General features: G+C 71.9%; 54 protein-coding genes and 1 tRNA gene (2 of these 55 only partly in view). 32 read left to right on the top strand and 23 right to left on the bottom strand.

From position 1 onward, the window contains the following. Both CUC05_RS04275 and CUC05_RS04270 read right to left on the bottom strand, forming a co-directional pair. Positions 1-1,263: the 5' portion of a VWA domain-containing protein gene (locus tag CUC05_RS04275; RefSeq protein WP_108664829.1), read on the bottom strand. Its footprint begins 702 nt before the window's first position; only the first 1,263 of its 1,965 coding nucleotides appear in the window; the start codon lies at positions 1,261-1,263; the stop codon falls past the left edge of the window. Positions 1,264-1,273: 10 nt separating this feature from the next. Continuing rightward, entirely contained in the window at positions 1,274-2,689 is a 1,416-nt protein-coding gene (locus CUC05_RS04270) for a sigma 54-interacting transcriptional regulator (RefSeq protein ID WP_108664828.1), read from the bottom strand. Between the two features lie 158 nt (positions 2,690-2,847). On the opposite strand from CUC05_RS04270, the gene CUC05_RS24450 reads away from it, so the two are divergent. From CUC05_RS24450 to CUC05_RS04255, 4 genes are read left to right on the top strand one after another with little or no spacing between them, the layout of a single operon-like run. Continuing rightward, positions 2,848-3,249: a hypothetical protein gene (locus CUC05_RS24450; protein ID WP_157965198.1), complete on the top strand. Its 402-nt coding sequence runs from the start codon at positions 2,848-2,850 to the stop codon at positions 3,247-3,249. An 8-nt stretch (positions 3,250-3,257) separates the two neighbouring features. Continuing rightward, the gene (locus tag CUC05_RS04265) at positions 3,258-4,079 is read left to right on the top strand and encodes an endonuclease/exonuclease/phosphatase family protein (protein WP_157965197.1); all 822 of its coding nucleotides are present in this window, start codon (positions 3,258-3,260) and stop codon (positions 4,077-4,079) included. Between the two features lie 27 nt (positions 4,080-4,106). Then, the gene (locus CUC05_RS04260; RefSeq protein ID WP_108664826.1) at positions 4,107-5,240 is read left to right on the top strand and encodes a M20/M25/M40 family metallo-hydrolase; all 1,134 of its coding nucleotides are present in this window, start codon (positions 4,107-4,109) and stop codon (positions 5,238-5,240) included. After that, the gene (locus CUC05_RS04255; RefSeq protein ID WP_108664825.1) at positions 5,237-5,833 is read left to right on the top strand and encodes an HD domain-containing protein; all 597 of its coding nucleotides are present in this window, start codon (positions 5,237-5,239) and stop codon (positions 5,831-5,833) included. Before CUC05_RS04260 ends, CUC05_RS04255 begins: the two co-directional genes overlap by 4 nt. A gap of 19 nt (positions 5,834-5,852) precedes the next feature. Here the strand turns inward: CUC05_RS04255 and CUC05_RS04250 are convergent, their stop codons facing one another. Together CUC05_RS04250 and CUC05_RS04245 are read right to left on the bottom strand one after the other, a co-directional pair. Next, positions 5,853-6,344: a (2Fe-2S)-binding protein gene (locus CUC05_RS04250; protein WP_108664824.1), complete on the bottom strand. Its 492-nt coding sequence runs from the start codon at positions 6,342-6,344 to the stop codon at positions 5,853-5,855. Positions 6,345-6,354: 10 nt separating this feature from the next. Further along, entirely contained in the window at positions 6,355-8,661 is a 2,307-nt protein-coding gene (locus CUC05_RS04245; protein ID WP_157965196.1) for a molybdopterin cofactor-binding domain-containing protein, read from the bottom strand. Positions 8,662-8,997: 336 nt separating this feature from the next. Here CUC05_RS04245 and CUC05_RS04240 point away from each other — a divergent pair, with 336 nt between their 5' ends. Then, positions 8,998-9,831, top strand: coding sequence for a class I SAM-dependent methyltransferase (locus tag CUC05_RS04240; protein ID WP_108664822.1), 834 nt, complete (start codon positions 8,998-9,000; stop codon positions 9,829-9,831). Between the two features lie 16 nt (positions 9,832-9,847). On the opposite strand, the gene CUC05_RS04235 is transcribed toward CUC05_RS04240, so the two are convergent. Beyond that, positions 9,848-10,111: a DUF4031 domain-containing protein gene (locus CUC05_RS04235; protein ID WP_108664821.1), complete on the bottom strand. Its 264-nt coding sequence runs from the start codon at positions 10,109-10,111 to the stop codon at positions 9,848-9,850. Further along, positions 10,108-11,106 (bottom strand): GNAT family N-acetyltransferase, encoded by a 999-nt coding sequence (locus tag CUC05_RS04230; RefSeq protein ID WP_108664820.1) that lies wholly within the window; start codon positions 11,104-11,106, stop codon positions 10,108-10,110. Before CUC05_RS04230 ends, CUC05_RS04235 begins: the two co-directional genes overlap by 4 nt. A 92-nt stretch (positions 11,107-11,198) precedes the next feature. Here CUC05_RS04230 and pgi point away from each other — a divergent pair, with 92 nt between their 5' ends. Beyond that, positions 11,199-12,830: a glucose-6-phosphate isomerase gene (gene pgi, locus CUC05_RS04225; protein ID WP_108664819.1), complete on the top strand. Its 1,632-nt coding sequence runs from the start codon at positions 11,199-11,201 to the stop codon at positions 12,828-12,830. Then, entirely contained in the window at positions 12,827-13,618 is a 792-nt protein-coding gene (locus tag CUC05_RS04220) for an enoyl-CoA hydratase/isomerase family protein (protein WP_108664818.1), read from the top strand. The genes pgi and CUC05_RS04220 overlap by 4 nt, the downstream gene beginning before the upstream one ends. Before the next feature lie 15 nt (positions 13,619-13,633). Here CUC05_RS04220 and CUC05_RS04215 read toward each other — a convergent pair whose 3' ends face one another. Together CUC05_RS04215 and CUC05_RS04210 are read right to left on the bottom strand one after the other, a co-directional pair. Next, on the bottom strand, positions 13,634-14,581 hold the full coding sequence (locus CUC05_RS04215) for an ornithine cyclodeaminase family protein (protein ID WP_108664817.1): 948 nt from the start codon (positions 14,579-14,581) through the stop codon (positions 13,634-13,636). Position 14,582: 1 nt separating this feature from the next. Then, positions 14,583-14,864 (bottom strand): Dabb family protein, encoded by a 282-nt coding sequence (locus CUC05_RS04210; protein ID WP_108664816.1) that lies wholly within the window; start codon positions 14,862-14,864, stop codon positions 14,583-14,585. Between the two features lie 163 nt (positions 14,865-15,027). On the opposite strand from CUC05_RS04210, the gene CUC05_RS04205 reads away from it, so the two are divergent. After that, entirely contained in the window at positions 15,028-16,056 is a 1,029-nt protein-coding gene (locus CUC05_RS04205; RefSeq protein ID WP_108664998.1) for an alpha/beta hydrolase, read from the top strand. Positions 16,057-16,106: 50 nt separating this feature from the next. Here the strand turns inward: CUC05_RS04205 and CUC05_RS04200 are convergent, their stop codons facing one another. Then, positions 16,107-16,832 carry a hypothetical protein gene (locus CUC05_RS04200; RefSeq protein ID WP_157965195.1) on the bottom strand — a complete coding sequence of 242 codons (726 nt, stop codon included), beginning with the start codon at positions 16,830-16,832 and terminating at the stop codon, positions 16,107-16,109. A gap of 161 nt (positions 16,833-16,993) precedes the next feature. Beyond that, positions 16,994-18,142: an acyl-CoA dehydrogenase family protein gene (locus CUC05_RS04195; RefSeq protein ID WP_108664814.1), complete on the bottom strand. Its 1,149-nt coding sequence runs from the start codon at positions 18,140-18,142 to the stop codon at positions 16,994-16,996. A gap of 18 nt (positions 18,143-18,160) precedes the next feature. On the opposite strand from CUC05_RS04195, the gene CUC05_RS04190 reads away from it, so the two are divergent. The 3 genes from CUC05_RS04190 to CUC05_RS04175 all read left to right on the top strand — a co-directional run bounded on the left by CUC05_RS04190 (position 18,161) and on the right by CUC05_RS04175 (position 22,352). Continuing rightward, positions 18,161-19,276, top strand: a complete 1,116-nt coding sequence (locus CUC05_RS04190; RefSeq protein ID WP_108664813.1) for an NAD(P)/FAD-dependent oxidoreductase — start codon at positions 18,161-18,163, stop codon at positions 19,274-19,276. Between the two features lie 105 nt (positions 19,277-19,381). Further along, the gene (locus tag CUC05_RS04185; protein WP_157965194.1) at positions 19,382-20,359 is read left to right on the top strand and encodes a DMT family transporter; all 978 of its coding nucleotides are present in this window, start codon (positions 19,382-19,384) and stop codon (positions 20,357-20,359) included. 19 nt (positions 20,360-20,378) lie between these two features. Continuing rightward, positions 20,379-22,352: a TIM44-like domain-containing protein gene (locus CUC05_RS04175; RefSeq protein WP_157965193.1), complete on the top strand. Its 1,974-nt coding sequence runs from the start codon at positions 20,379-20,381 to the stop codon at positions 22,350-22,352. Between the two features lie 9 nt (positions 22,353-22,361). Here the strand turns inward: CUC05_RS04175 and CUC05_RS04170 are convergent, their stop codons facing one another. Further along, on the bottom strand, positions 22,362-24,110 hold the full coding sequence (locus CUC05_RS04170) for a DUF885 domain-containing protein (RefSeq protein ID WP_157965192.1): 1,749 nt from the start codon (positions 24,108-24,110) through the stop codon (positions 22,362-22,364). 154 nt (positions 24,111-24,264) lie between these two features. Between CUC05_RS04170 and CUC05_RS04165 the strand changes: the two genes are divergently transcribed. From CUC05_RS04165 to mobA, 4 genes are all read left to right on the top strand, one after another. Beyond that, complete coding sequence (locus tag CUC05_RS04165; protein ID WP_108664997.1) at positions 24,265-25,116, top strand: sulfurtransferase; 852 nt, start codon at positions 24,265-24,267, stop codon at positions 25,114-25,116. Between the two features lie 12 nt (positions 25,117-25,128). Beyond that, on the top strand, positions 25,129-25,680 hold the full coding sequence (locus tag CUC05_RS04160; protein ID WP_108664808.1) for a DUF2087 domain-containing protein: 552 nt from the start codon (positions 25,129-25,131) through the stop codon (positions 25,678-25,680). Positions 25,681-25,714: 34 nt separating this feature from the next. Continuing rightward, positions 25,715-26,551, top strand: a complete 837-nt coding sequence (locus tag CUC05_RS04155) for an alpha/beta hydrolase (RefSeq protein WP_108664807.1) — start codon at positions 25,715-25,717, stop codon at positions 26,549-26,551. 73 nt (positions 26,552-26,624) lie between these two features. Then, on the top strand, positions 26,625-27,197 hold the full coding sequence (gene mobA, locus CUC05_RS04150) for a molybdenum cofactor guanylyltransferase (RefSeq protein WP_157965191.1): 573 nt from the start codon (positions 26,625-26,627) through the stop codon (positions 27,195-27,197). Here mobA and CUC05_RS04145 read toward each other — a convergent pair. Continuing rightward, positions 27,171-27,485, bottom strand: coding sequence for a hypothetical protein (locus tag CUC05_RS04145; RefSeq protein WP_108664805.1), 315 nt, complete (start codon positions 27,483-27,485; stop codon positions 27,171-27,173). The two genes, mobA and CUC05_RS04145, sit on opposite strands and share 27 nt — an antisense overlap. Continuing rightward, positions 27,482-28,210: a DUF3109 family protein gene (locus tag CUC05_RS04140; RefSeq protein ID WP_108664804.1), complete on the bottom strand. Its 729-nt coding sequence runs from the start codon at positions 28,208-28,210 to the stop codon at positions 27,482-27,484. Before CUC05_RS04140 ends, CUC05_RS04145 begins: the two co-directional genes overlap by 4 nt. A gap of 104 nt (positions 28,211-28,314) precedes the next feature. On the opposite strand from CUC05_RS04140, the gene CUC05_RS04135 reads away from it, so the two are divergent. The 8 genes from CUC05_RS04135 (at position 28,315) to CUC05_RS04100 (ending at position 41,292) form a co-directional block, all read left to right on the top strand. After that, on the top strand, positions 28,315-28,827 hold the full coding sequence (locus CUC05_RS04135; protein WP_157965190.1) for a LysM peptidoglycan-binding domain-containing protein: 513 nt from the start codon (positions 28,315-28,317) through the stop codon (positions 28,825-28,827). 257 nt (positions 28,828-29,084) lie between these two features. Beyond that, positions 29,085-31,088, top strand: a complete 2,004-nt coding sequence (locus CUC05_RS04130) for a hypothetical protein (RefSeq protein WP_108664802.1) — start codon at positions 29,085-29,087, stop codon at positions 31,086-31,088. Continuing rightward, complete coding sequence (locus CUC05_RS04125; RefSeq protein WP_205712120.1) at positions 31,085-33,208, top strand: S9 family peptidase; 2,124 nt, start codon at positions 31,085-31,087, stop codon at positions 33,206-33,208. The genes CUC05_RS04130 and CUC05_RS04125 overlap by 4 nt, the downstream gene beginning before the upstream one ends. After that, entirely contained in the window at positions 33,195-36,743 is a 3,549-nt protein-coding gene (locus CUC05_RS04120) for an adenylate/guanylate cyclase domain-containing protein (protein WP_157965189.1), read from the top strand. Before CUC05_RS04125 ends, CUC05_RS04120 begins: the two co-directional genes overlap by 14 nt. Next, on the top strand, positions 36,730-37,155 hold the full coding sequence (locus tag CUC05_RS04115; RefSeq protein WP_157965188.1) for a hypothetical protein: 426 nt from the start codon (positions 36,730-36,732) through the stop codon (positions 37,153-37,155). Before CUC05_RS04120 ends, CUC05_RS04115 begins: the two co-directional genes overlap by 14 nt. A 48-nt stretch (positions 37,156-37,203) precedes the next feature. Beyond that, the gene (locus CUC05_RS04110; RefSeq protein WP_108664798.1) at positions 37,204-39,057 is read left to right on the top strand and encodes a M3 family oligoendopeptidase; all 1,854 of its coding nucleotides are present in this window, start codon (positions 37,204-37,206) and stop codon (positions 39,055-39,057) included. A gap of 4 nt (positions 39,058-39,061) precedes the next feature. Further along, entirely contained in the window at positions 39,062-40,090 is a 1,029-nt protein-coding gene (locus CUC05_RS04105) for an NAD-dependent epimerase/dehydratase family protein (protein ID WP_108664797.1), read from the top strand. A 74-nt stretch (positions 40,091-40,164) separates the two neighbouring features. Beyond that, the gene (locus CUC05_RS04100) at positions 40,165-41,292 is read left to right on the top strand and encodes a transglycosylase family protein (RefSeq protein WP_157965187.1); all 1,128 of its coding nucleotides are present in this window, start codon (positions 40,165-40,167) and stop codon (positions 41,290-41,292) included. Between the two features lie 14 nt (positions 41,293-41,306). Here CUC05_RS04100 and CUC05_RS04095 read toward each other — a convergent pair whose 3' ends face one another. Then, positions 41,307-42,185: an HAD family hydrolase gene (locus CUC05_RS04095; protein ID WP_157965186.1), complete on the bottom strand. Its 879-nt coding sequence runs from the start codon at positions 42,183-42,185 to the stop codon at positions 41,307-41,309. Between the two features lie 61 nt (positions 42,186-42,246). On the opposite strand from CUC05_RS04095, the gene CUC05_RS04090 reads away from it, so the two are divergent. Beyond that, the gene (locus CUC05_RS04090; protein WP_108664794.1) at positions 42,247-42,702 is read left to right on the top strand and encodes a GatB/YqeY domain-containing protein; all 456 of its coding nucleotides are present in this window, start codon (positions 42,247-42,249) and stop codon (positions 42,700-42,702) included. A 29-nt stretch (positions 42,703-42,731) separates the two neighbouring features. Here CUC05_RS04090 and CUC05_RS04085 read toward each other — a convergent pair whose 3' ends face one another. Beyond that, positions 42,732-43,607: a PAC2 family protein gene (locus tag CUC05_RS04085; protein WP_157965185.1), complete on the bottom strand. Its 876-nt coding sequence runs from the start codon at positions 43,605-43,607 to the stop codon at positions 42,732-42,734. A 31-nt stretch (positions 43,608-43,638) separates the two neighbouring features. Next, positions 43,639-44,367, bottom strand: a complete 729-nt coding sequence (locus tag CUC05_RS04080) for an alpha/beta fold hydrolase (protein WP_240606199.1) — start codon at positions 44,365-44,367, stop codon at positions 43,639-43,641. Between the two features lie 68 nt (positions 44,368-44,435). On the opposite strand from CUC05_RS04080, the gene ychF reads away from it, so the two are divergent. After that, positions 44,436-45,530, top strand: a complete 1,095-nt coding sequence (ychF, locus tag CUC05_RS04075; protein ID WP_108664791.1) for a redox-regulated ATPase YchF — start codon at positions 44,436-44,438, stop codon at positions 45,528-45,530. Positions 45,531-45,569: 39 nt separating this feature from the next. Here the strand turns inward: ychF and CUC05_RS04070 are convergent, their stop codons facing one another. Continuing rightward, a complete protein-coding gene (locus CUC05_RS04070; protein ID WP_108664790.1) occupies positions 45,570-45,989 on the bottom strand; it encodes a CoA-binding protein in 420 nt (139 codons plus the stop codon). 65 nt (positions 45,990-46,054) lie between these two features. On the opposite strand from CUC05_RS04070, the gene CUC05_RS04065 reads away from it, so the two are divergent. Then, positions 46,055-46,130 (top strand) — tRNA-Val (locus tag CUC05_RS04065). 114 nt (positions 46,131-46,244) lie between these two features. Continuing rightward, positions 46,245-47,396: an RNA polymerase sigma factor gene (locus CUC05_RS04060; protein WP_108664789.1), complete on the top strand. Its 1,152-nt coding sequence runs from the start codon at positions 46,245-46,247 to the stop codon at positions 47,394-47,396. Here the strand turns inward: CUC05_RS04060 and CUC05_RS24445 are convergent. Beyond that, positions 47,383-47,535 carry a hypothetical protein gene (locus CUC05_RS24445; protein WP_157965184.1) on the bottom strand — a complete coding sequence of 51 codons (153 nt, stop codon included), beginning with the start codon at positions 47,533-47,535 and terminating at the stop codon, positions 47,383-47,385. The two genes, CUC05_RS04060 and CUC05_RS24445, sit on opposite strands and share 14 nt — an antisense overlap. A gap of 247 nt (positions 47,536-47,782) precedes the next feature. On the opposite strand from CUC05_RS24445, the gene CUC05_RS04055 reads away from it, so the two are divergent. The 3 genes from CUC05_RS04055 to CUC05_RS04045 all read left to right on the top strand — a co-directional run bounded on the left by CUC05_RS04055 (position 47,783) and on the right by CUC05_RS04045 (position 49,415). Further along, on the top strand, positions 47,783-48,274 hold the full coding sequence (locus tag CUC05_RS04055; RefSeq protein ID WP_108664788.1) for a hypothetical protein: 492 nt from the start codon (positions 47,783-47,785) through the stop codon (positions 48,272-48,274). 73 nt (positions 48,275-48,347) lie between these two features. Then, positions 48,348-49,031, top strand: coding sequence for a hypothetical protein (locus CUC05_RS04050; protein ID WP_157965183.1), 684 nt, complete (start codon positions 48,348-48,350; stop codon positions 49,029-49,031). A 99-nt stretch (positions 49,032-49,130) separates the two neighbouring features. Further along, positions 49,131-49,415: a hypothetical protein gene (locus CUC05_RS04045; protein ID WP_108664786.1), complete on the top strand. Its 285-nt coding sequence runs from the start codon at positions 49,131-49,133 to the stop codon at positions 49,413-49,415. Between the two features lie 37 nt (positions 49,416-49,452). Here CUC05_RS04045 and CUC05_RS04040 read toward each other — a convergent pair whose 3' ends face one another. Next, positions 49,453-50,124, bottom strand: a complete 672-nt coding sequence (locus CUC05_RS04040; protein ID WP_108664785.1) for a haloacid dehalogenase type II — start codon at positions 50,122-50,124, stop codon at positions 49,453-49,455. Between the two features lie 157 nt (positions 50,125-50,281). Here CUC05_RS04040 and CUC05_RS04035 point away from each other — a divergent pair, with 157 nt between their 5' ends. Then, entirely contained in the window at positions 50,282-50,965 is a 684-nt protein-coding gene (locus tag CUC05_RS04035) for a PadR family transcriptional regulator (RefSeq protein ID WP_205712119.1), read from the top strand. Between the two features lie 84 nt (positions 50,966-51,049). Here the strand turns inward: CUC05_RS04035 and CUC05_RS25260 are convergent, their stop codons facing one another. The 4 genes from CUC05_RS25260 to CUC05_RS04015 all read right to left on the bottom strand — a co-directional run bounded on the left by CUC05_RS25260 (position 51,050) and on the right by CUC05_RS04015 (position 55,992). Continuing rightward, entirely contained in the window at positions 51,050-51,661 is a 612-nt protein-coding gene (locus CUC05_RS25260) for a Rho termination factor N-terminal domain-containing protein (protein ID WP_205712118.1), read from the bottom strand. 91 nt (positions 51,662-51,752) lie between these two features. After that, positions 51,753-52,211, bottom strand: coding sequence for a hypothetical protein (locus CUC05_RS04025; protein WP_108664784.1), 459 nt, complete (start codon positions 52,209-52,211; stop codon positions 51,753-51,755). Between the two features lie 104 nt (positions 52,212-52,315). Next, entirely contained in the window at positions 52,316-55,105 is a 2,790-nt protein-coding gene (locus CUC05_RS04020; protein ID WP_108664783.1) for an aconitate hydratase, read from the bottom strand. A 260-nt stretch (positions 55,106-55,365) separates the two neighbouring features. Then, on the bottom strand, positions 55,366-55,992 hold the full coding sequence (locus tag CUC05_RS04015) for a hypothetical protein (protein ID WP_108664782.1): 627 nt from the start codon (positions 55,990-55,992) through the stop codon (positions 55,366-55,368). Positions 55,993-56,171: 179 nt separating this feature from the next. Between CUC05_RS04015 and CUC05_RS04010 the strand changes: the two genes are divergently transcribed. Further along, positions 56,172-56,320 carry the beginning of an AMP-binding protein gene (locus CUC05_RS04010; protein ID WP_108664781.1) on the top strand. The gene runs 1,447 nt beyond the window's last position, so the window shows 149 of its 1,596 coding nt (coding positions 1-149); the start codon lies at positions 56,172-56,174; the stop codon falls past the right edge of the window.

Below are 56,320 nucleotides of genomic sequence, written 5' to 3'. Positions count from 1 at the left end.
GAGCTCGCGGGTCGAGCCGGTCAGCTCCGCGTCGCCGCCGGTGGTGTCGGTGCGGTGGCCGCCCGCGGCGCCCTCGAACGCCCGACGGAAGATGCGTGCGAGGGACTGCTCGCCGAGTCGTCGAACGCCCTTGGGGGTCAGCTCGAGCCTGCCGCCCTTGCGCTGGACGGCGCCGGACTGCTCCAGCAGCCGTTCGATGTCCCGGAGGCCGCGCAGGTTCTGGGCGGCCTCGTCGCCCAGCACGGACCGCAGTGCGTCGGCGTCGATGTCCTCCAGCCGTGCCCCCGGGTAGCGCTGGCCGAGCGCCTGTCCCAGGTCGTCGAGCTGCTGGAGCCGCTGCATCCAGTCGACGGTGTCGCTGAGGGAGCCCATCCCCTCTCCCGTGGGCTGCGCGCCCGGCATGGCCTGGCCCCACCCCATGTCGGGGAACATGCCCTGCAGGCTCGAGGCGAGCTGGTCGGCCTGCATCTGCAGGTCGGCGGCGTCCCCGAGCATCTGCGCGGCGAGGTCGGCCAGCTGCTGGCGCTGCTCGGGGCTCATGCCGGCCAGCAGGCGGTTCATGGCCGCCATGCGACGGGCCATCTCCTCCAGCAGGTCCTCCAGCGTCTCGGGGTCGCCGGGGATCATGTCGTCGTAGCGGTCCTTGAAGGCCTCGAACGCCTCCTGGACGTCCTCCCCTGCCTCCTGGCGGGCGATGAGGCCGTTCAGCTCGGCCATCATGTCCCGCATGCGGGCAAGGTCCGCCGGGTCGGTCGCGTCGATCGCATCGGCCAGTCGCCCGAACGTGGCCTGGGCGACGTCGTTGCGCAGCTCGGCCAGCAGGTCGTCGAAGGCCTGCTGGGCACCGGCGTCGTGGAAGTCGTAGTCCTGCAGGGCCGAGAGCATCCCGGCCGGGTCGGTCGGCATGGCGTCGAGGCGGGCGCGCCGTTCGTCCGCCGACAGCTGGTCCTCGGCGAACTGCAGGGCGGTCCGTTCGAGCTCGACGATCTCCTCGAGCTGCTCGGCGACCCGCTGGAGGGGGCCGGTCAGCCCCATGCGGGCCAGCTCCTCCTCGCGGGCCCGACGCAGCCGTTCCTGCAGTGCCTGCAGGCCCTCGAGCCGGCCGTCGATGCCGCGCTGCAGGAGGTCCTCGATGGCCTCGGAGGGGTCGACACCGTCCAGCAGGTCGTCGGCGATCTCGGCCAGGACCTCGTCGGGCGACAGGTCGGACCCCCACGGGTCCTGTGTGCCGCTCCACCGGCCGTAGCGGATCGGGCCGCTCATGGCTGGACGCTCATGGCTGGGTGTAGGTGTAGCCGGTGTCGGACTCGTAGCGGTCCAGTCGGCGGGACAGGTGGAGCCCCTCGAGGCAGAGCTCGACGGCAGCCGCCGCCATCGCCGGGGTCTCCTCGACGTCGAGGCTGCCGAGGACCGCAGCCAACCCGGGGATGCGGTCGAGCTGCGCCATCAGGTCGCGACCGCTCATCAGGTCGCCGGTGGTGACCTCCAGCCCCGTCTCGAAGGCGTCGAGCAGGCCCGCGACGTCCGGTCCGCGGACGCGCCGTCGGAACACCTCGAGGATGGACCGGCGCAGCAGGCGGGTCATGATCTCCGCCTCGCGTCCCTCCTCGAAGGACTCGAACTCGATCTTGCCCATCGCCGCGGCGATCACGGCCGGCAGGTCAGAGGGCCGGGCCACGGCGGTGTCCTCGCCGCAGCGCACGGCACGGCGTGCGGCGCTGGCGGCCAGCGTCTCGTAGTTGCCCGTGGAGAAGCGGACGCTGACCCCGGAGCGCTGGTTGACCTCCCCTGCGGTCCGCAGGGACCGGGTGAACGCGGCGAGGATCTCGGCCATGAACGTGGGCACGACCACGGCCGGCAGTCCATCGTGGGCGGGCAGGTTCCCCTCGGCCCGCATGACGGTGACCTCCTGGTCGACCGTCTGCGGATAGTGGGTGCGGATCTCCGAGCCGAAACGGTCCTTGAGCGGGGTGATGATCCGGCCGCGGTTGGTGTAGTCCTCCGGGTTGGCGGTGGCGACGACCAGCAGGTCCAGCGGCAGGCGCAGGGAGTACCCGCGGACCTGGATGTCGCGCTCCTCCATCACGTTCAGCAGGGCGACCTGGATGCGCTCGGCCAGGTCGGGCAGCTCGTTGATGGCGACGATGCCGCGGTTGTGCCGCGGGATGAGGCCGAAGTGGATCGTCTCGTCGTCACCGAGGTACCGGCCCTCGGCCACCTTGATCGGGTCGACGTCGCCCACGAGGTCAGCGACGGCGATGTCGGGGGTCGCCAGCTTCTCGGCGTAGCGCTGGTCGCGGCCGATCCACTCGATCGGGGTGTCCTCGCCACGTTCGTCGATCAGGCGTCGAGCCGCCGGCGTGAAGGGGTGGTAGGGGTGGTCGTTGACCTCGCTGCCCGCGACGACCGGCACGGCGTCGTCGAGCAGCGCGGTGAGGGACCTGACGATCCGGCTCTTCGCCTGACCGCGTTCGCCCAGGAGGATCAGGTCGTGGCCGGCGAGCAGGGCCGTCTCGAGCGCCGGCACGACGGTGTCCTCGAAGCCGACGAGGCCGTCCACCAGCGGCACCCCTTCCCGCAGCCGTGCGGCGGCGTTGATCGCGACCTCTTCCTTGACGGTCCGATCCGGGTAGCCGGCGGCGCGGAGGCCACCCAGCGTCGTGGGTCGGGCGACGGAACTCGAGTCCATACCTGCTCCTCGTGGGGGTGCCGGCGGCGAACAGTAGTCGGGCGACGTGGACCACGCAGGCGTCGGGCGTCGGATGTGGCCGAGTCCCTGCCTCCGCGGGAGTCCTCCGGTGCAGCCTGCGTGGATCGGAGCGCTCGATCGTCCATGCTGGTCAATCCATGGCCCGCGCCACGTCTCCGCCCTCCCCCGGTCAGCTGCTGCGACTGCCCGTCAGCGCCGCCCCGCTGCTGCTGCGGATTCCGGTGACCTCGCCCACCTGGGCCGAGTCGTTGCCGCCGATGCCGACCGGCGCCGGCATCACCGTGGCGTTCTCCGACCCCGACGTCGAGGCCGAGCACGGTGACGCGGTGGCGCTCCTGGGCTACCCGAGCGTCGGCGTGCTGCCCCCCTCGACGGCCCTCCCCCCGTCGATCGACCTGCTCATCCCCCGCACGGCCGCGGACCGCTGGCCGCTGTGGCGCGACGCCGTCCTGTCGGCCGGCGGACGGGTGTGGGACCTGGCCTTCGGGCCGGTCGCGATGAAGCTCGCGTCCGCCGTGGCGGTCCACGAGCGGGACTGATCAGCCGGGTGCGCATCGCGTCCTGCAACATCCTGCACGGCATCGACATCCGCCGGCTGTCGGGACCGGGCGCGCCGCTTCCGCCGGACGCGATCGACCTCGAGGCGGTGGCCACGTGGATCGCGTCGCTGGACGCCGACGTCGTCGCGCTGCAGGAGGTCGACCGCCTGCTGATGCGGTCGGGCGAACGCGATCAGGTCGCGTGGCTGGCCGACCGGCTCGGCATGGAGGGGGTGTTCGCCCCGGCGCTGGCGGGCAGCCCCGACGAGGCATGGGACGAGGCGTCGCCCGACGTCGTCGAACCCGCCTACGGGGTCGGCCTGCTCTCGCGGGTGGGTCTGGACGACGTGGTGCGCCGGCGGCTGCCCTTCGGGGGACCCGGATCGCGTGAACCCGGCGGGTCGGCGGTCAACCCGGGCAGGGACAACGAGCCGCGCGTCACCCTCTCGGCCACGGTGGGCGATGGCGTCCGGGTGACGACGACCCACCTGTCGTACATGTTCTGGTGGGCGGTGCCCCAGCTGGGACGGGCGCTGGACGCGGCCGTCGCCGACCACGACGGTCCCGGCGTGCTCGTGGGCGACATCAACCTGCCCATGTGGGGTGGCTGGCTGGCGCTGCACGCCCGCGGGCTGAACCCCGTCGGCTGGCCCGACGGCGCGACCAGGGACGCGGGCTGGCGCTACCTGCGCGGCGAGGCGACCTACCCGTCGTGGAAGCCGCGGGTCCAGCTGGACCAGGTCTTCGTTCGACACATGCCGCGTGGGGTGCGGGTATCGGTCGGCCCCGCCGGTCCCAGCGACCACCTGCCGCTCGTCGTGGACTGCTGACCCACGTCGCTGCGCGAGACTGCCCCCATGGCTGCTGCTTCCGTCCCCGACGCCGATGCCGTCGACGCCGACGTGTTCCTGTCCGACACCGCCGACCTGGTCGGCATCGAGTCGCCCACCGCCGATCCGGCGGCGTGCGCCGTCGCCCTGGACCGGTTCGTGGAGCTCGCCGCCCAGCGGACCGGTCGGCGGGCCGAGCTGGTCACCGTCGAGGGACGGCCCCATGCGCTCGTCCGGCCGCACGGGTCGACGACCGTCCTGCTGCTCGGCCACATCGACACCGTCTGGCCGCTGGGCACCCTCGCGCGCTGGCCGTTCACCGTCGACAGTGACCACGTCACCGGGCCGGGGGTGTTCGACATGAAGGCCGGGCTGGTCATGGGGCTGCACGCCACCGCGGCGGTGGGGTGCCCTGACGGGATCGGGATGCTGGTCACCACCGACGAGGAAACCGGATCGGCCACGTCCCAGGCCCTGATCGAGGAGGTGGCCCGCGGCTGCGACGCCGTCCTCGTGCTGGAGCCCTCCGCGCCGGGAGGCGCCGTCAAGCACGTCCGCAAGGGCGTCTCGTTGTACCGGGCCGACATCACCGGTCGGGCCGCGCACGCCGGCCTCGAACCGGAGAAGGGGATCAACGCGTTGATGGAGCTGGCCGCCCAGGTGCCCGCCGTGGCCGCGCTGGCCGACCCGGCGCTGGGGACGACGGTCACCCCGACGGTGGCAGCAGCGGGCACGACGATGAACACCGTCCCGGCCGAGGCGATGTTCCGCATCGACGTGCGCGCGGCCCGGACCGACGAGCTGGACCGGCTCAGAGGTGCGCTCGCCGGACTGCGGCCGACGCGGCCCGGCGCGACGGTCGCCGTCGAGCACCTGGGCACCCGTCCGCCGCTGGAGGGGGTGCGGTCGGCGGCGTTGCTGGCCCGCCACGACGTCGTGCGTGAGCGGCTCGGGATCGTGTTGCCCCCACCGGCGACCTCCGGGGGCGGGTCGGACGGCAACTTCACCGCGGGGGTGGGCACCGACACCCTCGACGGGCTCGGCGCGGTCGGCGACGGTGCCCATGCCGAGGGCGAGCACATCACGTTGCAGGCAACGCTCGACGGCACCCGGCTGCTCGCCGGGCTGCTGGCCGACCTGCTGGATGACGGCTCGTCGTGACCGACGCCCTCGACTCCACGGATCCCGTGCCGGAGTCGGTCATGCCGGTGGCCGTGGCAACGGCCCTCCGTGCGGCCTACGCGCTGCCGCCCCGGGCCTACCACTCCCTGGACCACGCCGCGCGCGTGGCCCGGATCGCCGCGGACCTCGGTGCCGACCGGGCCTGCCTGCTGGCGTCGTGGGCCCACGACGTCGTGTACCGGCCGGGCGAACCCGACAACGAGGACGCGTCGGCCGCGTGGCTGCTCGACCGCCTGCCGGACGACCCCGATGTCGAAGAGGCGGCCCGCTTGATCCGGCTGACCGCTACCCACGACGTCGACCCGGGGGACACGATGGCGGCCGTGCTGTGCGATGCCGACCTGTCGGTCCTCGGCAGCGACCCCGCCGGCTACGAGGCCTACCGCAGGGCGGTCCGCGAGGAGTACGCCGCGGTGCCCGACGAGGCGTGGCGGACCGGACGTGCCGCGGTCCTTCGTCGGCTGCTCGACCGACCGCGGCTGTTCCTCACCGACACCGCCCACGATCGCTGGGAGCAGCGGGCGCGGACCAACATCGCCGCCGAGCTGGAGCGCCTCCTGGACCCCGGGTAGCGGCCGGAGGCCGGAGGGGTCAGGTCACCCGGCGGGCGATGGGGCCGCTGGCGCCGGCCGCCGCCTTGATGGCGCTGCGGATCCGGCAGTAGGTCCCGCAACGACAGATGTTCTCGATGCCGTCGATGGCCTCGTCGTCGATGGGATCGCCGTTGTCGATCATGGCCGCCGCCGTCATGATCTGACCGGGCTGGCAGAACCCGCACTGCGCCACGTCGAGGTCCAGCCAGGCCTGCTGGACCGGATGCAGACCACCCTCGCCGAGGCCCTCGATGGTGCGGAACTCGCGTCCGTCGGCGTCGGCGACGGAGTAGTTGCAGGTCGTCGTGGCGACCCAACGGTCGTCCTCCTTCACGTGGCAGGTACAGGCCTTGCACACGTCGAGGCCGCAGCCGTACTTGGGGCCGGTGATGCCGAGCAGGTCCCGCAGGACGTGGAGGAGGCCGATGTCGGGTTCGACGTCGGCAACCGACACGGTGCGGCCGTTCACGGTGAAGCTGTAGTCAGGCACTGGTGTCTCCTCAGTGGTTGATCGGGAACGTGCGCGGGGCGGTGCCGGTCAGGCGGGCGTAGGCGTTGGCGACCGCGCCGGCAGCGGCAGCGATACCGGTCTCGCCCGCACCACCCGGTTCGGCGGACTCCGCGGTGGTCGATCCGAAGACGTGCATCAGCACCTCGGGCGGGTGATGGGCCATGCGGGCGTAGCGGAAGTCGGAGAAGGCCGACTCCTGGATCGCGCCGTCCTCGATGTGGATCGAGGCGCGCAGGATCGAGGAGATGCCGTCGTTGAGGTGCCCGAGCATCTGGGCCTCCAGGCCCGCACGGTTCATGACGATGCCGGTCTGGAACGCCATGACCGCCTTGGTGACCCGGTAGTTCGACGGTCCGCCACGAGCGCCCGGTGGGGCCGGGTAGGGGTCCTCGACCTCGGCCAGCTCGACCATCACCGCCATGTTGGACCGGTGCTCGGAGTTGGCGCCGATGCCCTGCGCGGTACCGGGCGTGGGGTTCCCCCAGCCGCCGTTGTCGCGCACCCATTCGAGGCAGCGGACCAAGCCCTCGTCCTTGGCGTTGCGGATCCTGAACTCCAGCGGGTCGGTGTCGAAGGACGCCGCGAGCTCGTCGATGATGATCTCCTCCGCGGCCCGGCCGGTGCCGGTGTAGACCGCGCGCCAGGACCCGGTGTTGATCTCGTGGTCGACCTCGTTGAGCAGCTGGGTGTTGAGCCCCAGGTCGTAGGGCTGGTTCATCATCAGCTCGAAGATGTACTGGGCGAAGGTGTACTGGGCAGGGGTGGTGTGGCCGATCAGGGATGTCACCGCGTCCCCGAAGCCGTGGGAGAAGCTGGTGAAGCCGGACGTGAAGCGGTGCTCGAACGCCACCGCCTTCCCCAGCGCCTTGGTGACCTTGATGCGATGGAAGGTCCGTGGACGGAGCCGGTCGCCCCGCATGTCCTCCTGACGGCTCCACATCAGCTTGACGGGACGGTCGAGGGCCCGGGAGGCGATGGCGGCCTCTGCGGCGGCCTCGTGGAACAGCCGCCTGCCGAATGATCCGCCGCCCGTGACGACGTGGCAGGTCACCGACGTGATGGGCAGCCCGAGCTGGGCCGCGATCTCCTCCTGCGCGGGGATGGGGATCTTCATGGCCGACCAGACCTCGCACGAGGAGTCGGTGGTGTGGGCCACCGCGGTCATTGTCTCCAGCGGGGCGTGGGCGATGTGGTTGAACTCGAACTCGCCCGACACCGCCTCGACGCCCGGCAGGTCGGGGCTGATCGGCAGCGTCGCGGCGACGAGGTCCTGGCGGTGATCGGCGTCCCCCCGGCCGGCCTGTGTGCCCGGCGTCCACGTGGCCAGCCCCCGGGCCTCGATCGTGGCCTCTGCCTTCAGGGCGTCACCGAAGGTCCGCCCGGCGACGATCAGGGCGGTCGGGTTGGTGGACAGGCCGTAGGAGGGTGCTTCACCGATGCCGAGCGTCGGGACGCTGCGGATGGCGGTCACGTCGACGACACCGGGCAGGGCGCGGATGGCCGCCTCGTCATAGGACGCCAGCGTTCCCCGGATCTGCGGCGAGTGGACGGCCACGCAGTGCAGGGGATCCTCGACCACGTCGAGGTCCATGGCGTACTGCTTGCGGCCGGTCACCGCGGCCAGCGCGTCGGTCCGTGCCTGGAAGGTCCCGAGGCGTCGGTGGTCGGCGACCGGCTTGGTGGCGCTGCCGAGCGGCGTGCCCAGCACCATCGTCGCCTGGGACAACGAGCCGTAGGGGATGGCGATGCCGTCGGGGCCGGCGATCCCGCCGCCGCCGACCACCAGGGCGCTCGTGGGCACCCCCAGACGGGCGCTTGCCTCCTGCGCCATCGCCTCGCGAGCCGCGGCGGCCATCCGCGACACGGGCTGGTACAGGGCTCGCGTGTTCGTGGAGCCACCGGTGATCTGGTTGAACATCAGCTCGGGTCGTGCGTCCGACAACGTCACCACGATGTTGTCCATGCCGATGTCGAGCTCCTCGTCGATCATCATCGCCACGGTGGTGTCGATGCCCTGCCCGACCTCGGCGCGCGGCAGCTCGAACAGCGCCCTGCCGTCCTCGGTCATCTCCAGGCGCATCAGCGTCATCGTGGGCGCAGCGGCCTGGATCAGGTTGTCGCCGAGGTCGTAGAAGTCATCGACGGCGACCCCCGGCAGGCCGTCGCCGTCGGGAAGCAGGCTGTCGACCGGGGGGAATCCGGGCAGCTGCGCCGTGGCGGGCGTCGTCCATCCCCCGACCACGACGAGCGCGGTGGTCCCCGGGAGGATGCGGGTCAGGAACCGTCGGCGATCCATCAGCTCCACACCCCCAGGGGATCGACGACGCCGGTGACTGAACGTCCAGTCACCGAACGCGGACAGGCGGAACCAAGCGTCATGCACACGGCGGGCCTCCAAGGCGGGATCGGCTCTGACAGGTCGCCCGACTGCGGAGGATGGCGACCTACCGATTGACACTAGTCAATGGATGTCAAGTCGTAAAGGGTTGAACCGCTTTTCCATGCCGATCGTTCACCCCAGCGGCGGGGATGCCCCGCATCGTCTGGTTCATCCCCCGTGCACCGACGTTGCGCGCTGGCGGCCGATCGCACATCGGATCAGCCGACGCGGGCCCTCTGGCAGGATCGCGCCATGACCGACAACCCCCATGCCGCGGTCTTCGACCGTGCCGCCGCCACCTACGACCGGGTCGGCGTTGACTTCTTCACCACCTTCGGACGACTGCTGGTCGAGCACACCGGCGTCGCCTCCGGCGAACGGGTCCTCGACATCGGTACGGGCCGCGGGGCCGTGCTGTTCCCCGCCGCAGCAGCCGTCGGGCCGGACGGGCACGTCCTCGGGCTCGACCTGGCACCCGGCATGGTCCAGCTCACCTCGGCGGAGGTCGCCGACCGTGGGCTCGAGCACGTCCGGGTGGTGCTCGGCGACGCGGCCGACCCGCCGTTGGCGGACCAGGGGTTCGACGCCGTCCTGTCCAGCCTCGTGCTGTTCTTCCTCGACGACCCGGCTGCGGGGATCCGGCGCTGGACCCGGCTCGTGTCACCCGGTGGCCGGCTCGGCCTGTGCACCTTCCTGCCCGATGGTGACGACGAGCGGTTCCGCGAGCTCGTCCAGGCGTTCGTGGAGGTGCCCGACGACATCGAGCCGCAACCGCAGCCCGACCGGCCCACGTCCTTCGAGCTGGTCAAGGACGTGACGTGGCTGGACGGCGCGATCGCCGCTGCGGGACTGGTCGACATCGACGCCGTCGAGGTACGGCACGCGACGGGCTTCGAGGACGTCGAGCAGTGGTGGCGATGGGCGTGGTCGCAGGGCATGCGGTCTGCCCTCGAGCTGATCCCCGAGGCCCGCCACGCCGCGTTCAAGGAGGCGGTCGCGGCCGACCTCGCCGCCAACGCGTTGCCGGACGGACGCCTGGGCTTCCACGTCACCGTCCGCCTGACCAGCGCCCGACGGCCGGACTGACCGGCCGGCCGGCGACTCAGCGAGCGCCCGGTCGCGGGCGGCGCAGGCCCGATGCGCGCAGTCGGCGGACCAGCTCGCGGCCGTCGACCGCGGTGGCGCCGAGCTCGATCGCCTCGTCCCGCATGCGCGTGGGGATGTCGTAGTGGTCGCCCTGGAAGGTGTGGCGCGGCATGCCGAGCCGGTCGGCGAAGTCGTGCAGCTCCTCCAACGACGTGTCGCTGATCAGGTGTGCCCACAGCCGGCCGCGCCACGGCCACACGGCGTCGTCGACGAGGATCACGGCTGCGCGCGCCCGGTCAGGTCGTGGCGGAGGGCGACCAGCCGTCGGCGTCGCGCCGGGTCGTAGCCGTCCCACTTCGCCGCCGGCAGCGCGTCGACGGACACCTCGACGAACCCGAGCGCCCGGAAGAACCCGACCGCGTCGGCGGAGGTCGTGCACGCGAACACGGCGTCCAGGCCCTCCGCCGCCGCGTCCTCGAGCATCCGCCTGACGATCATGCCGCCGACACCCCCACCGCCGAACCGGCTGATCGTGGTCAGGCACGACACCTCGGCCGTCCCGTCCTCGGGGTAGGGACGCAGCGCCGCGAAGCCCGCCAGGTGGTCGTCGCCGAACCGGGCGCCGTAGCCGTTCAGCAGCAGCCGGGCCGTCGCCCCGGCCGACCGTGGCAGCAGGAACCCCTCGGCCACGCCCTGCTCGATCAGGCGGTGGGCTCCCTCGTAGTCGTCCAGGCGGAGGGGTTCGACGTGGCAGTACTGCTCGCTCGTGTAGAGCACGCCGGCCCCGTGGTAGGTCAGCAGCTCCTCCGCGAGGTCGGCGGGGCGGCACACGTTGACCGAGCCCACCCCGGCGGCCAGCGCGGTGCGCGCGAGCTCGATCGACGGTCCGTCCCCCTCGCGCTCGCGGAGGACCACGAACGGCGGCGGCCGGTCGCCGTGCACCGGGGCGTCGGGGTCCAGCAGGACCAGCTTGAAGGGACGCAGTCGCCCGGCGAGCTCCGTGGCCACCTCCAGCACGTCCTCCTCGCGTGGCACGGGCACCGCCACCTGTCCGTGACGGCGCAGGGCCGCCCAGCACTCCCCCACGAAGTCGTCGTCGGTCCGTCGGCTGGTGACGTCGGCGGTGTGGACGTGCACCACCCTGGCCCCGCCCTCGACGAGGGTCTCGAGGGCCGCCGTCACCGAGGGGTCCTCCTCGCCACCGGCCACGACCAGGCTGCGCTGCCGGAAGTGCTCGAGGTAGAAGCGTTGTTCGGCGCGTTCACTGGTGTCCACGCGCGGCAGGGTATCGGCCGGCCGGTCACCCGGGGCCCACCCGGGTGCGCTACAACCCACCCTCACCGCAACCTCCGAACGCCGGGAGCACCATGCCCGCCATCACCGCCACCGCTGAATGGGCCGAGGTCGCCCGCCTGCACGCGACCCTCGCCGACACCCACCTTCGCCAGCTGTTCGCCGACGATCCCGACCGGGGCACGCGGCTGCACGGCACCGTCGGCGACCTGTACGTCGACATCGCCAAGCACCGGCTGACCGACGAGGTGCTGGACGCGCTGGTCGCCCTCGCCGAGGCCGCCGGGGTGCCCGAGAAGGTCGCAGCCATGTTCGCCGGCGAGCACATCAACGCCACGGAGGACCGGGCCGTCCTGCACACGGCCCTGCGGGCACCACGGAACACCTCGATCGTGGTCGACGGCCACGACATCGTACCCGACGTGCACGCGGTGCTGGACCGCATGGCGGCCTTCGCCGACCGGGTCCGTGGCGGCGAGTGGCGTGGCCACGACGGCCGTCCGATCGAGACGGTCGTCAACATCGGCATCGGCGGGTCCGACCTCGGGCCGGCGATGGCCTACCGGGCGCTGGCCGCCCACGCCACGATGGACTGCCGGTTCGTGTCCAACGTCGATGCGGCCGACCTGGCGCGCAACCTGGCCGGGCTGGACCCGGCGACCACGCTGTTCGTCATCGCCTCCAAGACCTTCACGACGATCGAGACGATCACCAACGCCTCGTCCGCCCGGGACTGGTTGCTCGATGGCCTCGGCGGTGACCGCAACGCCATCCCCAAGCACTTCGTGGCGCTGTCGACCAACGCCGAGGGAGTGGCGGACTTCGGCATCGACACCGACAACATGTTCGAGTTCTGGGACTGGGTGGGTGGCCGGTACTCCGTCGGCTCGGCGATCGGCCTGTCCCTGATGCTGGCCATCGGCCCCGACGGGTTCCGGGACTTCCTCACCGGCATGCGGACCGTCGACGAACACCTGCGCGACACCCCGCTGCGCGAGAACGTGCCCGTGCTGCTGGCGATGATCGGCATCTGGTACCGCAACTTCTTCGACTTCCCCACCCACGCGGTGCTGCCGTACAGCCACGACCTGGCCCGCTTCCCCGCCTACCTGCAGCAGCTCGACATGGAGTCCAACGGCAAGCGGGTGGGGCTCGACGGCCAGCCGGTCGGAACCGAGACCGGCCCGATCGTGTGGGGCGAACCCGGTACCAACGGCCAGCACGCCTTCTACCAGCTGATCCACCAGGGCACGACGACGGTGCCGTGCGACCTGATCGGCATCGTCTCCCCCGACGTCGACCTGCCCGCCGAGACCGCCCGGGCGCACGCCGACCAGCTGATCGCCAACCTGCTGGCCCAGGGCGAGGCGCTGGCGTTCGGGAAGACCGCGGAGGAAGTCCGGGCCGAGGGCGTCGACGAGGCGCTGGTCGCCCACAGGACGTTCCCCGGCAACATCCCCACCACGACGATCCTCGCCGACCGCCTGACCCCATCGGTGCTCGGCCAGCTGATCGCGCTGTACGAGCACCGGGTGCTGGTCCAGGGTGCCGTGTGGGGCATCAACTCCTTCGACCAGTGGGGCGTGGAGCTCGGCAAGGTGCTGGCGAAGCGGATCGTGGCGGAGATCGACGGGGCGGAGGGGACGCACGACTCGTCCACCCAGACCCTGCTCGCCCGGTACCGGGACGGTAGGTTGCGGCCATGAGCCACGAGTACACGAGCCTCCGCTACGACAAGTCCGACGGCATCGCCCACATCACCTTCTGCCGTCCGGACAAGCACAACGCGCTGGACCTCGCGCAGGTGCAGGACCTCGAGTCCGTCACCGCGTCGATCGCCGCCGACCCCGAGGTCCGCTGTGTCCTCGTCGACGCCGAGGGCAAGGCCTTCCACGTCGGCGGTGACCTGTCGTACTTCGCCGGAGTCGACGACACCGCGGCGGCGCTGCGCACCCTGACCGCGTTCGCCCACGCGGCGGCCGAGCGGCTGAGCCGCGGTCCGGCGCCCGTCATCATCGCCGTGCAGGGCATGGCCGCCGGTGGCGGGATGAGCTTCGTGCTGGGCGGCGACATCGTCCTGGCCGGTGAGTCGGCGGCCTTCACGATGGCCTACACCGCTGCGGGCCTGACGCCCGACCTCTCCTCCTCCTGGTACCTGCCCCGCCTGGTCGGGCTGCGTCGCGCGCAGGAGCTGATGCTGACCAACCGCCGCCTGAGCGCGGCCGAGGCGCTGGAGTGGGGGCTGGTCACCGAGGTCGTGGCCGACGAGGACCTGGCGGGCCGGGCGATGGAGCTGGCCACGCAGCTGGCCGCGGGGCCGACGCAGGCCTACGCCGGCGTCAAGAAGCTGCTGCGCACCTCGATGCAGCAGTCGCTGGAGGCGCAGATGGCCGACGAGTCGGAGTGGATCTCCCGGATGGGCGCCACGCGCGACGCGCTGCACGGCATCGACTCGTTCCTCAACAAGGCCAAGCCCACGTTCGAGGGTCGTTGACGGTCCCCGGCTGGGTCAGCCGGCGGCGGCCCCGGCGGCCGCCGCGGCGGCGAAGGCGTCCTCCGCCGACACGCCGACGGACTTGAAGACCGTCACCTCACCGTCCCGGCGGGGTGGCGGACCGGCGGCGACCAGCTCGGTCAGGTCAGCGCTGACGTGATCGGCGCCGACGGTCCCGTCGTGGATCGCCAGCAGGATGTCGCCGGCCTCCTCCAGCGCCGCCTCGCGATCGTCGACCACCACGCGCGCACGGGCGATCAGGTCGGCGGCCAGCTCGCGGGTGGTCGGGGTGAACGCCCCCACGGCGTTGACGTGGGTGCCGTCGTCGATGTCGGCGGCGTGGACGAGGGCCTCGTGGCTGTTGGTGCACACGCAGACGAGGTCGGCGCCACGGGTGGCCTCGGCGACGTCGTCGACCACGGTGACGTCGTGCCCGAGCCCCCTCCCCCACTCCGCCAGCGCCTCGGCACGTGCACGGGTGCGGTTCCACACCCGGACCCGGCGAAGGGTGCGGACGGCGGCCATCGCCTCGAGGTGGGCCCGACCCTGGACGCCGGCGCCGACGATGCCGAGGTCACCCGCGTCGGGAGCGGCCAGCAGGTCGGTCGCCAGCCCGCTGACCGCCGCGGTCCGGATCGCCGTGATCGCACCCCCGTCCAGCACGGCGGTCGGCACCCCGGTGACGCCGTCGAACAACGTGACGATGCCGTTGATGGAGGGCAGCCCCCGCTGGACGTTCTCCGGGACGAGGGTGACCAGCTTCACGGTGTAGACGGGCTCGTCGCCGCCGACGCCGCACGGCATCAACCCGGCCAGGAGGGACGGCTGCTCGAGCTGGATCCACCGACGGGCGGGTTGTTCGACGATCCCGGCCGCCAGCGCCTCGAAGGTCGCCCGAGCCACCTCCACCGCCCTGGACATCGGCAGCGCCGCGCGGACGGCGTCGGCGTCGAGGAACCGCACGTCAGCTCACGAAGTCGACGGCGGCGGAGCGGGTCACGCAGGAGCGGATGAAGTCGAGGACGACCACGTGCTCGGGGTGGGCGGCGTAGGTGTCGAGGGCCTCGCGGTCGGCAAGCTTGACGATCAGGCCGATCTGCCACGAGCGGTCCGAGCCGACGACGTCCCGACCCACCTCCAGGGACTCGACGACGTCGATCTTCGGCGCCATCTCGGTGAGGCGGCGGACGACCTCCTCGGCGTTGTCGGGGGTGTCGACGTCGAACAGGACGATGTGGGTCAGCATGCGGCGAGTCTCTCGTGCCCCGAGGTGTGTCGGCCAACCACGACCTGTGGCCGCTTCGACGACACGCCACTCGCGGGACCGGCCCGCCCACCCCTGGGTGTGTCGGCCAACCACGACCTGTGGCCGCTACGACGACACACCCAGGGGTAGGGTGCCGGCCGCCATGACGCCCCCTCCCGACCACCACGACCGGCCCGACCACGACCGGCCCGACCCCGACCGGCCCGACCCCGACCGGCCCGACCCCGAGCGCAACGGGCCGACGCACGACGACCGGCTGCGGGCGGTCCTGGACCCGGAGATCGCCGCGGCGCTGGACGACCTGCCGCCGGCGCTGGACGCCCGCCGAGGGGTAACGGCGTTCGTACCCGACGAGCGGCCGGTGCCCCCACCCGACGACGACACCCTCGACATCACCGACCTGCAGCTGCCCGGGCTGGACGGCAACCCGGCCGTGCCCGCCCGCACCTACCGCCGTCGCGAGCGCACCCCGGACGCCGGGCGAGGGGTGCTGGTCCTCCACGGCGGCGGGTTCGTGTCCGGCGGGGTCGGCCTGGCCGATCCGACGCTGCGGGACCTGGCCCGCGAGCTGGACGCCGTCGTCGTCGCCCCGACCTACCGGCTGGCTCCGGCCCACCCCTTCCCGGCGGCGTTCGACGACTGCCGGGCGGCGCTGGCCTGGCTGGCCGACCAGCCCGACGTCGACCGCCTGGTGGCCTTCGGCGTCTCCTCCGGTGGGGCGCTCGCCGCAGGCCTCGCCCTCCACGCCCGCGACCACGGCGGGCCGACCATCGACGCGCTGGTCATGGGGTTCCCCGTCACCGACGACCGGCTGGTCACCCCGTCCAGCCACGAGGTGACCGACCCCCGCATCTGGAACCGCGGCATGGCCGAGCTCTCGTGGCAGGCCTACCTCGGCAACGCCCACGGCACCGACGACGTGTCGCCCTACGCCGCACCCATGCGGGTGATCGATCCCGCTGGCCTGCCGCCGACGACGGTCACCGTCGACCAGCACGACCCCCTCCGGGACGAGGGGATCGCCTGGGCCCAGCGGCTGATGCATGCGGGGGTGCCCACCGAGCTGCACGCCTTTCCGGGCACCTTCCACGGCTCGATGGGCTTCGCACCCGACGCGGCGGTCAGCCGCCGCGAGCTCCGGGCCCTCGTCGACGCGATCGCGAGGGCCTGAGCCGCCTGCGGGGCCGCTCCGGGCCTGCCGGGCTGCTCCGGGCCTGCCGGCTACTCCGCCGAGACCGGCGGGTTGGTGGCGTCGAACTGGGTGTACTGGCGCAGGGCCGCGCTGCCCGGCTCGAGGTTGACGGTCAGGTTGGAGGGGGTCTCCGCCGCGCCGTAGGTCCAGATCGCCTCCTGGCAGAGGGGGTACTGCTCGGCGACGATCTCCACGGCGTGCTCGGTGTCGGCCGCGCCGAAGATGCCCATGGACTCCATCTGCTCGGCGATGTTGGTGATGGCGACCTGCGCGACGTAGTGGTCGTCGGAGATCTGGTAGGTCACGACGTCCTCGGTGTTGCCGATCCCTGCCATGTCCATGACCCGCTTGCCGTCGATCACGACGTCGATCGACAGGCCCATGCCGCACAGGTTCTGCACTGGGCTCGTGTAGTACAGCTGGAGGGCGATGTTCTCCATGTAGCCGGTGACGACGCCCTCGGCGGTGAAGGACTGCGACTCGTAGTAGTCCTCGGAGAGGATGCTCAGGAGGCCGGCGTGCGCGGTGGCGACGGTGCGACCGGCCGAGCCGGTCGGCGCGTCCTGGCTCCAGCCGATCCGTTCGCCGAGCACCTCCGTGTCGATGTTGCTGACGCCGGTGGTGGTGGAGGTGAACCAGGCGGTCGACTCGACGAACTCCACCTCCCGCTCCTCGTCGTAGTAGGCGGCGGCGGGGCCGGCCAGCGCCGACAGGGCGAGCACGGTGGCCAGCACGATGCGAAGGGGACGATGCACGACGGGTTCCTCGGGGTTGGACAGCGGGCGGTCGAGCGGGAGTTCGACACCCCCCCCTCCGCATTCCTCCCCGCCCCGGGCGGCCGACCTCACCGGCCGCGACCGTGCCAGGACGACCCAGTGCCAGGACGACCCAGTGCCAGGACGACCTACAGGACGACCTAGAGGCCCAGGTCCTTGGCGATGATGGTCTTCTGGATCTCCGTCGTACCGCCGTAGATCGTGGTGATGCGGGCGTCGGCGTAGGCACGGGCGATCGGGTACTCACGCATGTAGCCGTAGCCCCCGAACAGCTGCAGGCATCGGTCCAGCACCCGCTTCTGCAGCTCGGTGCACCACCACTTGGCCCGGCTGGCGTCCGCAGGGGTCAGACTGCCCTCGTTGAGGGCCAGCACGCACTGGTCGGTGAAGGACTCCGCCAGCGCCACCTCGGTGTCGCACTCCGCAAGGACGAACTTGGTGTTCTGGAAGTCGGCGATGCGCTTGCCGAAGGCGCCCCGCTCCTTGACGTAGTCCACCGTCCAGCCGATGGCGGCCCGAGCAGCCGCCACGCCCGAGATGGCGATCGAGAGCCGCTCCTGCGCCAGGTTGTGGGTCAGGACCGCGAAGCCCTCCCCCTCCTCCCCCAGGCGGTTCTCGACGGGCACCCGGACGTCGTCGAAGGCCAGCTCCGCGGTGTCCTGGGCGTGCAGGCCGATCTTGTCCAGGTTCCGGCCCCGCTCGAAGCCCTCCATGCCCCGCTCGATCACCAGCAGGGACACCCCGGCGTGGCGGGCAGACGGGTCGGTCTTCACGGCCGTGACGACCAGGTCGGCGTTGATGCCGTTGGAGATGAACGTCTTGGCCCCGTTGACGACGTAGTGGTCGCCGTCGCGGATCGCGGTGGTCGCCATGCCGGCCAGGTCCGATCCGATCCCGGGCTCGGTCATGGCGACGGCGGTGATCGTCTCGCCGGTGCAGATGCCCGGCAGCCAGCGGGCACGCTGCTCGTCGTTGGTCTGCTCGGCGAAGTACGGGAGGATGATGTCGTTGTGGAGGGTGAGGGCCAGCCCCGCCGACGCCACCCCCGCGTAGTAGAACTCCTCGTTGAGCACCTGGTTGAAGCGGAAGTCGGCCATGCCGGCCCCGCCGAACTCCTCCGGCGCGCTGAAGGCGAGCATGCCGAGCTCGCCGGCCTCGGTGAACAACGACCGGGGCACGATGCCGTCGTCGTCCCACGCGTCGTGGAACGGCACGACCCGGTCGGCCACGAAGCCCCGGACGGTCTCGCGGAACAGATCGTGATCGTCGGAGAACAGAGTGCGCTGCATGCGTGCAACGATACGGCCATGACCCACGTTGCGATCATCGGCGCCGGCATCATCGGCGCCTCCTGCGCCTACCACCTGGCCTCTCGCGGGGCCGAGGTCACCGTCATCGAGCGGGAGGAGGGCGTGGCCATGGGCTCCACCGGGCGCAGCGCCGCCGGGTTCCGCGTGCAGTTCTCCACCCCACCCAACGTCCAGCTGTCGCTGAAGTCCCTCGAGTGGTACCGGGCCAACGACTCTGGCTACCAGCCGCAGGGCTACCTCTTCCTCGTGCCGGAGGACCGCTGGGAGGAACGGCTGGCGCAGGTGGAGATGCAGCGCGCCGAGGGTGCGCGCGTGGACATCCTGACCGTCGACCAAGCGCGCGAGATCGTCGACTTCGTGCCCGATGGCATCCACGGCGCCACGTTCGGCCCCGACGACGGCTTCGTCGACCCCGACCGCTCCGCCCAGCTGCTGATGGCCCGGGCCCGCGAGCAGGGCACCGTCTTCCACCGCCTCGAGACCGTCACGGCCATCGACCCCGACGGCGACGGCTGGATGCTGACGACCAACAAGGACACCCTTCGCGCCGACGTCGTCGTCAACGCCGCGGGGGCCTGGGGCGGCGAGGTCGCCGCCCTCGCGGGGCTCGAGGTCCCGGTCGTGCCCTTCCGCAACGACGTCTTCGTCACCGCCCCCAGGGACCGCGAGCGGGTCCTGCCCCTCACCATCGACCTGCCGTCGGGGGTGTACTTCCGCTCGGAGGGCAACCGGTTGCTCATCGGGCACCACGACCACCACGGCCCGACCGGGTTCCTGACCGGGGTGGACTGGGACCACCTCGACCAGATCATGGAGGCGGCCTTCGAGCGGTACCCCTGGTTCGAGGAGGAGGAGCTGGACCAGAAGGCGTCGTGGTGGGGGTACTACGAGGTGACCCCCGACTACTCACCCGTCCTCGGCCGGGTGCCGACGGCCCCGAGCTTCGTCAACGCCTGCGGGTTCTCCGGCCACGGGGTCATGCACGCCCCTGCCGCCGGGCTGGTCATCGCCGAGGAGGTGCTGGACGGCGAGGCGCACTCCGTCGACCTGTCGCCCTTCCGGCTGGACCGGTTCGACGGCGCGGACCTGACCATCGAGACCGCCGTCATCTGAGGCGGCGGTCGGCCGGCTCGGTCGATTCGGGACCGGGTCTCGTGACCGGGTGGCCGAGCAGTGGCATGCGGAAAGGTCCGGTCCCCCCGGGCAGACTGCAGCGGCGTGTCACGTCCGGGGTCGAGCGCCTTCACCACCCGCGATGCGCTGCTGCTGTTGCTGCTGGCGCTGTTCTGGGGCAACTCCTTCCTGTTCGTGAAGCTGGCTGTCGACGCGATCCCGCCGACGTGGATCGTCGCCGGCAGGTTGACCATCGGCAGCCTGCTGGTCGCCGCGATCGTCCTGGCCAGGGCGCGGTGGCGAGGCGACCGTGACCTGGGGCTGCCGCGCGGCCGACGCACCCTGCTCGCCCTGCTGCTCATCGGCAGCGTCGGCAGCGGGCTGCCCTGGGCGCTGCAGGCCTGGGCCCAGCAGTTCCTCGACTCGGGCCTGACGGCGGTCCTCAACTCCACCACACCGGCTGCGACCCTGGCGCTGGCCGTGGCCGCCGGACAGGAACGGCTGTACCTCTCGCGGGTCCTCGGCCTGCTGATCGCCATCGCGGGGACGGTCGTCATCGTCGGCGGCGAGGTCCAGGCCGGCGGCCCCGTCCCGGCCCTGCTCGCCGCGGTCGGCTCGACCGTCGGCTACGGCTTCGGCACGGTCGTGACCCGCGCCGCCGTCTCGGGCCGGTACCGCCCCCTGCCGGCGACGGCGGTGCAGCTGGCGATGGGTGCCGGCGTCCTGACGATGGTGGCCCTTGGGACCTCCGGCCCGCCCCCACCCGCATGGGACCTGCCGCTGGTGCCCGTGCTGGCCCTCAGCGCCCTCGGCCTGCTCGGCACCGGGCTGGCCTTCCTCATCTACTTCACGCTGATCGAACGCGTGGGTGCGACCAACGCCTCCATGGTCACCTACATCGTGCCGGTCGTCGGCCTGATCTCCGGAGCGCTGGTCCGCGGCGAGCGGTTCGGCCCGAACGTGCTGGTCGGCGCGATCGTGCTGATCGGCGGGGTCTGGCTGGCGCAGCGAACCGACACGAGGGCCGTGGCCGAGCAGGGCTCGAGCACCGTGATCGAACCGTCACTCTCGCCGGGCCCCTGATCCGTTAGCGTGAGGCCCCATGTGGGACCTGCTCGGACATGCGGCCATCGTCATCGCCCAGGCCGGCGGTGGTGGGAACTTCGGCGGTGGCAGCAGCGGCGGCGGCTTCAGCGGCGGCGGGGGGTCCAGCTTCGGTGGCGGGTCCAGCTTCGGCGGGGGCAGCGGCGGGGGCGGCGACCTGTCCCCGACGACGGTCATCGTCTTCCTCGTGATCTGGGGCGTCTTCGCCCTGATCGGCAGCGCGACGAAGAAGCAGCAGTCGCAGAAGGTGACCCGGACGATCCGGCAGGGCCGCAAGGTGCAGGAGGAGATGCTGCGACAGCGGGCCCTGGCCGCCATCGTCCAGCGCGACCCGGGGTTCGACGAGCACCGCTTCCTCAACGACGTCGCCCGTGGCTTCATCACCACCCAGTACGCATGGTCCGAGCAGGACCTGACCCCCAGCCGACCGTTCGTCTCCGACGGTGTCCACGAGCGGTTCGGGCTGTACATCGACATGCAGAAGGTCGAGGGCATCCGCAACCGGATGAAGGACGTGGTCGTCACCGACGCCCGGACCGTGGCGATCACCTCCGACACCCACTACGACACCATCCACGTCAGGTTCACGGCGCGGGCGATCAGCTACAACGAGAGCCTGACCACCGGGCGACGGGTGTCGGGCAACTCAGACTCCTCCCCCATCACCTTCACCGAGATCTGGTCGTTCTCCCGCCGTCCGGGGGTGCGCACCCGTCAGGGTGCCGGACTGCTGCAGGGGTCGTGCCCCAACTGCGGGGAGGTCCTGCACATCGCCGACCGCGCGCAGTGCACGGCCTGCCGGGCGATCGTCAACTCCGGTGAGTACGACTGGGTGCTGTCGGAGATCACCCAGGACGAGGAGTGGATCGTGCCGCCCGCCCGCCACGACGTCCCGGGATGGGCCGAGCTTGCCGGCCGCGACCCCGGCCTGAACGTGCAGCACCTCGAGGACCGCGCTTCGGTCGTCTACTGGCGATCGATGATGGCGATCTACCACGACGACCTGGACCTGGCGCGGCCGATCCTGCAGCCCGACGCCGTCGACGTCCCGCAGCTCTGGCGCGCGTCCACCGGGTCGTTCTGGTCCAACCCGGCCGTCGGATCGGTCGAGGTCAAGGGCGCCCTGCCCGCCGGACCCGGTGAGGCGTTCGACCGGGTCCAGGTCCAGGTCCGGTGGTCGGGCATCCAGTCGACCGGCGACCGGACCAAGCCGCGCGAGCTGACGCCACAGCGCATCTACACCCACGTGCTGGTCCTCAAGCGCAAGGTCGGGGTGACCAGCAACCTGGCCCACACCTTCACCTCCTTCTCGTGCACCAACTGCGCCGGGCCGCTCGACGTCGGCAAGGCCAGCGAATGCCGCTTCTGCGGCACACCGATCAACGACGGCTCGACCGACTGGGTGCTGGAGGACGTGCAGCCGTTCTCGGCGATGCGGGCCTTCGTCCAGGAGCAGGCGCAGGACCGTCGGACGGTCGCCGCCGGCGGGCACGAACGCCTGGAGACCGACCGCTTCCTCAACGAACCCGACCTGCTGGTCGCCGTGGCGCGCATGTCGATGAGCGACGGCGTCCTGCACGACCGCGAACGCCAGATGTTGATCCACCTCGCGCAGAGCCGAGGGGTCGGGCCGCAGCGGCTGGAGCAGATCATCAACACCTCGATGGACCAGTCGCAGCCGGTGGCCCTCCCGAAGGGCCAGGAGCAGGCCCAGGCGTTCATGGTCCAGCTGATCCGCGCCGCCCTCATCGACGGGATGATCAGCCGCGAGGAGCGCAAGCTCCTCGTCGGCGTGGGCGCGCAGGTCGGCTGGACCGCCCGGGAGATCAGCCGGTCGATCAAGGCCACCCGCAAGGACCTCTACGGCGAGGCCAAGGACGTCATCGCCCGGGCCGAGCACATGCCGCCCCCGCCCAACCCCGGGCAGCATCCCACGGGGCCCGGGCAGCCACCCCCGCTCCCGCCCGCCTGACCCGTCGGGTCACTCGACGAGCGACGCGACCCAGCGGTCGACCATCGGCTGGAGCACCGCCAGCGGGACGGCCCCCTCGCCGAGGATGGTGTCGTGGAAACCGGACAGGTCGAACCGGTCGCCCAACTGCTCGGTGGCCTGCGCGCGCAGCCGGACGATCTCCAGCCGGCCGAGCATGTAGCTGCATGCCTGGCCCGGGTAGGCGATGTAGCGGTCGACCTCGCTGACGATCAGCTCCGGTGACAGCGGGGCATGGGCGGTGAACCACTCGATGGCCTGCTGGCGTGACCAGCCGTGGTGGTGCAGGCCGGTGTCCAGCACCAGCCGGCAGGCCCGCATCGTGTCGGTGGCCAGCATGCCGAGCCGGTCCAGGTCCCCGGAGTACCACCCCAGCTCGTCGGCGAGGCGCTCGGTGTACAGGCCCCAGCCCTCGCCGTAGCCCGACAGGAACGTCCCGATGCGCCGGAAGGCCGGCAGGTCGAGCTCGGCCTGCAGCCCGAGCTGGGTGTGGTGGCCGGGCGCCGCCTCGTGGAACGCGGTTGCCTCGGCCTCGTAGCGGTGCAGCCGCGGGTCGACGGTGTTGACCCAGTAGATGCCGTGCGGGCGCGACGGCGTCGGCGGGTCGTAGAAGGCCGCGCCCGCCCCGGTCTCGTCCTCGGGGACGGGCTTGACGATGCAGGGCGTGGTCGGCAGCCGCCCGAAGACGGCACGCGCGGCCTCGGCCGCCCGGTCGCAGATCGCCTGGGCGTGCGGCACGATCTCGGCGGGGTCGGCGTAGTCCAGCGACGGGTCGTTCAGCAGCCGCTCGCTGATCGCCGCGGGGTCCGACAGCCCCATCAGCCGCTGCCCCACCTCCGCGATCTCCTCCTGCAGCGCGGACACGATCTCGAGTCCCTGGTCGTGGATCGCGGCCGGGTCCGGACGGTCGAGCGTGGTGAAGTGCGACAACATCGCGCCGTACACCTCGGCCCCGTCGTCGGTCCAGCACAGGCCCGACCGGTCGTCTGGACGCGCGCCGGGGGCGACGTGGCGTTCGAGGCCGTCGGCGTAGCGGTGCAGGGCCGGCACGACGACCTCCCGGTAGGCGTTGGCGGCCTGCGCGCGCACCACCGGATCGCGGTCGGACAACGGCGCGAGCAGGGGGCTCGTCTGGGCAGGCGTGCCGGCCACCCGCCGGACCCGCCGGACGGCCTCGGCGACACCTCGGGCAGTCGGGGTCATGCCGTCGCCGACGGCTCGCCGGTGCTCGGCCAGCGCCCCGTCGAGGTAGGCACCCACGGCGGCCAGACGGTGCACGTGCTCGTGGCCGTGGACGTCGTCGAGGACCTGGGTGCGCCCGAGGTGGTACAGCAGCTCCGCCGACGGCCCGAACGCGAAGTCGTCGACCGACCGGGCCGACCAGCGACCGTCGAGCGCCGCCAGGTCGTCGCCCGTGAGCCGCAGCAGCACGAGCCGCGTGGTCTCCTCCGTCGGGGACAGCCCGGCGGGATCGATCCTCCCGACCCGATGTCGGAGGGCTGCGGTGTCCCGGCGGACCCGGTCGCGTCCCTCGGTGGTCGTGTCCGGCAACCGGTCGCGGTGGACGTCCAGCCCGTAGTAGGTCGCCATCAGCGGGTCCGCCGACATCTGCAGCTGGTGATACGCCTCGGCCAGCTCGGCGAGCGCCGTGGCGTTGTCGCGGGCGGGATCCTCCGGCAGGGCATCGGCAGGTGGGGGCGGGGGAACGGCAGGGGACGGCATGTCGGCGGAGTCTGCCACCCCGCATCGTTCCCACCGTTCCCCCTGTCCCGCCAGCGGTTTGCCACCGTTCCCACGGGCGATCGAACCAACGACCGGGACTAGGCTCCGCGCCGTTGCCGCGTGGGCCCGCTGCCCGCCGCCGGCTCGCCGATCTCGACCGAAGGACCCCGCCATGCCAACCAATCCCGACGCGCTCGTCACCACCGACTGGGTTGCCGACCACGCCGACGACCCCGGTGTCGTCGTCATCGACGTCGACGAGGACATCGAGGCCTACAGCCGCAGCCACATCCCCGGCTCCATCGGCTTCGACTGGAAGGCCGACTTTCAGGACCCGGTCCGCCGGACCTTCCTGGGCCCCGACGGCTTCGCCGCCCTCATGGACGCCAACGGCATCACCAACGACACCCACGTCGTGGTGTACGGCGGCAACAACAACTGGTTCGCCGCCTACGCCTACTGGTACTTCAAGGTCTACGGCCACGAGACCGTCTCGCTGATGGACGGCGGCCGCAAGAAGTGGGAGCTGGAGGGTCGCAAGCTGACCGACGAGACCACCGCGGTGACCGCGACCTCCGGGTACGTCACGCAGGAACCCAACGCCGACATCCGGGCGCGGCGCGAGCAGGTCCTGGCCGAGTTCGTCGGCGCCCCCGACGGCGTGGCCCTCGTGGACGTTCGCTCGCCCGCGGAGTTCTCCGGCGAGACGACCGCCCCGCCGCACCTGCCGCTGGAAGCGGCGATGGTGCCCGGGCACATCCCCGGCGCGACGAACATCCCGTGGGCGACCGCGGTCAACCCCGACACCGGTGAGTTCAGGTCGATCGACCAGCTCAAGGAGATCTACGAGGGCAAGGGCCTGGACGGCAACGACGAGATCGTCGCCTACTGCCGGATCGGCGAGCGGTCGGCCCACTCGTGGTTCGTCCTGCACGAGCTGCTGGGCTACGACCGGGTGCGCAACTACGACGGGTCCTGGACCGAGTACGGCTCCCTCGTGGACGTGCCGGTGGAGAAGGGCTGACACTACCCACCCATGACGCCCGAGGAGTTCGCAAAGTTCGCCCTCGACCGGGGCCGGCTTGCGGTCCTCGGGCTGCTCGCCGTCGGCGCGCAGGACACCGACGCCCTCGTCGAGGCGACCGGACAGGACCGGCGCGCCGTGCTGGAGGCGCTCGGGGTCCTGGCGGTCGAGGGGCTGGTCGCCCGGGACGACGCCGACGGCTGGGTCCTGCAGGAGTCGGGGCTCGTGGCCGTCGCCGAGCAGCTGCACCGACCCCCACCGCCGGCGCCGCGCGTCTTCTTCGGCATGACCACCGAGGAGGGCGAGGTGCTGGCCCGCTACACCACCGGCAACCGGCTCAGCGAGATCCCGTCGAAGCGGTCGCACCGCCTCGTCGTCCTGGAGCGCCTGGCCCTGGAGTTCGACCCCGGCGAGCGGTACGAGGAGCGCCGGGTCAACGGCATGCTCTCGCTGTGGCATCCCGACTACGCCGCCCTGCGGCGGGCCCTGGTCGACGAGGGGTTCATGGACCGGGGCGGCGGCGAGTACTGGCGGGCCGGTGGCCGGGTGACCGGGCTGGACTGACACGTGGTGGTCGCCGCGGTCCTACGATCGCGGCATGGACCACTCCACCGGCAGCTTCATCGCCCGCGGCGGCGTCACCGTCTTCACCCAGACCTGGCGGCCCGAGGCCCCACCCCGTGCGCGGGTGGTGCTGGTGCACGGCTTCGGAGAGCACTCCGGCCGCTACACCCACGTCGCCGAGGCGCTGACGGCCGCCGGATACGTCGTGGCCACCTACGACCAGCGTGGCCACGGTCGCTCGGGCGGGCCGCGCGCGCTCGTCCGCGACATGCCGTCCCTGGCCCACGACCTGTCGTTGTTCCGCGAGGAGCTCGCCGACACCGCCGACGGGGCCCTGCCCCAGGTGCTGCTCGGCCACTCCATGGGCGGCGCGGTGGTGCTGGAGCACCTGGCGGGCGACCACGCGCCGGTCGAGGCCGTCGTGCTGAGCGCCCCCTACGTCCGCAACGCCGCCGAGGTCCCCGGGGTGCTGCGCACCCTCGCACCGATCCTCGGTCGGTTCCTGCCGACGGCACCGACGCAGGGCCTGCCCGCCGAGACGGTCAGCCGCGACCCCGCCGTCGTCCGCGCCTATGAGGACGACCCCCTGGTGTTCCACGGGAAGATCCCCGCGGCCACCGGCGCGACCCTCCTGCAGTTCGAGGACCGCATCATGCGGAGGGTCGGGTCCATCACCGAGCCGACCCTCGTCGTGCACGGCACCGCCGACCAGCTCGCCGACCCGGCCGGGTCCAGGCGGCTGGCCGACGAGCTGGGCGGCCAGGTCGAGCTGAAGCTCTACGAGGGCCTGTACCACGAGGTCTTCAACGAGCCCGAGCAGGAGCGGGTGCTGGCCGACGTGACCGGCTACCTCCTGGCCCGGCTGGGCTGACCACGCCCGGAAGCTCGACTTCGACGAAAAACCTGTCCCAACCGCACCCGGCGACCGCGCTACTGTCGCTGGTGTGACGACGTCAGGGATCGTGCTCGCGGGCGGGCGCTCGGTCCGCATGGGCACCGACAAGGCGCTCCTGCGGTACGAGGGCACACGCCTGGTCGACCGAGCCGTGGCGCACCTCCAGCGGCTCTGCGACGACGTGGTCGTGGCCGCCGGCCCACGGGTGATCCCAGAGCTGCGCGTGCCCCAGGTCCCCGACCGACCGACCGGCACCGGGCCGCTCGGCGGGCTCGCGGCCGGGCTGGCCGAGGCCGAGGGGGACGTGGCGTTCGTGCTCGCGGTGGACCTGCCCGAGCCCGACCTGGACTTCCTCGCCCGGCTGGCGGCGTACTGGCAGGGCGAGGCGGCGATCGTGCCCACGGCCGCCGGGTACCCCCAGCCACTCCACGCCGTGTGGGCGACCTCGTGCGCCCCCGCCCTGTCGTTGCTGGCCGCCAGCGGCACACGGTCGTTGGTCGACGCCGCCCGACAGCTCGACGCCACGATCCTGTGCGAGGCCCAGACGGCCGCGCTGGTCGATCATGACCGCTGGGCGTGGAACCTCAACCGGCCCTCAGACCTCGAGGCCGGCAGCGCGTAGCGTCGCTGCGGCGCGCGCCGGGGCCACGCCGTCCGCGGTCGGCGGGAAGTCGCAGGCCGCCAGCCCGTCGCGCAGCGCGGCGGCGATGACCGCCGGTTCGGCCGGGTCATCATGCAGCTCCAGCAGGGTCAGGCGCTTCCCCGCATCGACGCCGTCGACCAGCCAGAACCGTCGGCCGCGTCCGTCCCACGCGATCCGCGGGTCGGTCCCGGAGTCCCACCAGATGTCGGCGGTCTCGCGAAGCTGCGGCGCATCGAGGCTGCCGGCCGAGGACCCGGTGGAGCTCACCGCGGCGGCAGCAGGGGCAGCGGACGGCGGCCCGTCGGCCGGCGATCGTCAAGGTACGCCTTGAGCTCGGCGTAGACCTTCGGCGAGGTCATCACCGTCAGCTCGCGCTTCATGGACTCGTACACCGGCGTCGACCCGCCGTAGGCCCGGTCGTCGTCGGTGGTGCACCACCAGTCGAAGTCCGCCCCGCCCTCGCCCCAGGCGCCACGGTCGTAGGACGTGATGGTCGTCGTGACCCGCTCCTCGCCGTCGTCGGCGACGTCGGTGACGATCTCGCGCCGCAGCGGCACCAGCCAGCACACCTCCGGCTTGTAGTCCACGAAGTGGGCGTCGCGGTCCATGGCGTAGTGGTGCAGCGCGCAGCCCGCGCCCCGGTGCCATCCCGTGCGGTTGAGGAAGATGCAGGCACCGTCGACCTTGCGGGTGCGTTCGGCGCCGTCGGACTCGGTGGCGACGATCCCCTTCTTCACCGCCCTGTCGTAGTGCTGCATGTACTCCGGCCCCAGCACCTCGACCATCTCGATGGTCCGGTCGCGGTCCTCGTCGTCGACGAAGTGCGCACCGAACCGGCAGCACCCCCGGTCGTCCCCGGGCACGCCGTCGGTGCCGGGACATCCCTGCCCGTAGATGCAGGAGTAGCTCGAGGTCAGGAAGGAGACGTCGAACAGGTACCGCTCGTGCGGTTCGTCGGGGTCGGTCAGGCTGACCCATTCACGGTCGAGCATTGGGCTCGAAAGGCTAGGTGGAGGGGGTGCACACCGCACGGACTCGCACATCGATGCGTGCTGCTTCCACACGTCGGTGGACAATCCGTGGATAATCGGTGTTCATGGACTTCGAGTATGACGGAGCCGACGACCTCGGAGGACGCATCCTGTGGGGCAGGGTGGGCGTCCTCGGCCTCGCGGTGTTGATCTTCTTCCTCTTCGGACGCTGTTCCGCGGGAGGCGGTGTCGACCCCGAGGTCCAGGCGAGCCTGGAGGCCCAGCTCGCCTCCGAACAGGCCACGACCGCCCAGCTGCAGGCCGACATCACGTCGCTGCAGCAGGAGATCGTGACCCTGAACGCCCAGATCGCGTCGGCCGACGGTGGATCGACGATCACCGGCGACGGCACGACGCCCACCGACGGCGCGACCACCGACGGGACGACGGCCACGCCGAACGCCACCGGCGGCCAGATCTACGTGGTCAAGGAGGGCGACACGCTCTCCGCCATCGCCGAGGCGGTGTACGGCGACCCGCTGCAGTTCGGTGCGATCGCCAGCGCCAACGGGATCACCGACACCAATCCGCTGCAGGTCGGGCAGGAGCTGCAGATCCCCGCCAACCCCGACGGCTGATCCAGAGCTGGGTCCACCAGGGCTCGGGTCACACGCGTGAACCGACCGTCGGTGGTGGCACCCGTTCGTCGGCACGCTGGTGCCGAACACGAAGTCGAGTATTCTGCGGCGACCACCGCACCAGCGGTGGTCATCGATTCGACCCTCGCGCAGGGCGACCGGTTGAAGGGGGCACCAGTGCCCGACCGTCGACCCACCCGCGAGATCACAGGTCCAGGCTGCGAGCGTCAGCGCTCGCGAAAGGCAGGAGGTCCGCCATGACGGCAACGCCGTCCGATTCGCCCGAGCCCACCACCGACCAGGAGCCCGCACCGCCGGCACCGGTCACCGACTCGGACGGGGCGACCCCCGCCGAGGCGCCCGCTGAGGCGGCCCCTGTCGAGGCCACGGCCTCCGAGGCCCCCACGACCGAGGCGCCCGCTGCCGACGCCCCAGCTGCCTCGGCCCCCGCTGCCGACGCGCCGGCCGAGGACGCCGCGCCTGCCGAGGACGCCGCGCCCGCCGAGGCGCAGCCCGCTGCGGAGTCGGCGCCTGCCGAGACCCAGGTCGCTGACGAACAGCCCGCAGCCGAGGAGTCCGACGCGCAGGACACCACGGACGCACCGGCAGCCGACGAGGCCCAGGCGTCCGAGGCGGAGGCCCCCACGGGCGAGGCTCCCACGGACGAGGCCACCGCAGGCGAGGCGCAGGCGTCCGGCGACGGTGCCGACGCCAAGCCGGCGGAGAAGAAAAAGAAGAAGAAGAAGCCGACGGGCCCCGACCCCTCGGCGATCGTCAAGCGGATCGGCGCCACCAGCGAGGCGGCGCTGGAGTACGTGGTCAACCCCGACCCCAAGCTCGCCCGCATGGCACGCAAGCACCGCGAAGCCGTGATCTCCGAGATCCCACCGGTCACCGCCGGAGCGCTGCTCGGCCCCGACGCCCTCTGCCGGCATTTCCTCGCCAGCGCCGCCGCAGGCCGCTACCTCGACCTGTTCCACCTCTGGGAGCTCTTCAAGCTGTTCCCCGAGGAGTGCAAGCCGGTCCTGGCCTCGCGCCAGAAGGCGCAGGAGAAGGCCCGCAAGAAGATGCAGACGGCCACGCACCTGGGCCTGCTCGGCTCGGCCGACCGCGTCGCCAGCGACATCGACCGTGCGGCCGGCCTGCCCTGGCGCTGGCTCAAGGAGATCCTCGAGCCGATGGGCCCTGCCATCCGCCAGCGTCCCGTCGTGCTCGCGGCGATGCTCCGCAAGGACCCCAGCTTCGAGGCCAACGTGCCCGAGGACCCCAGCGACCGCTGGCTGGCCGAGGCCGCTGCCCTGCGCGAGTCCGGCAAGGACGTCCCCGAGCCGATCGACACGCTCCTCGGCCGCTTCGCCGACCGCCTGCCGGCAACCCTCGCCACGCTGTCGATGACCCACGACCAGTACCCCGACCGGGTGCCGGCGCTCATCGACCGCGTCGACCTCGGCGCAAACGACATCGCGGCCGTCCTGGCATGGGCGCGTGACCACGGCCACGGCGACCAGCTGGTCGGCCGCATCGCCGAGGACGTCCGCAGCGCCGCGGCGGAGAACCGCGCCGAGGGCCTCGCCCGCTGGAAGTCGTGGACCTCCCGCGGTGTCGAGCTGGAGATGCCCGAGTCCCTCCGCGTCCCGACCCTCGAGGGCCTGGACCTGGGTCGTCCCGAGTCGGCCGACCTCATCAAGGCGCTGGTGGACGACGGTGCGGACCTGGTGCCGCAGGAGATCCTCGACGGCGTGGCCGCCGACAACCGGATGCTGGGCGAGAAGGCCTACGAGGCGTTCGTGTGCGCCGGCTTCACCGACATCCACCTGCCGCTCGTCCTCGAGGGCAACCCGATGGTCCGCCCCGAGACCCGGTGCCCGGCCTGCCAGGCCTGGACCTGGGTGCGCCCGGGCCACGAGTCGCGCTGCCCGCACGACGGGATGCCCCTGGGCAGCAACCCCGAGCAGCAGGCCGCCGAGGCGGTCGAGGCCGTCGACGCTGCCGTGTCGACGATCGACCCGGCCGGCATGCAGGTGGACCCGCCGATGCCCAAGCCGGAGGTCGGGGAACGTCCGTCCGCTCCCCCGCCCCCGTCTGCCCCTGCAGGCGCGGCGACGACCAACGACGCCAGCCCTGCCACCCCCGAGCAGGCACAGCCCGAGCAGGCCCAGCCCGAGCCGGCCCAGCCCGAGCAGGCCCAGCCCGAGCAGGAACAGCCCGAGCAGGCACCGGCACCCGCCGCGCAGCAGCCGGCGGCCCCAGAGGGGTCGTGAGCCAAGAGGAGGTCCGGCCCGTCGACACGACGGTGCCGGACTTTCCCCGTCTCCACGCCCGCACCCAGGGGTTCTCCCTCGGGGTGCCGCGAAGCCTGACGGTCGCCAGCGAGCGGACGCTGTTCCTCCGCGGTGACGGCGACCGTCCCGAGCAGGCCCTGTGGTGCCTCGACGACGACGGTGAGCGACTGCTGGCCGACGCCGCCTCGTTGATGCCGGCGGACCTGCCCGAGGACATCCCTGCCGAGGAACGTGCACGTCGCGAACGGGCACGCGAGCGCGGCAGCGGCATCGTGGCCTACGCCACCGACACCGACGCCGACATCGCCGTCTTCGCCCTGTCCGGCAAGCTGATGGTCTGCGACGTCGCCACCGGCCTCACCGAGCAGCTGGCCGTCGACGGCCCCGTGGTCGACCCGCGCCCGAGCCCCGACGGCGGCATGATCGCCTACGTCGAGGACGAGGCCCTGTGGGTCGTCCGGGCCGACGGCACCAACGCCCCCCGCATGCTGGCCCGCGACAGCTCCCCCGATGTCAGCTGGGGGCTGGCGGAGTTCGTCGCCGGCGAGGAGATGGGCCGCACCCGTGGGTACTGGTGGGCGCCGGACGGCCGCTCGCTGGTCGCCGCGCGGGTCGACACGGGCCCGGTGCACCGCTGGTGGATCGCGGGTCCCGTCGACCCCGACGCCCGCCCCGTCCAGATCCGCTACCCCGCAGCGGGCACGCCCAACGCCGAGGTCACCCTCGCGCTGGTCGACCTCGGCGGCAACCGGATCGACATCGAGTGGGACCGCGAGGCGCTGCCCTACGTCGCCGACGTCGTCTGGACCGCCGCCGGACCGCCCCTGCTCGTCGTCCAGAGCCGTGACCAGCGCCGGGTCGCCGTGCTGTCCGTCGACCCCGGAGACGGCACGACCCAGGTCCTGGTCGACGACGTCGCCGACCCGTGGATCGAGCTCGTCCCCGGCAGTCCCACCCGCACCCCCGACGGTCGGCTGGTCCGCGTCGTCCAGGCCGACGACACCCGACGGATCGCCCTCGGCACCGGCGCGGACCAACAGCTGCTCGGGGACCCGGACCTGATGGTCGCCAGCATCGTGTGCACCAGCGACGACGCGGTCACCGTGACCGCCCACGTGCGTGCCACCCCGTGGTGCACGGTCGTCGCGACGCTGGGCACCGACGGCACGACGACCGTCCTGTCCGACCCCGACGGTGTGGCCGGGGCGACCGGTCGCCCCGATCGCCTGGCGATCGTCCAGCGACGCCTGTCCGACACGACGACGACCGTGACCGTCGACGGGGTCGCGCTCACCTCCAACGCCCAGGAGGCGCCCGAGCTGCCCGTGACCGTCGTCGGCCCGGTCGGCGGTGGCGACACCCCGGCGAGCCTGCTGCTCCACCCCTCCGGCTGGACCCCCGAGGACGGTCCGCTGCCCGTCCTGGTCGACTCCTACGGCGGCCCCCATGCCCGCCGGGTCCTGGCAGCCGGCGCCGCGCACCTGACCCCCGCGTGGTTCGCCGCCAACGGCTTCGCCGTGCTCGTGACCGACGGGCCCGGGGCGCCCGGCCAGTCGGTGTCGTGGGAAGCCGCCATCCACCACGATCTCGCCGGCCCGCCCCTCCAGGGGCAGGTCGACGCCCTGCACCGGGCGTCGCAGGACCATCCCGGACTGCTGGACCTCGATCGGGTCGGCATCCGTGGGTGGTCGTTCGGCGGGTACCTCGCGGCGCTGGCCGTCCTGCGCCGACCGGACGTGTTCCACACCGCCGTCAGCGGCGCACCGGTCACCGACTGGACGCTGTACGACACCCACTACACCGAGCGGTACCTGGGCGTCGACGCGACCGCGGCGCCGTACGCCAGCTCCTCGATCATCGATGATGCCCCGGCGCTCACCCGCCCGCTGCTGCTGATCCACGGGCTGGCCGACGACAACGTCGTCGCGGCCCACACCCTGCGCCTGAGCCGGGCGCTGCTGGAAGCCGGACGGCCCCACGAGGTCCTGCCGCTGTCGGGCGTGACCCACTTCACCCCCAACGAGGCGGTCAACGCCAACCTGACGGCCTTGCAGCTGGCCTTCCTGCAGCGCACGCTTGGCCTCGATGCCCCTTCCTGAGCCGGCCGCCGCTGTCTCCTCGACCTGCGCGGGGTGCGGCGGTGCGCTGGCCGACGAGGCCCGGTTCTGCCCCGCGTGCGGCACGCCACGACAGGCCCCTGCCGGGCCACCTCCGGACGAGCGGCGGCTGGCCACGGTCGTGATCGGCGACCTCGCCGGCTTCACGTCGCTGGCCGAGGCGCTGGACCCCGAACGGGTCAAGCAGCTGGTCGACCGGTTGTTCGGCCGCATCGCGGCTGACGTGACCGCGCACGGGGGCACGGTCGACAAGGTCGTCGGCGACGCGATCGTGGCGCTCTTCGGCGCCCCGGTGGCCCACGAGGACGACCCCGAGCGGGCCGTCCGTGCGGCGCTGGCGATGCAGCGGACCGTGCGCCGGGTCGGCCTGGAGGAGGACGTCGACCTGCGGATGCGGATCGGCGTCAACACCGGTGAGGTGCTGGTCGGCGGCCTCGCCGCCGACGACTCGTGGACCGCGATGGGCGACGCGGTCAACGTGGCGGCCCGGCTGGAGTCCGCGGCGGACCCGGGCGCGGTCCTCGTCGGCGAGCAGACCCACCGGGCGACCCAGCACCGGATCACCTTCCGTCGCCGGGGCCCCCTGGCCGTCCGGGGTCGTCGGGAACCCATCGAGACCTGGGTGGCCCTGCGTCCGATCGGCGACCCGGGAAACGAGCTCGGCCGACGCCGAGGGCCGGTGGTCGGCCGGGAGGCCGAGGAGCGGCTGCTGGACGCGGTCCTCGACGTCGCCGTGGTCCGCCGTCGCGCCCACCTCGTCGAGCTGATCGGCGACGCCGGTGTCGGCAAGCGGATGCTGGCCGACGCCTTCGTCGAGCGGGCCCGACAGCGGCACGACGCGCTGGTCCTGGAGGCCCGTATCCCGCCGTACGGCGAGGCCAGCATGTGGACCCCCGCTGCGGACATGCTCCGCAACGCCGTGGGGCTGGACATCGACCTCGACGACGAGGCGGCGATGACGACGGTGGTGGCCGGTGCGATGGGGATGCGTGCCGACGACCCCGAAGCCGCTCGCATGGCGTCGGCCCTGCACGAGCTGATGGAGATGTCACCGGACGGCGCCGAGCACGTCGAGGCCGCGCGGGCTGCCGCCACCGCCGCGATCGTGACGCTGGTCCGCCACCTCGCCGAACGGCGTCCCATCGTGGCGGTCCTCGCGAACATCCAGTGGGCCGACCAAGCGATCATCGACCTGATGACCGACGTGCTGATGGGCCTGCGTCGCATGCCGGTGATGGCCGTCACCACCAGCCGGGTGGGCGACCCGAACGACCACGTCCCCGACATCTCGGCCTTCACCGACGCCGTGAACGTGACCTGGCTGCGGCTCGGCCCCCTGCAGGACGACGACGCCAGCGCGTTGGCCCGTGAGCTGCTCGGGCCGTCCGCCACCGACGACGCCGTGGCCGCCGCGGTCCGTCGCAGCGGGGGGAACCCGCTGATGCTGGAGGAGATCGCGGCGCTGGCCGGCGAGGGCGGCCAGGCCGACGGCGTCGAGGACATGCCCCTGACCCTGCGGGGGCTGCTGTCGGCACGGCTCGACGTCCTCGAACCCGCCGAACGGCGGATCGTCGAGGACGCCGCGGTCATCGGCTGGACGGGCCCGGTCGACATGCTCCTGGCCGTCGCCGCCGACCGCGGAGAGGCCGGGGCGGCCGCCTTGCTGGAGGCCCTCGTCGACCGCGACCTGTTCGTCATCGAGGGCGACAGCTATCGCTTCAAGACCGATGCCCTCCGCGAGGCCGCCTACCTGCGCCTGCCCAAGCGCGAACGGGTCGAGCGGCACCGCGACATCGGGCGTCGACTGGCACACCCCTCCGGCGGCGGCACGACCCTGCGTCGCCGTGCCCAGCACCTGGCCACGGCCGCGGAGCTCGCCGCATCGATGGGGCCGGTGCCTGCGGACCTGCGCACCGAGGCGGTCGAGGCCCTCGATGCTGCCGCCGAGTGGGCTGGCCAGCGCGACCCCGCGGTCTCCCTCGTCTTCGCCGACCGGGCCATCGCCCTCGACGCCGACGTCCCGTGGACGATCAGGCTCCACCGGGCCCGAGCGCTCTCGGAGCTCGGCCGGATCGACGAGGCGACCGCGGCCGCCGGCGCCATCGTCGACGCCGACCCCTCCCCCGCCGTGACGGCCCTCGCGCTGGTCGTCGTCGGGCAGGGCCTGCAGTCCCGGGGGCACCTCGAGGAGTCCACGCACGCCCTGGAGGAGGCGGTCGCCGCGGCCCGCCGGTCCGAGGACGAACATGCGCTCGCCACGGCCCTGCGCATGCTCGGCATGACGCTGATCTTCCGCGGCATGGAGGATCCGGCCGCCCGCGCCGTCCACGAGGCCGGGCAGGTCCACGAACGCCTCGGCGACGTCGCCGGCATGGCCTGGGCCGAGCAGCACCAGGCCTGGATCGCCTTCAACGCCGGTGACCTGGCCCGTGCCAGCCTGCTGGCCGTGCGTGCCCGCGACCGCTTCGCCGCCGAGGGCAACCGGCTGGGCACGGCGTTCACGGCCGGCTTGCTGGGCTGGATCGACTTCCTCGCCGGCGACCTCGACGGGGCGATGGAGAAGGCCGAGCAGGCGCTGTCCACCGGCCTGCGCCCCGAGACACACGCGTTCGGTGCTGGCCTCGCGGAGGTCCTGCTGGCCGGGGTGCACACGTGGCAGGGGTGCTCGGTGTCCGCTGCCCGCCATGCCACCGAGGCCATCCGGCTGCTGCACCGTATCGGCCACCGCTGGGGGGAGATGCTCGGCCACGCCGTGCTCGCACGGGCGCTCGCCCACCTCGGACGGGCCGCCGACGCGGTGGCCGAGGCCGACCACGGCGTGACGCTCGCCGACCGCCTCGAGGACGTGGCCCACGGCAGCCTCGCCCGGATCGCCGCCGCCGGGATGGACCTTCACCAGGGCGAACCCCGGCGCGCACGAAGCCGGCTGCCGGACGCGCTGACCGCCACCGCCGGTCCCGACATCGACCGCCACCTGGCCCTGGCCGCGCTGCAGGAGGGCGACACCGACACGGCGCTGGCCGTGGCCGCGAGGTCGCTGCGGCCCGATGCCGGCCCCTCCACGATCGTCGCCAACAGCGCGGTCGCAGCGTTGGTGCACGCCCGTGCGGGCGCAGTCCAGCAGGTGACCCCGCTCGTGGACTTCGTGGAGGCATCGCCGGTTGCGAGCTACCTCGACCGGACCATGGTCAGGCTGGCCGCCGCCCTCGCTGCCCACCATCGGGGGCGCCCGGCCGCCGTCCGTGCCCACCTCGACCACGCCCTCGACGCCGTCGGTGACGCCCAGGACGTGCCGACCCGCGCCCTGGTGACCCTGCTGGAGGCCGACCTGTGCGGGACGCCCACCGACCGTGCCGCTGCCGTGGAGGCCCTGCCCGCCGCCGGCATCACGGGCGACGGGTGGCTGCGCGCCCTCGACATCCGGATCGACGACACACAGGCCAGCGACACGCACCCGGCCACGCGGGACACCGACGTGCAGCCCCCCGATATCCTCGGCGCCGATGTACCGAGATGATGTCTGCGCGGTGTGCGGGGAGTCCCTGCCACCGGACCACCTGTACTGCCGCGAGCACGCCGCGGTGGTCGACGACCTGCTGCACGAGGTCGGCGAGACCCTCCCCCGCCTGATCGGCGACCTCGACCGCGTCGCGGAGCTGCTGGACTCCATCGCACCCGAGACCTGGGACTACCTGGCCGAGGACCACCCGGATGACCCGGTGTGGCCGCCAGCCCCCACGACGGTGCTGACCGCCGACGGTGCCGACGTCGATGTCGACGTCGACGCCGAGCCGGGCATGGTCACCGTGTCGGTCCGCCACACCCTCGCCGCCACCCTCCGTGCGGTCCACTCGGCGCTGGCCGCCAGCGGCCTCGACGACATGATCGGCGCCGCCCGCGATGCCGACGGTGCAGGCGCGACGCACTGACCCCTCGGGCGGGCCACCCGGACACCATGCCCGGATAGGCTGCCGCCCGTGACGACCTCCGCAGCACCGCCGGCACGCACCAACGACGACCCGCCGACCTGGGACCTGTCCGACCTGTTCGACGGTCCCGACGACCGCGAGCTGCTCGACGTCATCGACGGCACCCTGGGCCACGCACGGGCCTTCGCGACCCGGTGGAAGGGGCGGATTGCCGACCTCGACGCCCCACGGCTGGCCGCCGCGATCACCGAGTACGAGCAGCTGGTCCTGCCCGTCCGCCGGGCCTCGACCTACGCCAACCTGCGGGTCACCACCGACGGTGACGACCCGGCCCGCCAGGCCCTGGCCGCACGGCTGGCCGAGGTCACCGCGACGGCCCAGCAGGAGGTCCTGTTCCTCGAGCTGGAGCTGCTGGCCCTGCCCGACGACCGGGTCGCCACGGTCCTGCAGGAGCCGGCCCTCGCCGGCCACCGCCACTACCTGACGACCCTTCGTCGCCAGCGCGATCACGTGCTCAGCGAAGCCGAGGAGCGGATCCTGACCGCCCTCGGCCCCACGGGCCCAGCGGCGTGGCAGCGCCTGTTCGCCAACATGAGCTCCACCATCCAGGTCCCCCGTCCCGACGGTCCCCCACGACCGCTGGAGCACGCGACCGCGGACCTGCAGTCCCCCGACCGGCGTGTCCGCGACACCGCGACCGAGGGCATCTCCATGGCCCTGATGGGCGAGCTCCGCATCCGCGCGTCCATCTACGACACGCTCGTGCAGGACCACGCCATCCGCGACGAGCTCCGGGGGCACGACAGCTGGCTGCACGTCCGCAACCTCGCCAACGAGGTCAGCGACATGCAGGTCCGCACCCTCGTCGACGCGGTGACCGCACGCTACGACCTGGTCGGCCGCTGGTATCGCCTGAAGGCTCGCCTGATGGGGCTCGACACCCTCGCCGAGCACGACCGCTACGCACCGTTGCCGCTGGGCGACGCGCCCCAGCGGTTCGGCTGGGACGAAGCCCGCGCGCTGGTGACCGCGGCCTACGCCGACTTCTCCCCCGTCGCCGCGGAGATCGTCGAGATGCACTTCGAGGAGGGGTGGATCGACGCCGTCCCCGGCGAACACAAGCAGCCCGGGGCGTTCTGTGTGGCCGTGCCCGGACAGCACCCGTGGATCAACCTCAGCTTCACCGGGACCGACAACGACGTGATGACCCTCGCCCACGAGCTCGGCCACGGCATCCACGGCTTCCTGCAGCGCGACGTCGTCCAGTCATCGTTCGACGTCCCCCTGACGATGGCCGAGACCGCGTCGGTGTTCGGCGAGACCGTGACCCACCGCCGCCTGGAGGCGGCCAGCACCGACGAGGCGACGACGCTGCGCCTGCTGGCCCGCCGCATCGACGGCGAGATCGCGACGATCTTCCGGCAGGTGGCCATGTTCCGCTTCGAGGACGAGGTGCACACACGGCGGCGATCCAGCGGCCAGCTGTCGGTTGAGGACCTCAACGGCATCTGGATGTCCACCCAGCGGGAGATGTTCGACGGTGCCGTCCGGCTGGGCGACCGGTACGCCCACTGGTGGTCCTACGTCCCGCACTTCGTGCACTCCCCCGGGTACGTCTACGCCTACGCCTTCGGCAACCTCCTGTCCTTCGCCCTGCTGGAACGCTGGCAGGCCGACGGCGACGCCTTCGTCAACGCCTACCTGACGATGTTGTCCAAGGGCGGCAGCGAGTCACCCGAGGACCTGCTCGCCCCGCTCGGCGTCGACCTGGCCGACCCGGAGTTCTGGCAGTCCGGCCTCGAGGTGCTCGAGGGGCTCATCGCGCGGGCCGAGCGGCTCGCGGACACGGTCGTGCCCACGGCCGCGGCCGGTCCGTCCGCCGGCGCCGTGCCCGGACGGTGACACGGTGACCGACGGGGTGTCCGACGACTCGGCCACAGCAGCCGGGGCACGGGCTGCCGGTTCGGAGCCGACCACGCGTCGTGCGGTGGTGACCGGGGCCGCCGGGTTCCTCGGCCGGTCGTTCGTCCAGCGACTCAAGGGCGACGGCTGGGAGGTGACCGGGGTCGACGTGCGGCCGGGGCCGCTGGTGGTCAGCGGCGACGTGACCCGCAGGGGCGACTGGGTCGACCTGCTCCACGGCGCGGACCTGGTCGTGCACACCGCGGCGCTGCTGGCCGAGACCGGGGACGAACGTGCCCACTGGGACGTCAACGTCGGCGGCACCCGGACGGTCGCCAACGCCTGCCTCGACGCAGGGGTGGGCCGGATGCTGCACCTCTCCTCCGCGGTGGTGCTTGGACGCGGGTTCCCCGACGGGGCCGAGGAGACCCATCCGGTTCGTGCGAGCGGAAACCCCTACACCGACTCCAAGGTCGCGGCCGAACACCAGGCCCTGATGGTCGCCGCCCGCGGCCTGCCGCTGACGATCGTCCGCCCGCTCCACGTCTACGGCCCCCATTCCGCCCAGTGGACGGTGCGCATCGTGCAGCTCATCGACCGCAACCTCTTCGTGCTGGTCGACGGCGGGGAGGGGATCATGACCCCCACCTACGTCGACGACCTCGTGGAGGGCGCGCTGCTGGCGGCCACGAGCCCGGCGGGTGCCGGGGAGGTCTTCCACATCACCGGCGGGGCCGGGGTGACCGCGGCCACGTTCTTCGGGGCCTACGGGGCCATGCTCGACCGCACGCTGCCGTCGCTGCCGAGGGCTGCTGCCGGGGCGCTGACGGTCGCGGCGGAGAAGGTCATGCGCCCGCTCGGACTGGCGCCGCCGTTCTCCAGCCGGGCCCTGGAGTTCATCAGCCAGACGGGGACGCCGTCCATCGACAAGGCCCAGCGACTGCTCGGGTGGTCACCGAGGGTGACCCTGGAGGCCGGCATGGCGGCCACCGAGACGTGGCTGCGTGACGTCGGGCTGATCACCCGCGACTGATCCCCGACGGGCCGACGCCTGCTGCGGAGGTTCCGGCGGATCGGCGCGGCGACAGGGTTGAATCCTCACCGATGGTGATCACGGCAGGTACATCCCGGGAGGCGTCGCAGCGGGCGACGCTGCTGCACGACGGCGCCCGCTTGTCCCTCGGTGTCGTCGCCGACGTGCTGGAATGCGACCGGGACACCGCGGCGCGGCTGGTCATCGTCGGCCGGCTGATGGCCTCCGATGACCTGGCAATCGTGCCGGACGAGTGCGACCAGTACCTCGCCGGGTTCCTCCGCCCCACGGCCGGGGCCACCGCCCATCACCTGTCCTGCGACCACTGCGCGCTGGTCGAGGACGCCATGGCCGTCGGGATCGCAGCTGCCCGCGCCCGGTGGACGTGCATGCCGGCCCCGACCGCCGAGCAGCTGGTGCCGCCCACCCCGCCCCCGTCGCGCCAGCCGGCCCGTCAGGTCCCCGAGCCACCGCCGCTGCCACCGCCCGTCACCGTGCCGCGGGACGACCCGCGCGGGCCCGACGATCCACGGGCGACCGCTGTCCACGGACTCCTTGCCGTGCGCATCGCCGGGCCGGAGGAAGCGCCCGCCGTCGGGGACGCCCACGGCAGCGAAGTCGAGGATCCCGACCGGACCGTCGACCTCTCTCCGCTCCGGGACCTGATCCGCCAGGTGCCCACCGTGACGGCACCGGACCGGGTCGACGACCCGGTCGTGTCGGCCGACGGGCCACCTCCCGCCGGCCGTCCTCGATGGCTCGTGGCTGCCACGCGGCTGGTGGCCGCCACCGTGATGGCGGTGGTCGGGCTGACCGCGGCGCTGGGGGGTGCCTCGCTGATGGCCGGGCCCGCCGACGCCCGCTCCTACGCCCGCGGCGGCGTCGCCCACAAGGACCTCCCCCGCGCGGCGCTGCCCGACCTCGTGACGCCCGACGACCTTCGCGTCGGTGACCCCTACTACACCCCGACCTGGGACCGTCTGGCCGACTGCGCCTCCGGTGGTGACTGGTCGGCCGCACCCGACGAGACCGGACGGGCCGGTGGCCTCGCCATCGGTCCGGCGGACTGGCGTCGCGTCGGCGGGGTGGGACCGGTCGAGGACGCCTCCCGCGAGCGCCAGGTCCAGGCCGGCATATCCCTGTGGGAGCTGCGCGGCTGGTCGGCTTGGCCGGCCTGCGCGGAGGACCTCGGCCTGCGCTAAGGCCGAGCGGGGGCTCAGGGCCGGACGGCCCAGGCCAGCAGGTCGTGCAACGCCACGGCGGCGCCGTCGTTCAGCACGACGTCGGTGACCAGGTGGGCGGCGTCCCTGACCGCCTGCGGCGCGTCCCCCATGGCGATGGCGGTGCCGACGACGCCCATCATGGGCAGGTCGTTGGCGCCGTCGCCCACGACGGCGATCTGCGAGGCATCGATCCCCATCGCCTCGGCGGTCGCCAGGATCGCGGTGCCCTTGTCGACGTCGCCGCGGGTGATGTTGACGTAGGTCAGCCCGGGCGTGACCGGCGAGGTCGCGGCGCCCGCGCTCAGGCCGAGCGCCGTGACGGCGTCGACCACCCCGATCAGCTCGGCGTCGGTGTGGGCGACGATCGTGGCCTTGATGACCTCACCGGGCGCCGGCGGGTGGGTCTCGATCGTGCCGATCGGCTGGCCGATGACCTCGTCCCAGTGCGGCCGGTACCGCTCGTCCATCGCCGTCACGAGGAACCCCTCGTCGGTGTAGAGCTCGGCGTAGAGCCCCTCGGCGTCGCACAGCTGCAGGACCGCGGCCAGCTGCTCGTCGGTCAGGCCCCGCGTGACCACCGCTCGGCCGTCCTGCCTGACCTGTGCACCGTTGAGGACGACATGCGGTCCCGACAGGCCCAGCCGTTGGTGCACGTCGATGACCCCGGCGACGTTGCGTCCCGTCGCGTAGCCGACCGCCACCCCAGTGGCCGCGAGGGCACGGGTGGCCTCGGCGACGACCTCGGTGACGGTGCCGGTCGGCCCCACGAGGGTGCCGTCGACGTCGAGGAGGACCCAGCGGATCGGCAGGGTCGGGTTCCAGTCGGCATGGCGCCCACCGGGACCCAGGGCGGAGGTCTCGATCGTGGTCATGGCCCCAGAGGGTACGCAGCCTCGGTGGGCAGGCACGGCTGCAGGGCGTACCCTGCCGGCCATGAGCCTTGCCGACCAGATCAGCGACGACCTCAAGACCTCCATGAAGGCGCGGGACAGCATCCGCACCGCCACGCTCCGCCAGGTGCTCGCCGGCATCAAGAACCTGCGGGTCCAGGAGGGCCGCGGCGGGACCGAGGTGACCGACGAGGAGGTCACCGAGATCCTGACCCGCGAGGCCAAGAAGCGCCGCGAGTCCATCGAGACCTACACCCAGCACGGCCGCCAGGAGCTGGCCGACAAGGAGCAGGCCGAGCTGGCCGTCATCGAGGACTACCTGCCCGAACAGATGGGCGCCGAGGAGATCCGCGTCATCGTCACCGAGGTCGTCGCCGCGACCGGCGCCAGCGAGCCCGGCGACCTGGGCAAGGTCATGGGGCAGCTGATGCCGCGGGTGAAGGGCAAGGCCGACGGCAAGCTGGTCAACCAGATCGTCCGCGAGGAGCTGGGCGCCTAGGCCCTCGCGGTCGGGGGTTGCCCCCGACGTCAGTCCGCGGGCCGGTCCCGCAGGTACCGCTCGAACTCGCGCGCCAGCTCCTCGCCGCTGACCGGCGGGGTCGGCAGCTCGTCGTTGTGCAGCGGGTCGGGCTCGGAGTCGGCCCGCCGCTCGAGCTCCTCGACGTAGTCGGCAAGCTCGTCGTCCTCCGCGACCAGCTCGGCGATGTCCTGCAGCTGGTCCTGCGCCTCCTCGCGGAGCTCATCGAGGTCGAAGCTGCTGCCCACCAGCCGGCCGACCTGCTCGGCCAGCGTGAGCGACGCCTGCAGGTAGGCGGTACCGGCCAGGTAGTGGGGCACGCCGACCCAGAAGGAGACGGCCTCGATGCCGGCCTCGCTGGCGGCCTGGTGCAGCACGCCCACGATCCCCGTCGGACCCTCGTAGGAGGTGCGCCGCAGCCCGTGGCGCTTCGCGACCTCGTCGTCGCTGGCGGTGCCGGTCATCGACACGGGACGGGTGTGGGGCCGGTCCACCTGCAGGGCGCCGACGGTGACGATGCGCGCCACGTCCAGCTCGCGGGCCGTGCGGACGATCCCCTCGGTGAAGGTCCGCCACCGCAGGTTCGGCTCGCGGCCCCGGAGGAACACCACGTCGGTGTCGCCGTCCAGGCTGGCCGCGCTGAACTCGTTCATGGGCCATTCCAGCGTCCGCTGCTCGCCCTCCCAGCGCACCATCGGCCGGGCGACCTGGAAGTCGAAGAACTCCTCCGGGTCGATGTCGGCGAACCGGCTGGCCTCCGTCGCCAGGGCCATGGCCTCGACCGCACCCGTGGCGGCTTCGCCCGCGTCGTTCCACCCCTCGAAGGCGGCGACGAGGGTGGGGCGGCGGAGCCCTTCGGGACGATGATCGAATCGGACGACGTTCACGACGACCGATTCTTCCACGCGCCTGCAACCGTCATGCGTCGACGGCCCGGCCGAGGAAGTCCAGCAGCCCGGGGGCCACGACCCGCGAGCGGGTCAGCTGCACGTCGTGACCACCACCGGGCACGACGAACTCCTCCGCGTGCGGCCAGATGGAACGGAGCTCCGCGAAGTGGGAGGGGTCCACGGTCGTGTCGCCGTCGCCACGGATCAGCAGCGTCGGGACGTCGAAGCGCTGGAGCTTCTCGAGGTCGACGTCGACCTGGAGGCCACCGGAGTCCCGGTTGCACACCTCACGCCATGCGTCCGGACCACCAAGCGGGGCGTGCAGCTTCGACAGCTGCTTGGCCCACAGCTCGTAGCGCTCCTCCAGCACGTCGGGGTCGAAGTTGGTCCGCCAGCGGCGCAGCCCCTCGTGGTCGCGCACGCTGACGCCGACGACGACGAGGCCGGCGAACAGCTCGGGGTGGTCCTCGGCGAGGGCGAGTGCGGTGTGGCCACCCATGGAGAAGCCGGCCACGATCGGCGGACGCTCCAGGGTCTCGAGATGGGCACGCACCGCGTCGACCAGCATCTGCCGGCTGTAGGTCCCCTCCCCCACCGGGGTGTGGCCGTGGCCGGGCAGGTCGGGCATGTGCAGCCGGAAGCCGGCGGCGGTCAACCCCTTGACCTGCTTCGACCAGTGGTAGCGGCCGGTGCCGATGCCCCCGTGCAGCAGCACGAGCGGCACGCCGTCCTCGGGACCGTCGTAGTCGATGTGCATCACGGGGGCGAGGATACGCGGGGGCTGCGCTTCGACATCCAGGGGGGCAGCGGGCACAGTGTGGGGTCATGGCACTTCAGGTCGGCATCGTCGGACTGCCCAACGTGGGCAAGTCAACCCTCTTCAACGCGGTCAGCGCCGCAGGCGCGGAAGCGGCGAACTACCCGTTCGCCACGATCGAGCCCAACGTCGGGAGCGTTCCGGTTCCCGACGAACGCCTGGACACCCTCCAGCGGCTCGCGGACTCCAAGCGGCGGATCGCCACCACCGTGGAGTTCCTCGACATCGCCGGGCTGGTCAAGGGCGCCTCGCAGGGCGAGGGGCTGGGCAACAAGTTCCTGTCCCACATCCAGTCCGTGGACGCCGTCGCCCACGTCGTGCGGTGCTTCGACGACGACGACATCGTGCACGTCGACGGCTCGGTCGATCCCGCTCGCGACATCGAGGTCATCAACACCGAGCTGCTGCTCAAGGACCTCGACGCGGTCACCAAGCGCGTCGAACGCGCCAAGCGGTCATCCAAGTCCGGCGACAAGGTGGCCATCCGCCACACCGAGCTGTTCAGCCGCCTCGAGGCCCACCTCGAGGAGGGCAACGTGGCCCGCACCTTCGAGGTGCCAGCCGAGGACGCCAAGGAGGTCGCCGAGGTCGGGCTGCTGACCGCCAAGCCCATGCTGTACGTCGCCAACGTCGGCGAGGGCGACCTGCCCGAAGGCAACGCCCACGTCGACACGGTCCGTGAGATCGCCGCGGCCGAAGGTGCCGAGGTCGTCGTCATCTCCGCCGAGGCGGAGTCCCAGATCGCCGAGCTCGACGCCGAGGAGCGCGCGGAGTTCCTGGCCGAGCTGGGCCTGGAGCGATCCGGCCTGGACCGCCTGATCCACGCGGCCTACCAGCTGCTCGGACTGCTGACCTTCTTCACGGTCGGGCCGCAGGAGGCACGGGCGTGGACGGTCCGGGCCGGGTCACCGGCGCCGGTGGCGGCCGGCAAGATCCACTCCGACATCCAGCAGGGCTTCATCCGCGCCAACGTCATCAGCTACGACGACTTCGTCGAGCACGGCGGCGAGCAGCCCGCCAAGAACGCCGGCAGGATGCGCCAGGAGGGCAAGGAGTACGTCGTCGTCGACGGCGACGTCATCCACTTCCTGCACTCCAACTGATCGGACGCCCCCGGCTGGGGCGTCCAGCAGGCTGACGCGTCAGGCCGCCGAACGCTTGTCGATGCCGAAGCGCTGGGCGTCGACTCCGGAGCAGCGGTCCTGCACGAAGTCGATGCCGGCCTCAGCGGCCGCCTGCTCGGCTGTCGTGGAGGCGATGCCTTGCTGCAGCCAGACCGCGTGGGCACCGGCCTCGATGGCCTGGCGGGTGACGCCGGCAGCTTCGGCCGAGGGTCGGAACACCACCACGAGGTCCGGCACGATGTCGAGCTCGGCCAGCGTCGGGACGGCGGGGACGCCCAGGATCTCCGTAGCGGTCGGGTGGACCGGCCGGACGTCGTAGCCCATCTGCTGCAGCATCAGGGGGATGCGGTGTGCGGCCTTCATCGGCGATGTCGAACACCCGACCACCGCCACGGATTCGGCCGCCTCGAGGACTGCTCTGGGGTCTGCCTGTGCCATGCCGCCATCCTGCCGTGTCCACGAATTGCTGCCGCGAACACGAGCCGCTACCATCTCCCGTCCCCGGGCGATTAGCTCAGCTGGGAGAGCGTTTGGTCGACAACCAAAAGGTCACAGGTTCGAGCCCTGTATCGCCCACCACCGGAGGACCCCACAGCCGATTGGCTCTGGGGTCCTCGGTCGTTCTGCCCCGGTGGACCAGGATGTTCGCGAAACCCTGGAGGACTTCTGCTTCTCGTGTCGAAGCAACGGTCCATGCGATCTCGTGTGCAGCCACGTCCCCCGTCGATCGACGTCGAGTCCCGTCGCCTCGAGGACCGGACGGATGGCGAGCTGGTCGAGATGGCCAGGGCAGGCTGCCACGACGCCGGTGCCGCCCTCTTCGCGCGGTACCACGGTCGCCTCGTGTCCGTCCTCTGCAGGTGGACCCACGGGGACCGGGCACGGGCCGAGGACCTGGCACAGGACACGTGGGTCAAGGCGTTCGCACATATCGAGCGCGTCGACCCGGATGCGCAGCTGTGGCCCTGGCTCCGGCGAATCGCCGTCAACACCGCGATCTCCGACGGCCGTCGACGTCACCCCGTTCCCGCTGGCGACAGCACGCGCATGGAGGCGTTCGCAAGGGTCCCGCCCGAGGACGAGCGAATCGAGGAGCTGGACCTGCTGCTGCGCTCGTGGAAACGCCTGCCGGGGCGACATCAGGCGGTCCTGGTGGCCGTGGAGGTGGACGGTGCCAGCATCGGTGAAGCCGCGGCGTCTGCCGGAGTCAGCTACAACGCGATGAAGCAGTCCCTGCACCGGGCGCGTCGAGCGCTGCGGGATGCAGCCGGGACCGCCCTCGGCGCCCCTTGGCTCAGGCTGCAGTGGCACGCAGGACGGAAGGTGGCGAGGTGGCTGTCGCCGGGCGTGGTGGGCACCGGTGCGTTGTCAGCGGTCGTGCCCCTCCTCGTCGTGACGCTGTTCGGCTGGGGCCCCGACGTCGGCGAGCGCGAGCGCCCCGTGTCCAACACCTGGACCGAGACCGACCGGCGCCACGCCGATCCCGCCGGCGTTCCGACCGGCTCGACAGCGACGCCCCAGACGGTGGACGGGGTCTCGACGCGAACGCAGCCCCCGTCGACATCCGATGCAGGGGAGGCATGGGCGCCCGAGGTCGCGCTCCCCTCCGTCGGGGTTCCGGGCACACCGCTGCGCGGTGGTCCCGGGTTCGACGAGGCCGCCCCCTACGTGATCTCGGTGGAAGCCGAGGTGGGCGAGGGAACGACCACCGTCGTGGAGGTCTCCGTCGACGACCCGAACACGACTCCGGTTTCCGAACCGGTGTGCAGCGGGTCCGGGGCGATACCCGTTCTCTCGTGCGAACGGAACGCCCCGACGTCGCGTCCGGCCCCTACTGGTAGCTGATGCAGTAGGCGATCGAGCCGAGCAGCCTCACGCAGTACGTGCCGTCACCGGACTCCGCTTCTGCCGAGGCAGCCGCAGGGACGGTGAGCAGCAGCATGCTCACGACGACGGCGAGCACGCTCGGGGTGATCCTCGACATGACAGGTCCTTTCGACACGGGGCCCGAACGGGCGACAGGTCTGCGCGGTGCAACCTCGGTCTCTGCTACGTCCCAGACGCCGCGAGGTAACCGAGAGATCGAGGATCTCGGGTGTCTGCGGAGAAGTTCCGTCGATCGTTGTTACCCACGCCCGCGTCGGGCGTAGGGAGGGTCAGTCGCCGGCTGCTGGCCGGGGACCTCACGGCGGAGCATCCGCCGTGACGAACAACGACGGGAGAATGCAGTCATGCGCAACGTTCTTCGGGCCGCCCTCGTGGCCCTGCTGCTCTCGGTGATGGCCGTTCCGGCCAGCGCCTCCACGACGAGCGGCTCGGGGGGAGTCCCCGGTCCATGTGTGATCATCGACCAGGTCGCACGCGCCGAGACGGTCCGGGTCACCTGTCACAGCACGCACCCCTACATCGACGTGACCGTGCAGATCTACAACCTCAGCGGAGACGAGATCTTCAGCACCCGGCAGCAGTACGGCGTGGACGTTGCCGGCGGCCAGGTGCTCGACTACGCCTATCACTTCGAAGGCGTTCGCCTGCCCATCGTGGGCGGTCCCACGCTGCAGGTCGCACCGGAGATCGACTACATCACCCTGTTCCAGGGCGGCACCGAGGTCCGGGTCGCGACCGGCTCGTCGGCCAACCCCACGACGGTCACCCTGACCGAGGGGTGCATCTACTGCCCCGACGGCGATTCCATCCGGATGCCCTCGATCCGGATCGGTTGACCCCGCTTCTGATCGTCTGACACGGGGTCGGGCGCTGCAGCCGTGGCGCCCGACCCCGCACGGGAGTGAACCGATGACACACACACCGACGATGCACCGCGGCGGAACCGCACTGCTGGCCCTCGCAGTCGCGGCGTGCCTCCTGACCCCGATGGGACCCGCGGCCCCGGCCTCGGCAGAGGTGGCTCGACCGACGGCCTGCAGCAGACTGCCCGCCACACAGGCATCGGCCGTCGAACCACACTTCCTCGACAGCCTCGACGATCAGCAACCCCACGGTGCGCGCATGTACGAGCTCGACCGCGCATGGGTGGGCACGGCGGACGAGGAGCGGTTCACCGTCCACGTGGCGCTCGGCGACCTCGCAGGACTACCGGTTGGATCCTCGGTGATGGCCACCATCGATGGCGACGAGTGGGTCGTGGCCGAGCTGCTCGCGACGGGGTGGCGCTACCGATGGGCCACTGTTGTGGCCAGGACACCGCTGAACACCGTCTGGCAGGAGCAAGGGATCACCACCGGTCGAGTCCATGCGAACGATGACGTCGTGTCGATCGACTATCCGCCTGACAGGCTGCCGCCTCGCCCGGTCGACGGTGCGGAGCTGGCGGTGGCGGGCATGCAGGTTCGGGTCGGCACCCTCAGCAACATGGTCGTGGGCATGGCCAACACGTTCACGCACGCCACCGTCGACGGACAGGCGAACGCCAGCATCTGTGAGGTGGTGCTGTTCCAACGGGTCGAGAGCGGGGCCTGAGGGGGGCGGAGTCCGGACAGGTTCTCGTGGACCGACCGTCACGTCGGACGACGGCCGTCGTTGGGATCGGCAACACACCCCCAGCCGAGGAGCCAGGCCGTGATCCACCCCGTCGCCGACGACGCCACCCGCATCCAGGTCGTGGCCGAAGGACTCATGCGGATCACCCACGCCGACGTCGCGGCCGACCAGCTCCGTCGGCTCTACGGCGAGGCCCGCACCACGCAGGCCCTGCTCGCCCTCACCGGCGTCGCACCGGTCACGGCACCTGCCGAACCGCTGGTCCGGGTCACCCCCGGTGTCCGCCAGCACGCGGTGCAACGGTTCCGCCAGGACACGCCGGCCTGCCGCCGTCGCGGCACCCGCTCGACGGACTGGCTCTGATCCCGACGGGGTCCCGGCCGCCGGTGCTGGCGCTCGCTCAGCCCGCATCCCCGATGGCGGCAGCAAGGGCGACGAGGTCGTCCGCCTGCCATGTCGGCGGCTGCAGCAGCGGGTTGTAGGTCTGTCCGGGCCGCCGGAGGAACCCCGACCGCCACCCACACCGCATGGCCCCTGCGCAGTCCCAGTCGTGGGCTGCGACCATAACCAGCTCGCTCGGCGCGGCCTCCAGCACCTCCGCGGCATGGGCGTACACCGCCGGGTCGGGCTTGAACCGCAGCGTCGCATCGACCGACAGGATGCGGTCCAGCCGGGTGGCCAGGCCCGCGTGGGCCAGCTGTGCCTCCGCCGTCGCCTGTCCGGAGTTGGTCAGCGCCACCACCCGATGCCCGGCGTCGACGAGCGCGGCGATGCCGTCGACGACATCCGGGTGCGCCCCGAGCTCACGCATCCCACCGACGAGGTCCCCCGCCTGCGCATCGGTCAGCGGCAGCGCCAGGCGCTCGGCGGTGTCCCGCAGGACCGCGCGCGCCACGACACCGAAGTCCTGCCACGTCCCGACCGTCGCCATCACCGTGGAGGTGTGGAGCAGCCGGGCGAACCACAGGCGCTTGACCTCTCCCCACCGGTCGGCGAACACGTCGCGGAAGGCATCGTCCAGGCCCGCGAGGTCGAGCAGTGTCTCGTTCACGTCGCAGACGATCGTGGTCATGGCCCCGACCCTACGACGACCGGCTCCAGCCCGTGTCGCCCGGCAAGGAAACGGCAAAGGACGTGACGTTCGACATGTCCCGATATATCGTGATGCCTCGCGAGGGTCGTTCCTGCCCCGAGCACCAACACGTCAACCGCACGAAAGGTGGGTTGCGATGCACAGCTCGTCCATCCCCTACGACGACCCGTGGCGACAGGCCTACGACGCCATGCCGCCCTGGGTCCGCAAGATGATTGCCATGGCCAGCGATCCCGACCACGACCACGACCACACGCCGCCCCCCGGACGGGGGCGACGGCACCGCCACGGCAGCCCTCCCCCGTTCGACCCGTTCACCATGATGTTCGGTGGCGGCCGGGGCGGGCGCGGCGGTCGTCGCGGCGGCCCCTGGGGGCGTGGCCCCCGAGCCAGCCGTGGGGACATCCGCGCGGCCATCCTCTCCCTCCTCGCCGAGGAGCCGATGCACGGCTACCAGCTGATGCAGGAGATGTCGGAGCGTTCCGGCGGCGTCTGGCGCCCCTCCCCCGGTTCGGTCTACCCCACCCTGTCCCAGCTCGAGGACGAGGGCCTCGTCGAGGGCGAGAAGGACGGCGGTCGCCGGGTCTTCTCCCTGACCGACGAGGGCCGGGCGGCTGCGGAGGACGCCGACGACAACCCGTGGGACAGCGTCGGCGACACCGCTGACGACCACCTCTCCTCCCTCCGAGACGAGATCGCCAGCACCGCCGGTGCGGTGATGGCGGTGGCCACCAGCGGCGACCCCGACCACGTCGAGGCGGCGAAGGAGATCCTTTCCGACGCCCGCAAGGCGCTGTACCGCCTGCTCGCCGAGGACTGATCGCCACAGCACATGGCGACGCCCCCACCTCGAGTCGAGGTGGGGGCGTCGTCGTGACGTGGCCGTGATTGCCGGCCGTTGCGGCTAGCTGGTCGCGCTGAGGGCGTCGACGAGCTGGGCCTTGGTCATCGTCGAGCGTCCGTCGATGTCCTTCGTGGTGGCCATCTCGTACAGCTCGTCCTTGGTCATGTCCTGCAGCTGGGCGCGGTCGCGGGCCTCCACGACGTTGTCGCCCATGGACTCCGCGGCGCGGACGGTGCTGCTGGCGGCCTCGCCGGTCATGGTGCCGGCGGCCTTCACGCGGCTGACCACGCCCTCGGCGTTGCGACGCAGGGTGGTGACGGCACCCATCCAGCCCTGGCGAGCCTGGTCGAGGTCCTGCTGGGCCTCGGTGACCTCGTCGGTCTCGCGGATCCGGTCGAGGATCGCCCGGCCACGGGCGGCGAAGTCGTCGAGCGTCTCGTTCGCCTCGCCGGTCGTCCGCTTCACGCGGCTGCCGAGGTGGTCGACCACCTTGTCGAGGGACTCGCGCATGCGCTCGACGGACTCCTCCAGCTGGCGTGCCAGGTCGTCGGGAAGCTCCTCGCGGCGACCGGCCAGCGAACGGGTCTCCTGCAGGGCACGGTCAGCCGCGCCGATCAGGGCGTAGGCGCTGTAGGACAGGACGTTGGGGCGGGTGCGGGTCGCGGTTGCCATGGGTGATCACATCTCCAGGGGTTGGGGTGACGGTCACCTACAGACCTTTCCGATCCTGCGGTCCTCACACATGTCCGCCCGCACGGGTCCGTCATCGCCCGCGCGAGGACCGTGCGAACTCCACGACTGCTGCCGCACCGAGCCCAGCAGCCACGACCCACCATCGGGTCAGCTCGGGCACGTCGAAGGCCGCGTAGAACAGCGCACCGCTGCTCAGCATCGTCAGCGCCGCACCCTTGACCACCCCGTCGCCCCGCCCGTCGGCCACGACCTGGGCCACCAGCAGGGCGAGGCCGAGCGCAACCATGTAGACGGGGGCCTCGCGACCCGGCAGGGGCCCCTCGCGCACCAGCAGGACGGCGGCACCCCACACGACCAGGACGATGCCGACCGTCCACGGGCGCGGGTTGGGGAGGGTCGCCGCCGCGAGCAACGCGACCACGCCCACCGCGAGCGGGGTGATGTTCCAGGTCAGGTCGAGCGGACCCCGGGCGTAGGCCAGCCCGGCGGCGCCGAGGGCGAGGACGAGGGGCAGGGAGTAGCGGCGCATGGTCCCGCCAGCATGTCAGGCCACGACCGGGACGACCGAGGCGGTCTCCCGACGACGACGGCCCCGACGCAGGAGCGCCGGGGCCGTCGAGGAGGTCGGTCGAGCTACGCGGAAGCGAGCTGACGCAGGACGTAGTGCAGGATCCCGCCGTGGCGGTAGTAGGCCTGCTCGTTCGGGGTGTCGAGGCGGACGTCGACGGTGAACGTCGTGTCGCCAGCCTGCACGGTGACCTCGTCGGGCACCTTGCCGTCGGCGCCGCCGGTGATCCCGGTGATGGAGATCTCCTCCTCACCGGTCAGGCCCAGCTCGTCAGCCCCCTCGCCAGCCTTGAACTGCAGTGGCAGGACACCCATGCCGATCAGGTTGGAGCGGTGGATGCGCTCGTAGGACTTGGCGATTACCGCCTTGACGCCCAGCAGGATCGTGCCCTTGGCCGCCCAGTCACGTGAGGACCCGGTGCCGTACTCCTCGCCGGCCAGGACGATCAGCGGGGTGCCCTCCGCCTGGTACTCCATCGACGCCTCGTAGATCGAGGTGACCTCGCCGGGACCCTCGTCGGTCACCTTCCGGGTGTACCCACCTTCGGTGCCGGGCGCCATCTGGTTGCGCAGGCGGATGTTGGCGAACGTGCCGCGCATCATGACCTCGTGGTTCCCGCGGCGGCTGCCGTAGGAGTTGAAGTCCTTGATGTCCACGCCCTTGTCCATCAGGTACGCGCCGGCGGGTGAGTCACGCTTGATCGCGCCGGCCGGCGAGATGTGGTCGGTCGTGACGGAGTCGCCGACCTTGACCAGCACCCGGGCACCGGAGATGTCGGACAGCTCGCCCGGCTCGGCACCCATGCCGTCGAAGAACGTGGGCTTCTGGATGTAGGTCGACGCGTCGGACCACTCGAAGCGGCTGCCGCCCGAGACCGGCACGTTCTGCCACTGCTCGTCACCGGTGAAGACATCGGCGTAGCGCTCGACGAACTGCTCGCGCTGCACGGCGCTGCCGACGACCTCGGCGATCTGGTCGTTGGACGGCCAGATGTCGGCCATCATCACGTCGTTGCCGTCGGCGTCGGTGCCGATCGGCTCGTTGTACAGGTCGATGTCCATCGTGCCGGCGATCGCGTAGGCGACGACCAGCGGCGGGGACATGAGGTAGTTCAGCTTCACGTCGGGGCCGATGCGACCCTCGAAGTTGCGGTTGCCCGACAGCACGCTGACAGCGGCCAGGTTCTCGTCGTGGATGGCCTTGGAGATCTCGGGGGGCAGCGGGCCGGAGTTGCCGATGCACGTGGTGCAGCCGTAGCCAACCAGGTTGAAGCCGAGCTTCTCCAGGTACGGCGTCAGGCCCGCACGGTCGTAGTAGTCGGTGACGACCTTGGAGCCCGGCGCCAGGGAGGTCTTGACCCACGGCTTGCGGGTCAGACCCCGGTCGACGGCGTTCTTGGCCAGCAGGCCGGCCGCGATCATGACCGACGGGTTGGAGGTGTTGGTGCACGAGGTGATCGCCGCGATCACGACGTCGCCGTGGTCGAGGTCGAACTCCTCGCCGTTGGCCATGCTGACGGCCGTCGGGTTGCTCGCCCGCTCCGGCATGTCGCTGGCGCCCCCCGACACGTGGTGGGGTTCCTGGCCGTTGTCCTGGCCGCTGGTCGTCGGCGCGTCGGAGGCCGGGAAGCTCTCGAGCCCGGCTTCGTTGGCGTCGCTGTCGACCTCACCGGTCCACTGCGGCAGGACCTCGCGGAGGCCGCGCTTGGCGTCGGTCAGCGGGACGCGGTCCTGCGGACGGGTGGGGCCGGCGAGCGAGGGCACGATCGTGGACAGGTCCAGCGACAGGGTGTCGGTGTAGGCCGGGCGGTTGGCCGGGTCGTGCCACAGGCCCTGAGCCTTGGCGTAGGCCTCGGTCAGGGCGATCTGGTCGTCGGGGCGACCCGTGAACCGCATGTACTCCAGCGTCTTGTCGTCGATCGGGAAGATCGAGATGGTGGAGCCGAACTCGGGGCTCATGTTTCCGAGGGTGGCGCGGTCGGGGATGCGGACCGACGACACGCCCTCGCCGAAGAACTCCACGAACTTGCCCACGACGCCCTTCTCGCGAAGCATCTCGGTGACGGTCAGCACCATGTCGGTGGCGGTGGCGCCCTCCGGCAGCTCACCGGTCAGCTCGAACCCGACGACCTGCGGGATCAGCATCGAGATGGGCTGGCCGAGCATCGCGGCCTCGGCCTCGATGCCACCCACGCCCCAGCCGACGACGCCGAGGCCGTTGATCATCGGGGTGTGGCTGTCGGTGCCGACCAGCGAGTCGGGGTAGGCCTGACCGGTCTCGGCGTTGGTGAACACGACCTGGCCGAGGTACTCGAGGTTGACCTGGTGCACGATGCCGGTGTTGGGGGGCACGACGCGGAAGTTGTCGAAGGCGGTCTGTCCCCAGCGCAGGAACTGGTACCGCTCGTAGTTGCGCTCGAACTCGATCTCGGCGTTCTTCTGGAACGCGTCGGCCACCGCGAAGCTGTCGACCTGGATGGAGTGGTCGATGACCAGGTCGACGGGCACGCGCGGGTTGATGACGTTGGGGTCGCCACCGAGGTCGGCGACGGCGTCGCGCATCACGGCGAGGTCGACGACGGCCGGCACACCGGTGAAGTCCTGCAGCAGCACGCGGGCGGGCGTGAAGAGGATCTCCTCGGTCGGCTCCGCGGACGGGTCGTAGCTGGCGACCGCGCGGATGTCGTCGGCGGTGATGTTCTCGCCGTCCTCGTTGCGGAGCAGGTTCTCCAGCAGGATGCGGATGGAGTAGGGCAGCCGCGCCAGGTCGGTGTCCACCGCCGAGAGGTCGAAGATCTCGTAGGACTTGTCGCCGACGCTCAGCGACGTCTTGGCGCCGAATGAGTTGGTGCTCACGGTGGGGTCTCTCCTGTGGGGGTGCTCGTGGACGGTGATTCTTGCCGATCCGGCTGGCGGATGCCTACCCGAGGCTGGCCCTGAGGTATCCGGAGCCGCATCGGGCATCCGCCATGTGTTGTCGCCCACCCTAACCGCCGGGTGCAGGCACAACGCCTCGTGGTCGGCCGCGCGTGTCCCCTCCGACGGCGTGGATGGTCCCGGACACGACGACGCCGGCGGCCCGAGGGCACGCCGGCGTGGTCGAGGTGGTCCGAACCCTAGTCCTGGACGACCTCGAGGGTGGGGACGGTGAAGTGGCTGTCACCGGACATGCCCAGGTTGTTGACGTTGATGTTGGCCCCGTGCCAGCTGATCTCCAGCGACAGGTTGCTCAGCTCGGCGAGGTGGGCGGTGTCGGGGATGTCCAGGGTGATCGTGTGGGTGGCGTTGTCCGCACCGACGACGATCTCGTCCGAGGAGCCGGAGCCCAGGGCGACCGGGACGAAGCCGCCGGCAGCCGGAGTCCCGGTGATGGCGACGTCGACGACGGACTGACCGGCACCGGGGATGCCGTCACCGAACCAGGACTCCGTCCGGATGACGACCACGAGGTCACGGTTGGCGTCGACGATGATCGGGGCGGTGCCACGGGTGGTCAGCGTCTCGCCGCCGCTGCCCTCGGCCGCGAGGACCTCGTTGACCGGCAGGCCGCCGATGGTTCCGCAGCCGTCGTAGTCGTCCTCGCCGGACCTGTCGCTGAGGAACAGGTCGGTCTCGGCCCCGCATCCGGTGCCGCGGAGGTAGAACCGGTCGTCGGTCTCGGTGTAGGTGGGGTCGGCCATCGCGGCTGGGGCGAGGATGGCGAGGGCGAACAACGCGGCGAGCAGGCGGACGGTGATGGTCATGGGGGACTCCGGTCGATCGGTCGCGGCAGGCGGCGGTCACCCGGCCACGGTGGCTTCCCGGCGTTGGTTCGCCGCTCGCGGCGTGATTCCTCCCCGCGGTCGGGGATCGGTGCGATTCGTCACCCCGTCCGGCGTCGGATTACCGGCCCGTACGGTCGCCGTGGAAAGCTGAACCGACGATGTTCGGCCTTCCATCCCTGAGCCCCGGTGACGTGATCGGTGGCGTGCGCGCGCTGGTCCGGGCCGGTGTCATCCGGCCGATGCTGCCGCGCCCGTCGCTGCTCGGGATGGTGCTCGAGCTGCCGATGCTGCGTCCCAACCTGGGCCT

Origin of the sequence: Euzebya rosea (assembly GCF_003073135.1) — a bacterium.
GTDB classification, from domain to species: Bacteria; Actinomycetota; Nitriliruptoria; order Euzebyales; family Euzebyaceae; genus Euzebya; species Euzebya rosea.
This window is presented reverse-complemented; position numbering and strand designations above follow the sequence as displayed.

What these genes read in the sequence shown, in the direction of transcription:
- CUC05_RS04040 (WP_108664785.1), bottom strand. Translation starts at nt 50,124, where the DNA reads ATGACCACGATCGTCTGCGACGTGAACGAGACACTGCTCGACCTCGCG.
- CUC05_RS04165 (WP_108664997.1), top strand. Translation starts at nt 24,265, where the DNA reads ATGCCAACCAATCCCGACGCGCTCGTCACCACCGACTGGGTTGCCGAC.
- CUC05_RS04260 (WP_108664826.1), top strand. Translation starts at nt 4,107, where the DNA reads ATGGCTGCTGCTTCCGTCCCCGACGCCGATGCCGTCGACGCCGACGTG.
- CUC05_RS04190 (WP_108664813.1), top strand. Translation starts at nt 18,161, where the DNA reads ATGACCCACGTTGCGATCATCGGCGCCGGCATCATCGGCGCCTCCTGC.
- CUC05_RS04155 (WP_108664807.1), top strand. Translation starts at nt 25,715, where the DNA reads ATGGACCACTCCACCGGCAGCTTCATCGCCCGCGGCGGCGTCACCGTC.
- CUC05_RS04090 (WP_108664794.1), top strand. Translation starts at nt 42,247, where the DNA reads ATGAGCCTTGCCGACCAGATCAGCGACGACCTCAAGACCTCCATGAAG.
- CUC05_RS04035 (WP_205712119.1), top strand. Translation starts at nt 50,282, where the DNA reads ATGCACAGCTCGTCCATCCCCTACGACGACCCGTGGCGACAGGCCTAC.
- CUC05_RS04160 (WP_108664808.1), top strand. Translation starts at nt 25,129, where the DNA reads ATGACGCCCGAGGAGTTCGCAAAGTTCGCCCTCGACCGGGGCCGGCTT.
- CUC05_RS04115 (WP_157965188.1), top strand. Translation starts at nt 36,730, where the DNA reads ATGTACCGAGATGATGTCTGCGCGGTGTGCGGGGAGTCCCTGCCACCG.
- CUC05_RS04195 (WP_108664814.1), bottom strand. Translation starts at nt 18,142, where the DNA reads ATGCAGCGCACTCTGTTCTCCGACGATCACGATCTGTTCCGCGAGACC.
- CUC05_RS04210 (WP_108664816.1), bottom strand. Translation starts at nt 14,864, where the DNA reads ATGCTGACCCACATCGTCCTGTTCGACGTCGACACCCCCGACAACGCC.
- CUC05_RS04175 (WP_157965193.1), top strand. Translation starts at nt 20,379, where the DNA reads ATGTGGGACCTGCTCGGACATGCGGCCATCGTCATCGCCCAGGCCGGC.
- CUC05_RS04140 (WP_108664804.1), bottom strand. Translation starts at nt 28,210, where the DNA reads ATGCTCGACCGTGAATGGGTCAGCCTGACCGACCCCGACGAACCGCAC.
- CUC05_RS04270 (WP_108664828.1), bottom strand. Translation starts at nt 2,689, where the DNA reads ATGGACTCGAGTTCCGTCGCCCGACCCACGACGCTGGGTGGCCTCCGC.
- CUC05_RS04205 (WP_108664998.1), top strand. Translation starts at nt 15,028, where the DNA reads ATGACGCCCCCTCCCGACCACCACGACCGGCCCGACCACGACCGGCCC.
- CUC05_RS04130 (WP_108664802.1), top strand. Translation starts at nt 29,085, where the DNA reads ATGACGGCAACGCCGTCCGATTCGCCCGAGCCCACCACCGACCAGGAG.
- CUC05_RS25260 (WP_205712118.1), bottom strand. Translation starts at nt 51,661, where the DNA reads ATGGCAACCGCGACCCGCACCCGCCCCAACGTCCTGTCCTACAGCGCC.
- CUC05_RS04015 (WP_108664782.1), bottom strand. Translation starts at nt 55,992, where the DNA reads ATGACCATCACCGTCCGCCTGCTCGCCGCGTTGTTCGCCCTCGCCATC.
- CUC05_RS24450 (WP_157965198.1), top strand. Translation starts at nt 2,848, where the DNA reads ATGGCCCGCGCCACGTCTCCGCCCTCCCCCGGTCAGCTGCTGCGACTG.
- CUC05_RS04095 (WP_157965186.1), bottom strand. Translation starts at nt 42,185, where the DNA reads ATGACCACGATCGAGACCTCCGCCCTGGGTCCCGGTGGGCGCCATGCC.
- CUC05_RS04240 (WP_108664822.1), top strand. Translation starts at nt 8,998, where the DNA reads ATGACCGACAACCCCCATGCCGCGGTCTTCGACCGTGCCGCCGCCACC.
- CUC05_RS04055 (WP_108664788.1), top strand. Translation starts at nt 47,783, where the DNA reads ATGCGCAACGTTCTTCGGGCCGCCCTCGTGGCCCTGCTGCTCTCGGTG.
- ychF (WP_108664791.1), top strand. Translation starts at nt 44,436, where the DNA reads ATGGCACTTCAGGTCGGCATCGTCGGACTGCCCAACGTGGGCAAGTCA.
- CUC05_RS04135 (WP_157965190.1), top strand. Translation starts at nt 28,315, where the DNA reads ATGGACTTCGAGTATGACGGAGCCGACGACCTCGGAGGACGCATCCTG.
- CUC05_RS04220 (WP_108664818.1), top strand. Translation starts at nt 12,827, where the DNA reads ATGAGCCACGAGTACACGAGCCTCCGCTACGACAAGTCCGACGGCATC.
- CUC05_RS04080 (WP_240606199.1), bottom strand. Translation starts at nt 44,367, where the DNA reads ATGCACATCGACTACGACGGTCCCGAGGACGGCGTGCCGCTCGTGCTG.
- CUC05_RS04245 (WP_157965196.1), bottom strand. Translation starts at nt 8,661, where the DNA reads ATGGATCGCCGACGGTTCCTGACCCGCATCCTCCCGGGGACCACCGCG.
- pgi (WP_108664819.1), top strand. Translation starts at nt 11,199, where the DNA reads ATGCCCGCCATCACCGCCACCGCTGAATGGGCCGAGGTCGCCCGCCTG.
- CUC05_RS04060 (WP_108664789.1), top strand. Translation starts at nt 46,245, where the DNA reads ATGCGATCTCGTGTGCAGCCACGTCCCCCGTCGATCGACGTCGAGTCC.
- CUC05_RS04050 (WP_157965183.1), top strand. Translation starts at nt 48,348, where the DNA reads ATGACACACACACCGACGATGCACCGCGGCGGAACCGCACTGCTGGCC.
- CUC05_RS04070 (WP_108664790.1), bottom strand. Translation starts at nt 45,989, where the DNA reads ATGGCACAGGCAGACCCCAGAGCAGTCCTCGAGGCGGCCGAATCCGTG.
- CUC05_RS24445 (WP_157965184.1), bottom strand. Translation starts at nt 47,535, where the DNA reads ATGTCGAGGATCACCCCGAGCGTGCTCGCCGTCGTCGTGAGCATGCTG.
- CUC05_RS04025 (WP_108664784.1), bottom strand. Translation starts at nt 52,211, where the DNA reads ATGCGCCGCTACTCCCTGCCCCTCGTCCTCGCCCTCGGCGCCGCCGGG.
- CUC05_RS04120 (WP_157965189.1), top strand. Translation starts at nt 33,195, where the DNA reads ATGCCCCTTCCTGAGCCGGCCGCCGCTGTCTCCTCGACCTGCGCGGGG.